47 protein-coding genes (2 of these 47 running past the window's edge) are annotated in these 56,952 nt (G+C 65.9%); 25 read left to right on the plus strand and 22 right to left on the minus strand.

Annotated elements, in window-relative coordinates; all coding sequences use genetic code 11:
* The 3 genes from G9C89_RS15500 to G9C89_RS15510 all read left to right on the plus strand — a co-directional run.
* On the plus strand, positions 1–462 hold the end of the coding sequence (locus tag G9C89_RS15500) for an acetyl-CoA C-acetyltransferase (RefSeq protein WP_172149560.1). Its footprint begins 717 nt before the window's first position; only the last 462 of its 1,179 coding nucleotides appear in the window; its start codon lies off the left edge, out of view; it ends in the stop codon at positions 460–462.
* A gap of 135 nt (positions 463–597) precedes the next feature.
* On the plus strand, positions 598–2,298 hold the full coding sequence (gene phaC, locus G9C89_RS15505; RefSeq protein WP_172149562.1) for a class I poly(R)-hydroxyalkanoic acid synthase: 1,701 nt from the start codon (positions 598–600) through the stop codon (positions 2,296–2,298).
* A gap of 424 nt (positions 2,299–2,722) precedes the next feature.
* Positions 2,723–3,604: a vitamin K epoxide reductase family protein gene (locus G9C89_RS15510; RefSeq protein ID WP_172149564.1), complete on the plus strand. Its 882-nt coding sequence runs from the start codon at positions 2,723–2,725 to the stop codon at positions 3,602–3,604.
* A 175-nt stretch (positions 3,605–3,779) separates the two neighbouring features.
* On the opposite strand, the gene G9C89_RS15515 is transcribed toward G9C89_RS15510, so the two are convergent.
* Complete coding sequence (locus G9C89_RS15515) at positions 3,780–4,679, minus strand: universal stress protein (protein WP_172149566.1); 900 nt, start codon at positions 4,677–4,679, stop codon at positions 3,780–3,782.
* Positions 4,680–5,057: 378 nt separating this feature from the next.
* Between G9C89_RS15515 and G9C89_RS15520 the strand changes: the two genes are divergently transcribed.
* The 3 genes from G9C89_RS15520 to G9C89_RS15530 all read left to right on the plus strand — a co-directional run bounded on the left by G9C89_RS15520 (position 5,058) and on the right by G9C89_RS15530 (position 8,369).
* The gene (locus G9C89_RS15520; protein ID WP_172149568.1) at positions 5,058–6,032 is read left to right on the plus strand and encodes a magnesium transporter; all 975 of its coding nucleotides are present in this window, start codon (positions 5,058–5,060) and stop codon (positions 6,030–6,032) included.
* Between the two features lie 146 nt (positions 6,033–6,178).
* Positions 6,179–7,597, plus strand: coding sequence for a homospermidine synthase (locus tag G9C89_RS15525; protein WP_172149570.1), 1,419 nt, complete (start codon positions 6,179–6,181; stop codon positions 7,595–7,597).
* A 16-nt stretch (positions 7,598–7,613) separates the two neighbouring features.
* Positions 7,614–8,369: a Mut7-C ubiquitin/RNAse domain-containing protein gene (locus tag G9C89_RS15530; RefSeq protein ID WP_172149572.1), complete on the plus strand. Its 756-nt coding sequence runs from the start codon at positions 7,614–7,616 to the stop codon at positions 8,367–8,369.
* A 5-nt stretch (positions 8,370–8,374) separates the two neighbouring features.
* On the opposite strand, the gene G9C89_RS15535 is transcribed toward G9C89_RS15530, so the two are convergent.
* A complete protein-coding gene (locus tag G9C89_RS15535; protein ID WP_172149574.1) occupies positions 8,375–9,352 on the minus strand; it encodes a cysteine synthase A in 978 nt (325 codons plus the stop codon).
* Between the two features lie 132 nt (positions 9,353–9,484).
* Between G9C89_RS15535 and ftsH the strand changes: the two genes are divergently transcribed.
* The 3 genes from ftsH (at position 9,485) to G9C89_RS15550 (ending at position 12,553) form a co-directional block, all read left to right on the plus strand.
* Positions 9,485–11,290, plus strand: a complete 1,806-nt coding sequence (gene ftsH / locus G9C89_RS15540) for an ATP-dependent zinc metalloprotease FtsH (RefSeq protein WP_172149576.1) — start codon at positions 9,485–9,487, stop codon at positions 11,288–11,290.
* A 22-nt stretch (positions 11,291–11,312) separates the two neighbouring features.
* Positions 11,313–11,873 carry a phosphoribosyltransferase family protein gene (locus G9C89_RS15545; RefSeq protein ID WP_172149578.1) on the plus strand — a complete coding sequence of 187 codons (561 nt, stop codon included), beginning with the start codon at positions 11,313–11,315 and terminating at the stop codon, positions 11,871–11,873.
* A gap of 185 nt (positions 11,874–12,058) precedes the next feature.
* On the plus strand, positions 12,059–12,553 hold the full coding sequence (locus tag G9C89_RS15550) for a BCAM0308 family protein (protein WP_172149580.1): 495 nt from the start codon (positions 12,059–12,061) through the stop codon (positions 12,551–12,553).
* Between the two features lie 228 nt (positions 12,554–12,781).
* Here G9C89_RS15550 and G9C89_RS15555 read toward each other — a convergent pair whose 3' ends face one another.
* The 10 genes from G9C89_RS15555 to fdhF all read right to left on the minus strand — a co-directional run bounded on the left by G9C89_RS15555 (position 12,782) and on the right by fdhF (position 31,721).
* Positions 12,782–21,190, minus strand: a complete 8,409-nt coding sequence (locus tag G9C89_RS15555) for a GH36-type glycosyl hydrolase domain-containing protein (protein ID WP_218575938.1) — start codon at positions 21,188–21,190, stop codon at positions 12,782–12,784.
* Positions 21,187–22,206 (minus strand): universal stress protein, encoded by a 1,020-nt coding sequence (locus tag G9C89_RS15560; protein WP_172149582.1) that lies wholly within the window; start codon positions 22,204–22,206, stop codon positions 21,187–21,189. The genes G9C89_RS15555 and G9C89_RS15560 overlap by 4 nt, the downstream gene beginning before the upstream one ends.
* 114 nt (positions 22,207–22,320) lie before the next feature.
* Positions 22,321–22,578: an acyl carrier protein gene (locus tag G9C89_RS15565; protein WP_172149584.1), complete on the minus strand. Its 258-nt coding sequence runs from the start codon at positions 22,576–22,578 to the stop codon at positions 22,321–22,323.
* An 11-nt stretch (positions 22,579–22,589) separates the two neighbouring features.
* On the minus strand, positions 22,590–23,753 hold the full coding sequence (locus G9C89_RS15570; protein WP_172149586.1) for a dihydrolipoamide acetyltransferase family protein: 1,164 nt from the start codon (positions 23,751–23,753) through the stop codon (positions 22,590–22,592).
* Positions 23,754–24,011: 258 nt separating this feature from the next.
* Positions 24,012–24,986, minus strand: a complete 975-nt coding sequence (locus G9C89_RS15575; protein ID WP_172149588.1) for an alpha-ketoacid dehydrogenase subunit beta — start codon at positions 24,984–24,986, stop codon at positions 24,012–24,014.
* Positions 24,983–25,993, minus strand: a complete 1,011-nt coding sequence (gene pdhA / locus G9C89_RS15580; RefSeq protein WP_172149590.1) for a pyruvate dehydrogenase (acetyl-transferring) E1 component subunit alpha — start codon at positions 25,991–25,993, stop codon at positions 24,983–24,985. Before pdhA ends, G9C89_RS15575 begins: the two co-directional genes overlap by 4 nt.
* Positions 25,990–27,753 (minus strand): acetate--CoA ligase, encoded by a 1,764-nt coding sequence (gene acsA / locus G9C89_RS15585; protein ID WP_172149592.1) that lies wholly within the window; start codon positions 27,751–27,753, stop codon positions 25,990–25,992. The genes pdhA and acsA overlap by 4 nt, the downstream gene beginning before the upstream one ends.
* A 32-nt stretch (positions 27,754–27,785) precedes the next feature.
* A complete protein-coding gene (locus G9C89_RS15590; protein WP_172149594.1) occupies positions 27,786–28,625 on the minus strand; it encodes an FAD/NAD(P)-binding protein in 840 nt (279 codons plus the stop codon).
* Positions 28,622–29,641 carry a 4Fe-4S dicluster domain-containing protein gene (locus G9C89_RS15595; RefSeq protein WP_172149596.1) on the minus strand — a complete coding sequence of 340 codons (1,020 nt, stop codon included), beginning with the start codon at positions 29,639–29,641 and terminating at the stop codon, positions 28,622–28,624. The genes G9C89_RS15590 and G9C89_RS15595 overlap by 4 nt, the downstream gene beginning before the upstream one ends.
* The gene (gene fdhF, locus G9C89_RS15600; RefSeq protein ID WP_172149598.1) at positions 29,628–31,721 is read right to left on the minus strand and encodes a formate dehydrogenase subunit alpha; all 2,094 of its coding nucleotides are present in this window, start codon (positions 31,719–31,721) and stop codon (positions 29,628–29,630) included. Before fdhF ends, G9C89_RS15595 begins: the two co-directional genes overlap by 14 nt.
* Positions 31,722–31,913: 192 nt before the next feature.
* On the opposite strand from fdhF, the gene G9C89_RS15605 reads away from it, so the two are divergent.
* On the plus strand, positions 31,914–32,456 hold the full coding sequence (locus G9C89_RS15605) for an Hsp20/alpha crystallin family protein (protein WP_172149600.1): 543 nt from the start codon (positions 31,914–31,916) through the stop codon (positions 32,454–32,456).
* A gap of 265 nt (positions 32,457–32,721) precedes the next feature.
* On the opposite strand, the gene G9C89_RS15610 is transcribed toward G9C89_RS15605, so the two are convergent.
* The gene (locus G9C89_RS15610; protein WP_172149602.1) at positions 32,722–33,621 is read right to left on the minus strand and encodes a universal stress protein; all 900 of its coding nucleotides are present in this window, start codon (positions 33,619–33,621) and stop codon (positions 32,722–32,724) included.
* 215 nt (positions 33,622–33,836) lie between these two features.
* Here G9C89_RS15610 and G9C89_RS15615 point away from each other — a divergent pair, with 215 nt between their 5' ends.
* From G9C89_RS15615 to pncA, 4 genes are read left to right on the plus strand one after another with little or no spacing between them, the layout of a single operon-like run.
* Positions 33,837–35,873 (plus strand): NAD(+) synthase, encoded by a 2,037-nt coding sequence (locus tag G9C89_RS15615; protein ID WP_172149604.1) that lies wholly within the window; start codon positions 33,837–33,839, stop codon positions 35,871–35,873.
* Positions 35,870–36,907 carry a phosphotransferase gene (locus tag G9C89_RS15620; RefSeq protein WP_172149606.1) on the plus strand — a complete coding sequence of 346 codons (1,038 nt, stop codon included), beginning with the start codon at positions 35,870–35,872 and terminating at the stop codon, positions 36,905–36,907. Before G9C89_RS15615 ends, G9C89_RS15620 begins: the two co-directional genes overlap by 4 nt.
* A gap of 29 nt (positions 36,908–36,936) precedes the next feature.
* Entirely contained in the window at positions 36,937–37,908 is a 972-nt protein-coding gene (locus G9C89_RS15625; RefSeq protein ID WP_172149608.1) for a ribose-phosphate diphosphokinase, read from the plus strand.
* Positions 37,909–37,927: 19 nt separating this feature from the next.
* Positions 37,928–38,560, plus strand: coding sequence for a bifunctional nicotinamidase/pyrazinamidase (pncA, locus tag G9C89_RS15630; RefSeq protein WP_172149610.1), 633 nt, complete (start codon positions 37,928–37,930; stop codon positions 38,558–38,560).
* A gap of 239 nt (positions 38,561–38,799) precedes the next feature.
* Here pncA and G9C89_RS15635 read toward each other — a convergent pair whose 3' ends face one another.
* Positions 38,800–40,161 carry a nicotinate phosphoribosyltransferase gene (locus tag G9C89_RS15635; RefSeq protein WP_172149612.1) on the minus strand — a complete coding sequence of 454 codons (1,362 nt, stop codon included), beginning with the start codon at positions 40,159–40,161 and terminating at the stop codon, positions 38,800–38,802.
* 132 nt (positions 40,162–40,293) lie between these two features.
* On the opposite strand from G9C89_RS15635, the gene G9C89_RS15640 reads away from it, so the two are divergent.
* The gene (locus G9C89_RS15640; protein WP_172149614.1) at positions 40,294–41,418 is read left to right on the plus strand and encodes a CapA family protein; all 1,125 of its coding nucleotides are present in this window, start codon (positions 40,294–40,296) and stop codon (positions 41,416–41,418) included.
* On the opposite strand, the gene groL is transcribed toward G9C89_RS15640, so the two are convergent.
* A complete protein-coding gene (gene groL, locus G9C89_RS15645; RefSeq protein WP_172149616.1) occupies positions 41,419–43,035 on the minus strand; it encodes a chaperonin GroEL in 1,617 nt (538 codons plus the stop codon).
* Positions 43,036–43,070: 35 nt separating this feature from the next.
* Positions 43,071–44,243, minus strand: a complete 1,173-nt coding sequence (gene cfa, locus G9C89_RS15650) for a cyclopropane fatty acyl phospholipid synthase (protein ID WP_172149618.1) — start codon at positions 44,241–44,243, stop codon at positions 43,071–43,073.
* 268 nt (positions 44,244–44,511) lie between these two features.
* Between cfa and fnr the strand changes: the two genes are divergently transcribed.
* Positions 44,512–45,267, plus strand: coding sequence for a fumarate/nitrate reduction transcriptional regulator Fnr (fnr, locus tag G9C89_RS15655; RefSeq protein WP_256674211.1), 756 nt, complete (start codon positions 44,512–44,514; stop codon positions 45,265–45,267).
* Here fnr and G9C89_RS15660 read toward each other — a convergent pair.
* The 3 genes from G9C89_RS15660 to G9C89_RS15670 form a co-directional block, all read right to left on the minus strand.
* Positions 45,256–45,930: a dienelactone hydrolase family protein gene (locus tag G9C89_RS15660; RefSeq protein WP_172149621.1), complete on the minus strand. Its 675-nt coding sequence runs from the start codon at positions 45,928–45,930 to the stop codon at positions 45,256–45,258. The two genes, fnr and G9C89_RS15660, sit on opposite strands and share 12 nt — an antisense overlap.
* Positions 45,931–45,959: 29 nt before the next feature.
* Entirely contained in the window at positions 45,960–46,652 is a 693-nt protein-coding gene (locus G9C89_RS15665; protein WP_172149623.1) for a phosphoribosyltransferase, read from the minus strand.
* A 115-nt stretch (positions 46,653–46,767) separates the two neighbouring features.
* Positions 46,768–46,986: a hypothetical protein gene (locus tag G9C89_RS15670; protein WP_172149625.1), complete on the minus strand. Its 219-nt coding sequence runs from the start codon at positions 46,984–46,986 to the stop codon at positions 46,768–46,770.
* Between the two features lie 305 nt (positions 46,987–47,291).
* On the opposite strand from G9C89_RS15670, the gene G9C89_RS15675 reads away from it, so the two are divergent.
* The 9 genes from G9C89_RS15675 (at position 47,292) to G9C89_RS15715 (ending at position 53,193) form a co-directional block, all read left to right on the plus strand.
* Complete coding sequence (locus G9C89_RS15675) at positions 47,292–47,825, plus strand: iron transporter (protein ID WP_172149627.1); 534 nt, start codon at positions 47,292–47,294, stop codon at positions 47,823–47,825.
* 46 nt (positions 47,826–47,871) lie between these two features.
* Positions 47,872–48,198 carry a cupredoxin domain-containing protein gene (locus G9C89_RS15680; RefSeq protein ID WP_172149629.1) on the plus strand — a complete coding sequence of 109 codons (327 nt, stop codon included), beginning with the start codon at positions 47,872–47,874 and terminating at the stop codon, positions 48,196–48,198.
* 23 nt (positions 48,199–48,221) lie between these two features.
* Positions 48,222–49,076: an FTR1 family iron permease gene (locus tag G9C89_RS15685; protein WP_172149631.1), complete on the plus strand. Its 855-nt coding sequence runs from the start codon at positions 48,222–48,224 to the stop codon at positions 49,074–49,076.
* Positions 49,064–50,437, plus strand: a complete 1,374-nt coding sequence (locus tag G9C89_RS15690; RefSeq protein ID WP_172149633.1) for a 4Fe-4S binding protein — start codon at positions 49,064–49,066, stop codon at positions 50,435–50,437. The genes G9C89_RS15685 and G9C89_RS15690 overlap by 13 nt, the downstream gene beginning before the upstream one ends.
* A 136-nt stretch (positions 50,438–50,573) precedes the next feature.
* Positions 50,574–51,251 (plus strand): Crp/Fnr family transcriptional regulator, encoded by a 678-nt coding sequence (locus tag G9C89_RS15695; protein WP_172149635.1) that lies wholly within the window; start codon positions 50,574–50,576, stop codon positions 51,249–51,251.
* 84 nt (positions 51,252–51,335) lie between these two features.
* A complete protein-coding gene (locus tag G9C89_RS15700; RefSeq protein ID WP_172149637.1) occupies positions 51,336–51,779 on the plus strand; it encodes a putative zinc-binding protein in 444 nt (147 codons plus the stop codon).
* 203 nt (positions 51,780–51,982) lie between these two features.
* Complete coding sequence (locus G9C89_RS15705; RefSeq protein WP_172149463.1) at positions 51,983–52,147, plus strand: hypothetical protein; 165 nt, start codon at positions 51,983–51,985, stop codon at positions 52,145–52,147.
* A gap of 140 nt (positions 52,148–52,287) precedes the next feature.
* Entirely contained in the window at positions 52,288–52,971 is a 684-nt protein-coding gene (locus G9C89_RS15710; RefSeq protein WP_172149639.1) for a Crp/Fnr family transcriptional regulator, read from the plus strand.
* Between the two features lie 30 nt (positions 52,972–53,001).
* Positions 53,002–53,193 (plus strand): DnrP protein, encoded by a 192-nt coding sequence (locus tag G9C89_RS15715; RefSeq protein WP_172149641.1) that lies wholly within the window; start codon positions 53,002–53,004, stop codon positions 53,191–53,193.
* 123 nt (positions 53,194–53,316) lie between these two features.
* On the opposite strand, the gene G9C89_RS15720 is transcribed toward G9C89_RS15715, so the two are convergent.
* From G9C89_RS15720 to G9C89_RS15730, 3 genes are all read right to left on the minus strand, one after another.
* Entirely contained in the window at positions 53,317–55,158 is a 1,842-nt protein-coding gene (locus G9C89_RS15720) for a nitric oxide reductase activation protein NorD (RefSeq protein WP_172149643.1), read from the minus strand.
* A gap of 102 nt (positions 55,159–55,260) precedes the next feature.
* Positions 55,261–56,691 carry a cbb3-type cytochrome c oxidase subunit I gene (locus tag G9C89_RS15725; protein WP_172149645.1) on the minus strand — a complete coding sequence of 477 codons (1,431 nt, stop codon included), beginning with the start codon at positions 56,689–56,691 and terminating at the stop codon, positions 55,261–55,263.
* A 3-nt stretch (positions 56,692–56,694) separates the two neighbouring features.
* Positions 56,695–56,952, minus strand: the 3' portion of a protein-coding gene (locus G9C89_RS15730) for a c-type cytochrome (RefSeq protein WP_172149647.1). 183 nt of this gene lie beyond the right edge of the window; 258 of the gene's 441 nt are visible here — the last part of the coding sequence; its start codon lies beyond the right edge, outside the window; it ends in the stop codon at positions 56,695–56,697.

Here is a 56,952-nt window from a genome sequence, read left to right on the forward strand (position 1 = left end):
GGCAGCGTGACCGCCGGCAATGCCTCGACCCTCAACGACGGCGCGGCCGTCCTGTTGCTCGCCAGTGCCGCCAAGGCGCAAGCCCTGGGCCTGCCGATCCTGGCTCGGATCAAGGCCTATGCCAGTGCCGGCGTAGACCCGGCCGTCATGGGCATCGGCCCCGTCCCGGCCACGCGGCGCACCCTGGAGAAGGCCGGCTGGCATCTGGACGAGCTGGATCTGATCGAAGCCAACGAGGCCTTTGCCGCCCAGGCGCTGGCGGTCGGCCAGGAGCTGGGCTGGGACGCCAGCAAGGTCAACGTCAACGGCGGCGCGATCGCCCTGGGGCACCCCATCGGCGCGGCCGGGGCGCGGATCCTGGTATCGCTGCTGCATGAGCTGATCCGCCGCGATGGCAAGAAAGGCCTGGCCACCCTGTGCATCGGTGGCGGACAAGGCGTCAGCCTGGCCATCGAGCGCTAGGCGAAGACGCAACGGCAGCCCAGGGGGCGGGTTCGGCCCGCGCCCCTCGGGTTGCCGGCATTCCTGCCGTTGCCGCACCGCGCGCCAGAGCGCCGCTTATTTTCACCCGGTCGATTTTTCCGGACAAGGAGCTTTATGGACAACTCGAACGCGTTCACTACCTACTGGTCTGGCCAGGTTCCTTTTGTGGCTTCTCTCGCGCTGCAACAATTGCGCCTTTGGGTCAGCACCAATCAGTGGTTTTCCGGGCATGATCACGACGCCTGGTTCGACGTACCGAGCGAGACGCTCAATAGCCTGCAAGTCGAGTACCAGCAGCAGTGGGGTCAACTCGGTCATCAGTTGCTGACCCGCCAACCCTTCAGCTTCGATGATCGACGTTTCGCCAGTGGCAACTGGAGCGAACCAATGTTTGGCTCCCTGGCCGCCTTCTACCTGCTCAATTCCAGCTTTCTCCTGCAGCTGCTCGATACCCTCAGGATCGAAGAAGAGAAACCGCGCCAACGCCTGCGTTTTCTGGTTGAGCAGGCCATCGCCGCCAGTGCCCCGAGCAACTTCCTGGCGAGCAACCCAGACGCCCTCCAGCGCATGGTGGAGACCCAGGGCGCCAGCCTGTTCACCGGCCTGATGCACCTGGCCAGCGACCTGCAGGAAGGCAAAATGCGCCAGTGCGATAGCGGCGCCTTCGCGGTTGGCGTCGATCTGGCGATCAGCCCCGGCGAAGTGGTCTTCGAGAACGAGCTGTTCCAGCTCATTCAGTACTACCCGCAGAGCGAAAGCCAATTCCAGCGCCCGCTGTTCATCGTCCCGCCGGCGATCAACAAGTACTACGTCCTCGACCTGCGCCCGGACAACTCGATGGTTCGCCACCTGCTGGAACAAGAGCATCCGGTGTTCCTGATGTCCTGGCGCAACTTCGACGAGAAACACGCCGACACCAGCTGGGATGACCTGATCGAGCACGGCGTGATCCAAGCCTTGCAGGTAACCCGGGCGATCAGCGGCGAGCCGCGGCTCAACTGCGTGGGCTTCTGCATCGGCGGCACCCTGCTGAGCAGCGCACTGGCGGTGCTCGCCGCGCGCGGCGACCGGGAGATCGCTTGCATAAGCCTGTTGACCACCTTCCTCGACTATCTCGATACCGGTCCGATCAGCATATTCGTCGACGAGGAACTGGTGACCTACCGTGAGCGCACCATCGGCGGCCAGGGTGGCGCAGCCGGCCTGTTTCGTGGCGAGGACATGGGCAATACCTTCTCCCTGCTGCGCCCCAACGACCTGTGGTGGAACTACAACGTCGACAAATACCTCAAGGGGCAGAAGCCCATTCCGCTCGACCTGCTGTACTGGAACAACGACAGCACCCACCTCCCCGGCCCCATGTACTGCTGGTACCTGCGCCACACCTATCTGCAGAACGACCTGAAGTCGGGAGAGCTGGAGTGCTGCGGGGTCAAGCTCGACCTGACCGCCATCGACGCCCCCGCCTACATCCTGGCCACCCATGACGACCACATCGTGCCCTGGAGGAGCGCCTACGCCAGCACGGCCCTGCTCTCCGGAACCAAGCGTTTTGTCCTCGGTGCTTCCGGGCATATCGCCGGCGTCATCAACCCGCCTGCCAAGCAGAAGCGGCATTACTGGACAAACAACCTGATCACGAAAAATCCCGACAGCTGGTTCAAGGGTGCCAAGCAGCAACCCGGCAGTTGGTGGAACGACTGGTTCGCCTGGCTGGCCAAACACGCCGGCGAGCGTCAACCCGCGGTGGCCAGTCTCGGCAGCGACCAATACCCTCCGCTGGAGCCGGCGCCGGGCAGTTATGTAAAGCAATGAGAAGTTGCTTTTGAAGCAGGGAACCCGCGACGCGTTAACTCAAGCGCTCGGCGGGCTCCGCAGGACATGTGCCTAAGGGGCGGGCTGACGGGCTCTGCAGCCGACCCGCCGAGCCGATGTTCGCGCAGCAAGTGCGGGAGCGTGTGGATGCACCTGTCCGCCAGGATCCATGCGGATGGGACGCCCGGCCATCCTCTACAACCGCATGGGCTTGCCGGCACCGGCCCCAGCGGGTGTGCAAGGCCATGGCCGCGCTTTGCGCACCGGACCAAGTCGACCACAGCCACATGATCGGGCTTGATGCGCGTGCTGCGGCAGGCCTCGTTTGTGACAAGCCTTGCCCTCCTCGGCGGCCTTTTTACTGCTAACGTCTAGAAAGCAGGATGTTTTATCGACAGATACCCTTGGAAAAAGAGCCTGGCTTATGAGTAAGACCAAGAGGATCCACCGTGCCGAGGCGCTTCTGCATAGCGGCGTCGAGCGAAGCGCTCAGCATTCCCCCGAGTGGCTGGTGCTGGTGTTGGCGCTGTGCGGCATGCTGCTGACCGGTTATCTGACCTATGTCGCCCTGCGCGGCGGCACGCCAGCATTCTGCTCGGAAGAGACGGCCTGCGATCTGATTCAGCAAAGTCGCTGGTCGCGCCTGTTGGGGCTGCCATTGGCGTTGTGGGGCTTCGTCCTTTATGGGCTGCTGGCGGGTAACGCCTGGCGACTGCCGGCCAGGCTGGTGCGTTGGCGGCGACTCTGGCTACTGGCCTGGTTCGGCCTGGCCGTCAGCCTGTACATGACCCTGGTCGCCTGGCTGCAACTTGAAGCATTCTGCGCCTGGTGCTTGCTGTCGCTGGCCCTGCTGGCGGCGATCTTCATTCGAGTGAGTCTGAAACGACCCAAATCGGCACCCGGCACCGATTGGCGGCACTGGCTGACCTATTGCGGCGTGGCCACCGTGGTCACCCTGAGCGGCCTGCAGTTGTATTACAGCGATCTGTTTGCCCCGCGCGAAGACCCGCAGTTGCAGGCTCTGGCCAGCCACCTGCAGCGTAGCGGCGCGAAGTTCTATGGGACCTTCTGGTGCTCGAGCTGCCAGGAGCAGAAACGCCTGTTCGGCACATCGGCCGAGCGTCTGCCCTATGTCGAGTGCACACCAGACGGGCGCAACGGACTGCTGGCGCGGGTCTGCATCGAAGAGAAGATCAACCGTTACCCAACCTGGATAATCCGCGAACAGCGCTATTCGCAGATGCTCAATATTGAAGAACTGACGCGCCTCTCAAGATTCAAGTGGCGGGAAACCCCCGTGCCTTGAAGCCCAGCTATTGCACTAGTGTTCAGGCCATGGGCAATGCCTGAACACAAGCGCGGGCAGTGCTCTCCCTGGTGCGCTGCAGCTGGGCAAGCCCGCAAGGTTGGCGCTGTCCTGCCCCCTTCGACTGCAAACCCGCCCATGTCTATTCAACGGCTTGTCACCCGCTGAACCTGGATCAGGCTGGCTTGATCGCCAGGATGCTGCTGGGGATCTGATACAGGGTCTGCTCCGTGGTGCTGCCCAGAACTTTTTCCAGGCCCTTGCGGACCAGCGTTCCCATTACCACTACATCCATGTGCTCGCGCGTGGCAAAGTCGCTGATGATCCTGATCGGAGAACCCTCGACAACATGCCGCCGCTGCGGCGGCACAGCATGTTGCTCGGCGAACTGTTCGAAGGTCGCGCGCATTATGCTGGTCAACTCGTCCAGGAATTCCGGCGTCCAACTGACCGGGGCAGCGGCATAGGCCAGGTAGGCAGGTGAGTGCTCATAGGCGTGCAATAGATGCAGCTCGGCATTGCATTGCACGGCTAAGCCACTGGCGGCGGCCAGAATACGTTCGTTCATGTCGCTGAGCCGGTTTTCTGGTTGTGACAGGTCGACTGCCGCGACAACCCTGCGCGGCAGCGGGTGCTCGGCGGCACTGACCAAATGCAATGGCACCGGGCATTCGCGCAGCAACTGCCAGTCCAGCGGGGTAATGAAGGCGCGCTGCAAGATCGGCTCATGGCGCGTGTCCTTGATGAGCAGATCCGCCTGGGCGTTCTTCATCTGCAGGAGAATTTCCTCGACAGGCGCATCGGTCCAAACAGCTTCGGTCGTCACCGCAATGCCTTTGGTGCTGAGCCGCTCGGCTTCAGCCTTGAGGCGCGCCTGCTGTTGCCTGAGGAAATCGTCGCGTATCTGCGCTTCAGTGCTCTTGTCCAGCAACCACAAAGTGGCAAACGGGCCGCTGATCGCCGCAATGTGCAAGGAACCACCGCACGCTTCCACCAACGCCACTGCCCTTTGCAGGGCGGGGGACTGGCGCATGCCTGGATCGGCTACTAGAAGCAGTCGTTGATACTGACTCATGGGAACCTCCAGAAACTCCGGTTACCACCGCCCTACCCCCTGGCTTTCCCGTAAGCGAAACATCACGCCGGGCGATGCATGTCGAGATGATTCAGCCTGCCCCGCCTGATTGCCTGCGGCGTTGATCTACATCAAACCGACCCGGTTCCGTTTCTCAGCGGTTGTGAACCATCGAACGGCTGGAGGCGGCCACGCTAGGCGAGAGTTTTTCCCAAGCATTCAGCGCGGGCTAGCGACGACCGGTCTTGCCCGGCCATGCGTCGGACTTGCTCGTCCAATGCGTCGTTCCGGGTCGAGCGGCCAGAGCTATAGTCCAGATATCCTTGCCGCATTGGTCAGGCATATCCATGCGGCATGGCCCTGCGTCAGGAGATAGCCATGTCGCATGAGACAACGGACTACACCAGCTTCGAAACGGCGGCGCAGCACGCCACCTCCCGAGTCCCGCGGTTTGCCCCGGACCGCAGAGTCGACGCGGCGCGCCTGGAAATGATCGGCCAGCGTTACGAGTGCGCGAGCCACATCATGGTCTGCGAAGATCGGCACTTTCTCGGCCTGGTGAGGATCGAAGACCTGCTCAGTGCGCCAGCGGACATCACCCTGGCTGACTTGATGGACGCTCAGGCGCCCATAGTCGCGCCGGGCGTGGATCAGGAAATCGCCGCCTGGCGCGCCGTGAACCATGAGGAGTCGGCCTTGACCGTGGTCGATGCGCAAGGCTGCCTGGTCGGGGTGATTCCGCCGCACCGCCTGCTCGCGGTCCTGCTCTCGGAGCACGAGGAGGATCTATCGCGCCTCGGGGGCTTTACCAAGGGGGCCGAGGCCGCGCGCAGCAGCAGCGAGGAACCGGTGCGGCGGCGCTTTCGGCATCGCATCCCGTGGTTATTGGTGGGGCTTGTCGGGGCGCTACTGGCGGCGGATTTCGTCGGACAGTTCGAGGCACAACTGCAGAGCAAGATCATCCTGGCCTTCTTCATCCCGGGAATCGTCTATCTCGCCGATGCGGTCGGCACCCAGACTGAAACCGTGGTCGTACGCGGTCTTTCGGTCGGGGTCGGGATGCGCCAGATGATGGGCCGCGAACTGCTGGTGGGCCTGGCTATCGGCCTGGCGCTGGCCCTGGTCGCCGGCCCGCTGGTGTGGTGGCGCTGGGGCAGCCCCGAGATTGCCCTGTGCATTGGGCTCTCGGTGTTCGCCAGCTGCGCCACGGCAACCCTGGCAGCCATGACCTTGCCCTGGTTGTTGAACAGCTTTTCCCTCGATCCGGCATTCGGCAGCGGGCCGTTGGCTACGGTGATCCAGGACCTGTTTTCGGTGCTGATCTACTTCACTATCGCCAGCGCACTGTTCTGACCAGGCAAGGACAGAAACGCACGCCTGCGGACGCGGATCCGTCCTAAGCTGCAGTTACAGGCATGGCCCTTGCGGCGGCGCGGTGAGCGGCCAGACTTAGCCTATTCTGTTCGCGCCCTGGCGCAGCAACACCCGGAGAGCCGGACATGCTCACGTCTCCCGCCAAACAGCACTTCGCCGGCCGCCTGGTCATGCTCGGCTTCGGCTGCATCGGCCAGGGGGTATTGCCGCTCTTGCTGCGTCATATTGACCTCAGGCCCGAACAACTGCTGATCATCAGCGCCGATCACTGGGAGCTGCCGCTGGCCCGTGAGCACGGGGTCACCCTGGTGCATTTCGAGTTGACCCGGGACAACTATCGACAGGTGCTGGAGCCACGGCTCGCCGCGGGTGACTTTTTGCTCAATCTCTCGGTCGATGTCTCCAGCCTGGCGCTGATCAGCCTGTGCCGCGAGTGTGGCGCGCTGTACCTGGACACCTGCACGGAACCCTGGGCCGGCGGTTATGACGCCCCGTCGCTGCCGCTCTCGCAACGCTCCAACTACGCCCTGCGCGAAGCCGTTCTGACCCTGCGTGGCAAGCGCGGGAAAAGCCCCACGGCGGTACTTACCCATGGCGCCAATCCCGGCCTGATTTCCCATCTGCTCAAGCAGGCGTTGCTCGAACTGGCCGCCGACAGTGATCTGGTCGCCGCGCCGCCGACCTCGCGCGAGGACTGGGCGCGGCTGGCGCAAACGCTTGGCGTACGCAGTATCCATATCGCCGAACGCGACTCGCAGTTCGGCCTGGAACCCAAGGCCGCTGGCGAGTTCGTCAATACCTGGTCGGTGCGCGGATTTCTCAGTGAGGCCTGTCAACCGGCCGAACTGGGCTGGGGCAGTCATGAGCGCTACTTCCCCGCAGACGCCGCGCGGCATGCTTTCGGCTGTCAGGCCGCCCTCTACCTGAGCCGTCCCGGCGCGGCCACCCGGGTGCGCAGTTGGACGCCGCTGGCCGGGGCGCAGCTGGCTTTTCTTATCTCCCACAGCGAATCCATTGCCATCGCCGACTATTTGACCCTCGGCGACCCGCACGCGCCCGAGTACCGCCCCACGGTGCTCTATGCCTATCACCCCTGCGACGCGGCGGTGCTCTCGCTGCATGAACTGGCTGGGCGCAACTGGCATGCACAGCAGCGTCAGCGTTTGCTCGAAGAGGACATCAGCGACGGCGTGGATGCTCTCGGCGTGCTGCTCATGGGCCACCCGCGCGGCGCCTACTGGTACGGCTCGCGCCTGAGCATCCAGCAGGCCCGGGCGCTGTGCCCGGAGAACAATGCCACCAGCCTGCAGGTCACCAGCGCGGTGATGGCCGGGGTGATCTGGGCCATCCAGCACCCCAGGCGCGGCATCGTCGAGCCGGACGAAATGCCCCACGCGGCGATTCTGCAGCTGTGTCGGCCCTATCTCGGCGAGGTTGGCGGGGTGTACAGCGACTGGACCCCACTGGAGCACCACCGCGGCCTGTTCCCCGCGGATCTCGACTTCGACGATCCCTGGCAATTCAAGAATTTCCGCGCCCCGTGAGGGCTATGCTTGAGTCATGGTCCGCGCCACTTTTCGCTTCTACGAGGAGCTCAACGACTTCCTGCCGGCCGAGCGCCGGCGCCGGGAGTTCGACTGCGTTTGTGCCCGCGCGGCCACCACCAAGCACATGATCGAGGCCCTTGGCGTGCCCCACACCGAGGTCGAGCTGCTGCTGGTCAACGGCGAGTCGGTTGGCTTCGAGCGGTTATTGGCGGACGGCGACCGGGTGGCGGTCTACCCCAAGTTCGAACGTCTGGACATCAGCTCCCTGCTCAAGGTCCGTGAGCAGCCGCTGCGGGCCTTGCGCTTCATCGCCGATGCCCACCTCGGCGGTTTGGCCCACCTGCTGCGCATGGCCGGTTTCGACACGCTCTACGACAATCACTTCGACGATCTGCAGATCGCCGAAATAGCCGCGCGCGAGAAGCGCATCGTGCTGACCCGCGACCGCGAATTGCTCAAGCGCCGGCTGGTCAGTCACGGCTGCTACGTGCATGCGCGCAAGTCCGCCGAGCAGTTGCGCGAGCTGTGCCAGCGGCTCGACCTGGCGCCCAGCATCAAGCCGTTCAGCCGCTGCCTGCATTGCAACCTGCCGTTGCACGGCATCGATGCACAAGAAACCCGCGAGCGCTTGCCCAGCCGCATCGGCTACAGCTATTCGCAGTTCATGCATTGCCATGGCTGCGGCCGCCTGTACTGGCAAGGCACGCACTGGCGCCGCATGCGCGGCCTGCTGACCGCGCTGCTCGCGCAGCAGACAGACCCGGATTGAAGCGCTCAGGCCGGCGGCTGCAGCCCGGCTTCGCGCAGCCAGTCGCGATTGAACAGGCGTCCGGCATAGAGCCCGCCGCGGTCGCACAACAGGGTCACGACGCAGTGTCCCGGCCCCAGTTCCAGGGCGACCCGGCGCGCCGCGCAGAGGTTGATGCCGCTCGACCCACCGACGTACAAGCCCTCCTCGCGCAGCAGGCGATAAAGCATGTCCACGCACTGCTGGTCGTCCACCTGCAGCGCCGAGTCGATCGGCGTGTCCTGCAGATTGGCGGTAACCCGACTGGTGCCGATGCCTTCGGTGATCGACTTGCCCTCGGCGCGCAACTCGCCGTCCAGCACCCAGTGATAAAGGGCACTGCCCATGGGGTCGGCAAGGACGATGCGCACCGCCGGCTTGCGCTCCTTGAGATAACGCGCCACGCCGGCCAGGGTGCCGCCGGTACCGACCGCGCAGACGAAGGCATCCACCCTGCCCTCGCTATCGCGCCAGATCTCTGGCCCGGTGGTTCGGTAGTGAGCGTCGCGATTGGCGGTATTGTCGAACTGGTTGGCCCAGATTGCCCCGGGCAATGTGGCGGCCAGGCGACCGGCGATCTTCTGGTAATTGTCCGGGTCGCTGTACGGCTTGGGCGGTACCGGACGCACCTCGGCGCCCAGTTGACGCAGCAGGTCGAACTTCTCCCGCGACTGGTTATCCGGGATCACGATGATGCAGCGGTAACCGCGCGCCGCACAGAGATGCGCCAGGCCGATGCCGGTGTTGCCGGCGGTGCCTTCGACCACTGTACCGCCCGGGCCCAGGCGGCCACTGTGCTCGGCGTCTTCGATGATGCCCAGGGCCGTGCGATCTTTCACCGAGCCGCCGGGGTTGAGAAACTCGGCCTTGGCCAGGACCTCGCAACCGGTCTCGGCGCTCAGCTTGCCGAGACGAATCAGCGGCGTGTCGCCAATGGTTCCGCTAAAACCCTCGCGGATAGCCATGGTTCACCTCCAACCTGCTCTATCCTCTTTCTAGTTTAGCGGCGACAGGCGCAACCGATGGGGTTGACGGGTATCAATACCGCGGCCGGCCGCCAGGCATAACCTCGAACCCTTCCCCCGAGGACCGGCCACATGGAAAAGCAGCATCAATGGAACCTCTGGTTCTTTCTCGTCGCCTTCAGCCTGCTCCTGGTGTTTCAGGACTGGTGGGGAACACGCAGCGCGGTCGAGCCCCTGCCCTACAGCGAGTTCATGCGCCTGCTCAAGGAGGAGAAACTCAGCGATCTGCGCATCGAGCAGCAGCAGATCAGCGGCAAGCTCAAGGAACCGATCAATAACCGCAGCCAATTCGTCACCGTGCGGGTCGAACCCGATCTGGCCGAGGCCCTGGCGCAGTCGCAGGTGACCTTCAGTGGCACCCGCCAAGGCGGCTTGATCAGCAACCTGCTGAGCTGGCTGTTGCCCTTTATCCTGATCTTCGCCCTCTGGTCGTTCCTGTTTCGTCGTCTGGCCGAGAAACAGGGCTTTGGCGGCATGGTCAACGTCGGCAAGTCCAAGGCCAAGGTATTCGTCCAGCGCGATACCGGGGTGACCTTCGACGATGTGGCCGGCATCGACGAGGTCAAGGCCGAGCTGCTCGAGGTGGTGTCCTTCCTCAAGGACCAGCCCAAGTACAGCCGCCTCGGCGCACGGATTCCCAAGGGCATCCTGCTGGTCGGCCCGCCCGGTACCGGCAAGACCCTGGTGGCCAAGGCGGTGGCCGGCGAGGCCAACGTGCCGTTCTTCTCCATCTCCGGCTCCGAGTTCGTCGAGATGTTCGTCGGCGTCGGCGCCGCACGGGTGCGTGACCTGTTCGAGCAGGCGCGCAAGTCTGCCCCCTGCATCATCTTCATCGACGAACTGGACGCCCTGGGCAAGGCGCGCGGGGTCGGCGCCTTCGGCGGCAACGACGAGAAGGAACAGACCCTCAACCAGTTGCTCGCCGAGCTGGACGGCTTCGACCCGCGTGAAGGTGTAGTCCTGCTGGCCGCCACCAACCGCCCGGAGATCCTCGACCCGGCCCTGCTGCGCGCCGGCCGTTTCGACCGCCAGATCGTCATCGACCGCCCCGATCGACGCGGCCGGGTGGCCATCCTCAAGGTGCATGCCAAGCGCATCCAGGCCACCGCCGACCTCGACCTGGAGCGTATCGCCGGCATCACCACCGGCTTTTCCGGTGCCGACCTGGCCAACCTGGTCAACGAGGCGGCCATCCTCGCCACCCGCCGCGGCGCCGATAAGGTGAGCATGGACGACTTCACCGCCGCGGTGGAACGCATCGTGGTCGGCAGCGAACGCCGCGGTCGCCTGCTCCAGCCCCACGAGCGCGAAGTGGTGGCCCACCACGAAATGGGCCACGCCCTGGCCGCGGCCAGCCTGGCGGGCATGGATCCGGTGCACAAGGTGTCGATCATCCCGCGCTCGGTCGGCGCGCTCGGCTATACCCTGCAGCGGCCTACCGAGGATCGCTTCCTGATCACCCTGGCGGAGCTGAAAAACCGCATGGTCGTGCTGCTCGCCGGGCGCGCGGCGGAAGACCTGATCTTCAACGAGATTTCCACCGGCGCCGCCGACGACCTGGCCAAGGTCACCGACATCGCCCGGCAGATCGTCACCCGCTTCGGCATGACGGCCGAACTCGGCCAAGCCGTGCTGGAACGGCAAAGCGCCAGCTACCTGGGCGAACAGGCGATCGGCCTGCGCGAGAAAGACTACTCGGAAGAGACCGCGCGCGAGGTCGACCTCAGCGTCAGGGCCCTGATCGATGGCGCCTATACGCGGGCCAAGGCCCTGCTGCAGAGTCGGCGTGCCGAGCTGGAACAAGGTGCCCAGTTGTTGCTGGAAAAGGAAACCCTGACCCCCGAAGAGTTCCCGGCGCTGCGCCCACTGCCGGCCTAGCGTGCGGATGGAGACAACCCCAATGCAGACGAAATCCGCCGGGCAAAGGCTCTGCCTGTACGACAGCGCAGAACTCGCCGCCATCGTGCATAGCATGGCCCGCCAGGCCGCGGCTCTGTTGCCGCCCGGGCAGAGTGCGCTGGTGGGCATTCTGCGCCGCGGCGAACCCCTGGCGCGGATGCTGCAACGGCAGTTGGCGCAGCTTACCGGGCAAGCCGAATTGCCCCTGTATCCACTCAAGGTCAAACGCTACGCCGATGACCTCAGCCTGCTGCATGCGCAAACCGCACTGACCGAGAGTCCCGAACTGGCCGCGCTGGACTTGTCCAGCACCACCCTGCTGGTGGTCGATGACGTGCTCTATGAAGGCCACTCGCTGTTGCGCACCTGCGCCTACCTGTCGCGTCTCGGTGCCCAGCGGGTGCGTGCGGCGGTGCTGGTCGATCGCTGCGTCTGCACCCAGCCGGTGCGTGCCGATATCGTCGGCGTGCGCCTGCAGATCGCCCCCGGCGACATCATCGAATGCAACGTGCCGCCTTACGAGCAGGCGTTGCGCATCGAGGTGCTGCGCCACCGCGGCTGACTGGCTGCTCTCCCGACAACCGTGCAACGCACCGCCTGTCAGCGCTGCTGGTGCTCTCAGACCTGCTTTGATGTACATCAAGATGCATGGGCGCAAACCGGTGCAAACAGACAGAGGTGTCTGCTTGTCGAGCCTGGCCTCCAAGCCTGCCCTCAATCCACTGTTTTCGCGTCGCGGAGAATGTCATGGACAAGTATCAGCAGAGTCAGAAAAACAAACTGTTCAGCCCCAACCGCCACGATCCAACCCTCAGCCCGCGCAGTGCTGGCACCGCGGTCTGCCCCAGGTGCAGCGCACTCTATCAAGCCGGCAACTGGGCCTGGCAAACCCCACAAACCAGCCTCCCGGCCGATGTAACCGAGGTTGTCTGCCCGGCCTGCCGGCGCATTGAAGACAAGGTTCCGGCGGGCACCCTGACCTTGTCAGGGGAATTTCTGCAGACCCATCACAGCGAAATCCTCAACCTGATCCACAACACCGAGACGCTGGAAAAGGCCGAGCACGCCATGGAACGCCTCCTCGAAGTGACGACCCAGGATGACGTCGTGCAAGTCACCACGACCGGTATCCACCTGGCCAATCGCATCGGTCACGCCCTGGATTCCGCCTACAAAGGCCAGACCAAATACCATTACGACGATAACCAAACCCACGTCAGCATCCACTGGCAGCGCGACTGAAGGAGCACAAGCGCTGGAGTGAACACGGTTCTGTAGGATGTGGCGGGCCGCGTAGGCTTGAGCACAGCGATACCCATCAGCGATCGAACCATTACCGCGCATTGCGCCTACGCCCATCTGCCGCCAGAGCTGCATGCCGGCGCAGTTGGGGTGGCTTGCGGGTGATGGGTATCGCTGCGCTCATCCTACGTGGCCCGCGCATCCTGCGGTGGCGAGCCCAATCCGGCGCTAGTACAGCCAGATCCTGACCTCGGCGGTGGAGCCGTCGCGGGGGAACGCCACGGTTTCCTCCAGCAGCGGTTGGCCATTGAGGGTCGTCCGCGGCCAGCCGGCCTCGGTGCTGGTGATTTTCGCCACCACTATGCGCAGCGCGCCCTGCTCGCCCTGGATCTGCGCGCTGAACCCTGGCCAGCCTGGCGGCAGGCAAGGCGTGATCGCCAGCCGCCCTTCGCGCAGGCGCAGGCCGAGGATCGACTCGATGGCCAGGCGCCAGGTCCAGGCCGCCGAGCCGCTGTACCAGGTCCAGCCGCCGCGCCCGCAATGCGGTGCGACGCTGGCGATATCGGCCGCCAGCACATAGGGCTCGACGCGGTAGCGCGCCAGCCGCTCGGGGCTGGCGGCCTGGTGGATCGGGTTCATCAGCTGGAAAATCCGCCAGGCACCCTCGGCATCGCCAAGTTCGGCAAAGGCCATGCCCAGCCAGGCGGCGGCATGGCTGTACTGGCCGCCATTCTCGCGGATACCGGGTGGGTAGGCCTTGATGTAGCCGGGTTCCCGTCGGGTATTGGCGAACGGCGGCCAGAGCAGGCGGATCAGCCGGTGCTGCTCGCTGATCAACCGGGCGGCGGCCTGCTCGACGGCGTGTCGCGCCCGGGGGGTGGCATGCCCGCCGGACAGCACCGCCCAGGACTGCGAGATCGAATCGATCTTGCACTCCTCGTCCACGTGACTGCCCAGGGGCCGGCCGTCGTCGTCCAGGGCGCGCAGGTACCAGTCGCCGTCCCAGGCCACCTCATTGATCTGCCGGGTCAGCGCCTGGGCCGCCTTGATCCAGTAGATCTGCTCGTCGAAGCAGGCCTGGCGTTCGGCCAGGCCGGCAAAACCCTTCATCGTCGCCACCGCGAACCAGCCGAGCCAGACGCTCTCGCCCCGGCCCTCGCGACCGAGGCGGTCCATGCCGTCGTTCCAGTCGCCGCTGCCGATCAACGGCAGGCCATGGCTGCCCCGGGTGTTGCCGTGCTGCAACGCGCGCTTGCAGTGTTCGTAGAGCGAGTACGGCTGGTCGCCAGGCAGGTAGCGCGCGTAGCGATCATGTTCGTCAGCGGCCAGCGGCGGCGCCTGGAGAAAGGCCAGTGGCTCGTCGAGAATGCTCCGGTCACCGGTGGCCTCGACGTACTGGCTGGTGACGTAGGGCAACCACAGCAGATCATCCGAACAGCGGCTGCGCACGCCACGATCCTGCGGTGGATGCCACCAGTGCAGCACGTCGCCCTCCTCGAACTGGTGGGCGGCGCAGGCGAGGATATGCGCGCGGGCGCGTTGCGGGTCGGCGTGCAACAGGGCCAGCACGTCCTGCAACTGATCGCGGTAGCCGATGGCGCCACCGGCCTGATAGAAGCCGGCGCGGGCCAAAATGCGCGAGGCCAGGGTCTGGTAGAGCAGCCAGCGATTGACCAGCAGATCGAAGGCCGGGTCGGGGGTCTGCACCTGAACCGCGCCGAGCAGGCGGTCCCAGTGCCGGGTGACCTGGGCCAGGGCCTGCTCGACCTGGCCCTCCTGCTGCCAGTGGCGGGCCAATGCCGTGGCCTGCTCGCGATCGCTGCCCTGGCCGAGCAGGAACACCACCTCGGCGGTGGCGCCGGCGGCGATGTCCAGGTGCACCTGGAACGCGGCGCAGGGGTCGTCCCCCGGCTCGATCCGTCCGCCCAGCGCCCAGCGTTGCAGCCCGGCGGGACGGCTCGGATGGCCGCCCAGGCCGAGAAAATCCTGACGGTCGGCGGTCAGGCTGTGCGGCGGGTGGTTGGCGCCGAGGAACGCGACCCGCTCGGCAAACTCCGGGTTCCACGGGTTGCGGGCCAGCAGCGCGTGGCTGTCACTCTCGTATTCGCAGACCACATGGGGCCGCGCCGTGCTACGCAGCGCCCCGAGCAGCCATTCGGCGTAGTAGGTCGCGGTGATCCGCCGCGGCCGCGGGCTGACATTGTGCAGGCGCAGGCGGACGATCTTCACTGGATCCTCCTGGGCCACGAACACCAGCAGCTCCTGCTCCAGGCCCTGGCTGTGGCGCCGCCAACTGCTGTAACCCGCGCCGTGGCGAATCTGGCAGGCACTGCCCTGGCCTGCCGGCAACGGCGTGGTGGTCCAGATCGCCGCGGTTTCCTCGTCGCGCAGATACAGCGCTTCGCCGGCACAGTCGGCCAGCGGGTCGTTGTTCCACGGCGTCAGGCGATTCTCGCCGCTGTTCAGCGCCCAGCTGAAACCCAGGCCGGCCTCGCTGACGATGCTGCCGAAGCCCTGATTGGCCAGCACGTTGCACCAGGGGGCCGGGGTGCGCTGGTCCGCCTCGAGGTGGATCAGGTAGTCGCGGCCATCGGCGCTGAAGCCGCCAACACCGTTATCCGCGCGCAGGTCGCTCGGCCGCGGCAAGGGCCTGTCGCCATTCGCGAACGTCTGGCCCGTGCCACTGAATGGCGGGAGTAACGGCCGCGGCAGCATGGCGGCCTGCAGTTGCTCGGCCAGCGTACCGGCCGACTCGTCGAGCACCACCCGCGCTGCGCTTTCGAGCAGGCCGAGGTCGTCGGCCGGCAACTGATCGGCGAACAGCAGGTGCACGCCGCCGCTGTGCCTGGGTAACTCGTCCTGCCCCCCGGCTTCCTGCAGCAGCGCGTGCAGTTGTTCGCGCAGCGGTTCGGCGTAGCTGGAGGCGCCCAGGCGCAACACCAGCAGATCGACATGCAGGCCGTGGCGCCGCCAGAAACGCTGGCCGCGCACCAGGGTGCGCAGCAGCCCGGTTTCCTCGCCATGGCCGGTGCGCAACAGCAGCAGCGGCCGGTCGCCGGAGATGCCCATGCCCCACAGTCGCGGCTGGCCCAGGCGATTGCCCAGCCGGGTCGTCGCCGCACCGCGCAGGGTCGGATGCGGATGCAGCAACAAGGAGGCGAGCAGTTGCAGCTCCGCCAGCCAGGCCGGTTCCAGGCCCAGCTGGCGCGTCTCCCGGCTGGCCTCGCTGGCCGCATCGGCGAACGCCCACTCCAGCGCGGACAGGGTGGCATAGCGCTCGGCGTGTTCGAGCAGGGACTGCCGCGAGCCGCCGGCCAGGGTCAGGAAGGCCAACTGCCGGTGTTCGCCGGGGTCGAGCACCAGGCGCACCTGCAGGGCCATCACCGGGTCGAGCGTCCAGCCGCTGTTGCCGCCCAGCCCGTGGAGCACGCCTTGCGGCTGGCGCTCATCGCCGTGACGGCCGAGGAAGCTCTGCCGGTCGCTGTCAAAACTCACCGCCGCCATGCGCGGGTCGTCGAGCACCAGGCGATGCAGGAGCAGCGGCGGCTTTTCCTCGGGATGGCGCGCACGCCGGGTAAACAGCAGGGCCTGCAGCTGCGGGAGATACTCGCTGCCGACGAACAACTTGCTGAACGCCGGGTGGCGTTCGTCGTCGAGCGGCGGCGCCAGTACCACTTCGCCATAGCTGGTCAGTTGCAGGGTGCGCGCTTGATCGCTCTCGTTGCTCAGGGTCAGGCGGCGGATTTCCAGGTCGTCGGCAGCGGCGACGGCGACTTCCATGCGCAGGCGGATGCCATGGTCGTAACGCTGGAATTCCGCCATATGTGGATGGAAGATCACCTGCTCATGCTCGGACAACACGCCGGTTGGCTGCCGGCCCGCCGACCACAGTGCCCCGCTCTGCTCGTCGCGCAGGTAGATCCACAGCCCCTGGCTGTCGCGAGTGGCATCGCCATGCCAGCGCGTCAGCGCATGCTGATGCCAGCTCAGGCCGCCGCCACCGGCGGTGGATATCCAGCTGCACAGACGGCCGTTGCCGAGCACGTGAACCTGGGGGAACAGCTCGGCGCCCTTGGGCAGCCAGGCCTGCGGCGGCGCCACCCGACTGCTGCTGGGCGGCGCTTGCCGTGCCTCGAACCGCGGGCTTTGCGCCGGCAGTTCCTGCGGGATGCGCTCATGCAGCAACAGCTCCATGATCCTGACCCGCGGCTCTTCACGAAAACGCCGCACCAGCACATCGGCACACAGCGCATTGTCCAAGGCGGCGAGAATCATGCCCTGGTGATGGGCCATGAACGCGCGCACGGCAGTGAATCGCCGGCCACTGGCAACCCGCTCGACGCTATAGTCCGCCGCTTCGTAGAGCCCGTAGCTGCCGACCAGGCCGAGGCGTTGCAACTCCAGCAGATTGTCCAGCGCGGCCGCCGGATTGACCGCCAGGGCCAGCGCCGTCGCGTAGGGCGCCACCACCAGATCGCGCGCCTGCTCGCGGCGCAGGCCCAACGCGGGCACCCCGAATGCCCGGTAACGGTAGCGGTGTTCGGGATCGCGCGAGGCGAAGGCCGATTCGGAGATGCCCCAGGGCACGCCCTTGTCGCGACCATGCTGGCGCTGTACCTCGACGGCGGCGCGTTCGCTCTGCCCGAGCAGCGAGCCGGCATGGCTGGGCAGCAGCAGCGGCGGCATCAGGTACTCGAACATCGAGCCATTCCAGGACAGCAAGGACAGCCCGCCGGCCATCTGCGCCAAGGGCCGGCCGAGGCTAAACCAGTGCTCCAGGGGCACATCGCCCTTCATGATGGCGAAATAGCTGGCCAGCCGCGCCTCGCTCGCCAGCAGGTCGTAATGGTGATTGTCGAGGCGGTCGGCACTGAGGTTGTAGCCAATGTGGAACAGCCGCGACTGCTCATCGTAGAGCGGCCGGAAATCCATGCCCAAGGCCATCGACTCGGCCCGCGCCGCGTCCTCCAGCAGATTCTGCCGCAGCAATTGCTGCGCCTGGCAGCCGGTCTCCAGCGCCAGCTTGAGTTCGCTCTGCCAGTGCGCGTCGGCCTCGTCCGTCGCGACGTAACTGGCCAGCAGGGCCTGGGCCTCGACGCCGGCGGTAGCGATTTCGCCCATGCTCAGGCTCGGCGGCAGGCAGGCGGCGAGTTGCTCCACCAGCTGCCGGCGCCCGGCCGGCGGAGATTCCAGCAGGCTCTGCCAGGGTTGCAGGCGCTCGCGGTCGCGGCGGATATCGAGCAGATGATGGTGGATGCGCTCGAGCCAGCTCTGGATCTCCTTGAGCTGCTGCACGCTCAGCCCCGGCTGACGGGGGATGGCCTGGGCCACTGCCGCACGCAACGCGCTTTCCTGCTCTTGCAGCGCGTCCAGGATCTGCCAGTCGCCACTGGCTCGCTGGCAATCGAGGGCGAAGGCGGCCAGGCGCTCCTGCACCTCGCCCTGCTCGACCACGCGAAGGGCGTCGCGCAGCAACTCGAGCGCGTCCTCCAGACCCGCCCAGCGTTGCTCGCGCAACGCCGTACCGGCGGCGATTTCGCGGCAGCCTTGCTGCAGGGTCAACAGGCAGACCGCCAGGTTGCCGCTGTCGACGGTCGACACATAGCGCGGTTCCAGCGGGCTCAACAGGCGCGTGTCGTACCAGTTGAGCCAGTGGCCACGGTAGCGCTCGAGCTGCTGCAGGGTGTCCAGACCGCGCCGGATGCGGGCCGACAGGTCGCTGGCGCCGACATAGCCCAGATCCGCCGCGGCGAGGGTGGACAGAAACAGCATGCCGATATTGGTCGGCGAGGTGCGGTGGGCGATCTCGCTGTAGGGCTCTTCCTGATAGTTGTCCGGCGGCAGCCAGTGGTCGTCGGGGCCGACAAAGGTTTCGAAGAACAGCCAGGTACGGCGCGCCAGTTGCCGGAGGAAGGCGCGCTGGCTCTGATCCAGCTCGACCATTGCCGGCCGGCGCGGCTTGGCGATGCCCAGGGCGATTTCCGGGGCCAGCAGCCAGAGCAGCAACAAGGGCGCGGCCGGCAGCAAGGCGCCGGGATTGAACTGCATCAGCAAACCGCCCAGCAACACGGCAAAGGCCGGCGAAGCGCACATCTGCCGCCAGGCATAAGCGTGCGAATCGCGTGCGGCCAGGAGCCGCGCCTGGTGCGCGGCGGTGGTCCATTCGAGCAGGTGCTGGCGCGACACGCCGAGCCGCCACAGGGTGCGGCCCAGGGCATCGAGCGCAATCACGGCATCGTTGACCAGAAATGCCAGGGCCAGAAACCAGCGCCCGGCATGGTCGCGCAACCCGCGCAGCATGCCCTTCACCGCGCCGCGCCGTCGACCGGCCGCGAGGCCGGTGACCAGTTCGGTGAACAGATAGCCCCCCGGTACGGCCACCGCCAGCAAGGTCCAGACCCAGGGCGAGCCGGGCAACCACAGCCAACCGGCCGTCACCAGGGCCACCAGTGACAGCGGGATCAGGCTGCGCCGCAGGTTGTCGATAATCTTCCAGCGGTCGAGCGGGCCCAGGCGATTGCTCAGCCTGGAGCCATCGCTGGCCGGCACCTGGCGCCACAACCAGGGCAGCAATTGCCAGTCGCCGCGCAGCCAGCGATGCTGCCGGCGGGCATAGTCGAGGTAGGAAGCGGGGAAACCCTCGTAGAGCACGATGTCGCTGACCAGCCCGGCGCGGCCGTGGATGCCTTCGAACAGATCGTGGCTGACCAGGCTGTTTTCCGGGATGCGCCCTTCCAGGCTGCGCTGGAAAGGCGCGACCTCGTAGATGCCCTTGCCGACGAAGATGCCGGAGCCGAACAGATCCTGATAGACGTCGGAAACCGCCCGGGTATAGATATCGATGGCCGTGTCGCCGGTATACAGCCGCGCGAACAACGAGCGGTTGCCGCGTTCCGGGGCGATTTCCACCCGCGGCTGCAACACCGTGTAACCGCGCAGTACCTGGCCACTGAGCGGGTCGAACTCGGCGCCATTGAGTGGATGGGCCAGGGTGCCGACCAGGCGCGCGACCGTCCCCGCGGGCAAGCCGGTATCGGCATCCACGGTCACCACGAAGCGAATGCCGCGCAAGCCCGCAGGATCGCCCTCATGCAGGCTGAAGGCGCCCTCCTCGGCCCCCAACAGGTAGTGGTTGAACTGCTCGAGCTTGCCGCGCTTGCGTTCCCAGCCCATCCAGGAGCCCTCGCCCGGGTTGTACCGGCGCGCACGCTGCAGCAGGTGGAAAGGCCCGCCGTGACTGCCGGCATGGCGCAGGTTGAGCCGGCGAATGCCCTGCACCAGCAGCTGCTCCAGCTGCGCGTCGTGGGGCATGTGCTGCGCCGGCGCATCGGCATGATCGTTGAGCAGGACGAAGCGCAGCAGCGGATCCGGGTTGGCCAGGTAGTGCATTTCCAGTTGTTCGAGCAGCTCCATGGCTTCGTCGCTGCTGCCCAGCAGTACCGGCACCACCACGGCCGTGGCGCAGTTGTGGGCGATCGCCCTGCTGAAGTCGAGCTTGGGCAACACCCGTGGCGGCAGATTGCGGGTGACCAGCCAATGCACCAGGGTGATGCTCAGCACCGAGGCCGGCAGCACGGCCAGCACGATGCCGAGCAGCCAGGTTGCCGGGCCCGCGCCGACCAGCGCCAGGTACCAGGCCGGCAGCAGCAAGGCGACGCCCCCGGCCAGGCCGAGCGCAGCGGCATAGACCTGGCCGGCATGGGCAAACAGCCAGCGCCGCCAGCCCGCCGCCAGGCTTGCTCGATAACCCAGGGCGCTCTCGCAGCGTTCGCGTCCCGGGCCGATCAGCCAGTAACCGACGTGCCCGCTGGCATCGGCCGGATTGCCAGCCAGGGCGTGTTGCAGCACCTGCTGGGCCACCTCGGGCTCGCTGCGCTGCGCGCCAGCGGCGAGCTCCTCCAGCGCCTTGCGGTAGCGGTCACGGGTGTCGAAGTCCATGTGCGGGTAGACGCCCGCCGGATCGTCGCGCAGGACTTCTTCGACGCGGCTGCATTGCTCGAAGAAATCCTGCCAGGGGATCGCGGCGATGATGCCCAGATTGGCCAGGGCACGCGCCACGCACTCGGTATCATCGAAGGTGGCCAACTCGACGCAGTGCCGGGTCGGTTCGAAGGGCGCCTGCAACTGCGGCAGCAGACGGCCGAATGCGCTGACCAGAATTTCCACGCAGGCCAGGCGCAGCATGGTCGGGAATGCCCACAGTTCGGCGATGGTCAAGGGTGCATCGGTCTGGTAGGTGCTGACGAACTGCACGGCACCGGGCAGCGACAACTGCAGGTGCGAGGCGTGCAGATAGCCCTGGGCAATGGCGAAAATCCGCGGAATGCCCTCCTCGCCCGGATTGGTCAGGCACGGCAGGCGCCGGTAGAACTCGCGCGGCAGGTCTTCGCCGATTTGCCGCGCCGCACGCTGCACCTGGTAATCGTTGTCCAGCAGCCACTCGGCGGCCTTGGCGACTTCCGCCGCCGGTTCGAGGCAAAGCTTCTGCGTGGCCTGCAGCCAAGCGTCCAGCTCATCGATATGCAGCCATACCGGCAAATCGCCGGGTTGGCCCGCGACCAGCAGATGGCGTTCGCGCAGCTGGCTGGCCACCACGTCGAGCAAGCCTTTTGGGGGATCGGATTGGGTCAGGTTCACCGCGCCCTCGGCGAGGCAAAGCGCAACTCCAGCTGACCGCCGCCGTCATCCTGGAAGGCACGGAACGGCGGTTGCTGGCGCATGACCAGCATGGGTTGACGGATATGGCTCATGAGGAAGCTGGTGACGCTGCCATAGGGCATATCCATACGTCCGCTGCAGCCGTGCGCGGACAGCACGACCAGATCCACGCTCTCCTGGGCGGCGATGCGCACCAGGCTGCTGCGCACGTCAGCGCAGAGCACGCTGGCGCGCACCACCAGACCCTGTTCGCTGGCGCGGCTCTGCAGGCGCGCCAGGTACTGCTGGGCAACCCGTTGATTGCGCCGCTGCAGCCGTTCGCTCAATTCGATGTCTGCGCTTTCGGCCGGCCCTACCTCGGTCAACGCGGTCGGTGGCACCACATGCACCAGCAGCAGTTCGGCATGCTGCGCCTTGGCCAGGTGCATGGCGAAGGGCAATACGCACTCGGCCTGGCAGGAACCGTCGAGCGGCACCAGCAGGCGCCGATAGCCGGTCGCGAGGATATCTTGCGCCGTACAGGGGACCAACAGCAGTGACCCCGGGGCATGATCGACCACTTCCTGCGCCGTATCGCCCAGGCCCCAATCTTCCGGCCGCCATTCGCCGTGGGTGCCCAGAACCGTCAGCTCGTTGGGGTGCCTTTGCGCCCACAGGCCGATCTGTTCGGCCGCCTGGCCCTCGACGACTTCGGCCTCGATGGGCGCACACAGGTGCCGATAGCGTTCGACCAGGGCTTCCACCCGATCGTAGGCCTCGCGCCGCCGAATCTCCCAGTCGAGCGGGTCCTGGCATTCCTCGCCGGTCGGGCGGGTGACGAATACCCGCAGCAAGAGCAGCGGAACTCCCAGGCTGTTGGCGAGCGCAATGGCATGCAGGATCACCTTGCTCATGGGTTCACCCGAGCCGATGCAGGCCACCACCCGGGTAAAGCCCTTGGCAGGCGCCGTCTCGGCGTTGTGAGTCGATTCGGGGGTAACGTTGTCAGTGATCATCCGCAGGGTTTCCTCCGACTCCGAAAGGGACGCGTCCGAGAAACGAAGCTTCACCCTAATCAGCCGCGGTGGACGGCGGTTTGATGCAGATCAAGTGCAGCGGCGGCCATGCCGTCAGGGCGACGAAGCGACCAGGCGCGGCTCCAGGTAGGCGATCAGGGCATCGAGGCTGTCCAGCTTGTGGTAGTCGGCCTCGGGGATATTCACCCCCAGGCGCCGGTGCAAGGCGCCGAGAAAGCGCAGCCAGTCCATTGAGTCGAGGTCGACCTCGTCGCGCAGCGGACGGTCGCCGCGCAACGCCTCTGCTTCGAGTTCCGGCGCGATGTGTTGCAACTCGGCCAGGACCTGCTGGCGCAACTGTTGTCGATCCATTGTCATGTCCCTCAGAGGCTGTCCGGGCTTTGCAACAGGCGCCGCACTTCGCCGAGAAAGCGTGCGCCATAGTGACCGTCGCTGACCCGGTGATCGGCGGCCAGGCTGGCGACCACGCAGGGCATCACGCAGAGCTGCCCCGCCTCCACCCAGGGTCGCTCGGCGATACGGCCGAAGCCGACCAGGGCCACCTGGGGCGGATAGATCACGCCGAACACGGCGTCCACACCCTGATCGCCGAGCTGGGTGACAGTGAGGCTGGCATCGCTCAGTTCGGAGCTGCGCAGCGAGCCGCTGCGGGCGCGCTGAACCAGATCGGCGAGTTCGCCCATCAGCTGTTCCAGTGGTCTGCTGGCGACAGCGTGCAGCGCTGGCGCGATCAGGCCGCCCTGGCGCAGGGCAATGGCCACGCCGAGGTGAACGTCGGCGGCCGGCTGGAAGGCGTCCTCGCGCCAGAAGCCATTGAGCTGCGGGTACTCGCGCAGCGCCAGGGCCACCGCCTTGAGCAGCAGCACACTGGGCAACAGGCGCTCCTCCGGGGTGCTGCGGGCATTGCGCGCCTGCAGCCAGGCCATGGCCGGGCCCAGGGCGATGGTTTCGCTGAGGTAGTAATGCGGGATCTCGCGCTTGGACCGGCTCATGGCCGCGGCGATGGCCTGGCGCATGGCGGCCTGGCGATCGGACGGGCCGCGATCGGTTGCTGGCGCCGGCGCCCGGCCGGCGGCTTCGACGTCTTCCAGGGTGACCACGCCATGCGGCCCGCTGCCCGTCAGCGCCGCCAGGTCGAGGCCCAGTTCGCCGGCACGCTTGCGTGCCGCCGGGGAAACCCGTGGTCGGCTGGCTGGCGCCACGGCTTCGGACGGTATGCTCGGCGCCGGTGCAGCCTGCTCAACAGGTGACTTGGGCGGCACCTGGCGGCGCGCGCTGTCGGCGCTTTCCCCGGCTTGCAGCAAGCTGGCGATCGGTGTGCCCACCGGCACCTTGGCGCCGGGTTCGATCAGCAACTCGAAGACTTCGCCGTCTTGCCAGCACTCCACATCGACGGCGGCCTTGGCGGTATCGACCACGGCAATCACCTGGCCGCGCCTGACCGTATCGCCTGGCTTGATCCGCCATTCCAGCAGCGTGCCCTCGTCCATGTCGGCGCCAAGGGAGGGCAGTTTGAAATCGATCATGCGTCGCTCCTGTCGAATCGATTCGGGGCGGGCCATGCCCACGAAGCTTTCGCGGGCATGGCCCGCTCTCATCAAACCAAAAATAAATCGTTGTTTTATAAGTAGAAATTAAATAAAAACATGAGCCCTGTAGGAGCCAGCTTGCTGGCGATATTTGCAGATCAAAAGCATCGCCAGCAAGCTGGCTCCTACAGTTTGCTGCGCGACAGCGCGGCGTCGAAGACGGCGAGAGAACTCCTACAAACCTTTGCCGGCTGGTTAGCCGCACAACTCATGGGCCGCCGCGACTATCGCCGGCACCTGTGGCAGCGCGGCTTGTTCCAGGTGTCTGGCGTAGGGGATCGGCACCTCGGCGCTGCACACCCGCATCGGCGCCGCGTCCAGCTCGTAGAACGCCTGCTCGACGATCCGCGCGATGATCTCGGCGGCCAGGCTGCCGCTGCGCCAGCCTTCGTCGACCACCAGCACGCGGCGGGTCTTGCGCAGCGAGGCGAGAATGGTCGCGTCGTCCAGCGGGCGCAGCACGCGCAGGTCGATGACCTCGGCGGCGATGCCCTCCCCGGCCAGTTGCTCGGCAGCCGCCAGGGCCTTGCCGAGGGTGCCGCCATAGGCGATCAAGGTCAGGTCGCTGCCCTCGCGGCGCATCCGCGCCGAGCTGATGTCCACCGGCTCGGCCTGATCCAGCTCGCCTTCGAGGTTGTAGAGCTGGGCATGCTCGAAGATCAGCACCGGATCGGGGTCCTGCAACGCCGGCCAGAGCATGCCGCGGGCGTCCTCGAGAGTCGCCGGGGCGAGGATCTTCAGGCCGGGGATATGCGTGTACCAGCCCTCCAGGCTGTGCGAGTGCTGGGCCGCCAGCTGGCGCCCGGCGCCGGTGGCCATGCGCAGCACCAGCGGCACCGAGAACTGGCCGCCGGACATATGGCGCAGGGTCGCGGCGGTGTTGATGATCGGGTCGAGGGCGAGCAAGCTGAAATTCACCGTCATCACCTCGACGATCGGCCGCATGCCGCCCAGCGCCGCACCGATGCCGGCGCCGACGAAGCCCAGCTCGGACAAGGGCGTGTCGCGGATACGTTCCTCGCCGAACTCCTCGAGCAAACCCTTGGACACGGCATAGGTACCGCCATAGCGGCCAACGTCCTCGCCCATCAGAAACACCCGCGGATCGCGCTGCAACGCCTCGCGCAGGGCTTCGCGCAACGCCTCGCGGTAGCTCGTGCGCGGGCTCATGGCGCAGCCTCCGGGTTCGCCGGCGGCTCGGACGCCGGCGTGTAGACATCGCGGCACAGGTCTTCCAGCGGCTCCGGGCTGCCGGCCTCGGCATAGGCCACCGCGGCCTCCACCTCCTGCTCCACCTCGGCGGCCAGGGCCAGAAAACCCTGCTCGTCCAGCAAGCCCTCGGCCTTGAGGCGCGCGCTGTAGTTATGGAGCGGCCCACGCGCCTTCCACTGCTCGACTTCGGCCTTGTCGCGGTACAGCTCGGGGTCGAACATCGAGTGGGCGCGGAAGCGGTAGGTCTGGTATTCGAGAAAATACGGCCCCAGCCCCGCGCGTACCTGCTCGACCGCCGCGCAGGTGGCCTGGTGCACGGCAACCACGTCCATGCCGTCCACCGCCCGGGTGGCGATCTTGTAGGCGCCGGCCTTGGCGCACAGGTCGGTCTGCGACTGCGAGCGCGCCAGGGCGGTGCCCATGGCGTAGAGGTTGTTCTCGCAGCAGAACAGCACCGGCAGTTGCCAGAGCACGGCCAGGTTGAGCGCCTCATGGAAGGCGCCTTCGGCCATCGCGCCTTCGCCGAAGAAGCAGGCGGCGAGCCGGCTGCCGCCCTGCATGCGTTCGGCCAGGGCCAGGCCGACTGCCAGCGGCAGGCCGCCGGCGACTATGGCGTTGCCGCCGAAGAAGCGCGTCCGGGCGTCGAACAGGTGCATCGAGCCGCCGCGCCCGCGCGAGCAGCCTTCGCGCTTGCCGTACATCTCGGCCATGATCGCGGTCATCGGCACGCCCTGGATCAGCGCATGGCCGTGCTCGCGGTAGGTGGCGAGCACCGCATCGTCGGGCGCCAGGGCATGCAGGGCGCCGACCGCCACCGCCTCCTCGCCGATATACAGGTGCAGAAAACCGCGGATCTTGCCGGCGCCATACAGTTCGGCGGCGCGTTCCTCGAGGCGGCGGATGCGCAGCATGTCGCGCAGCAGCACCAGGGCGAACTCGCGCGGATACGGCACGGGCACGCTCATGTCGGATTCTCCAGGGTCGAGGTATCGCCCTCGGGCAGGCCCAGCTCGCGGGCCTTGAGCAGGCGGCGCATGAGCTTGCCGCTGCGGGTGTGCGGCAGGCTCGGCAGGAACGCCAGCGCCTTGGGCGCCACTGCGGCGCCGAGACGCTTGCGCGCATGGCCGAGCAATTCGTCGTGCAAGGTTTCGCTGGCGGCGAAGCCGCTCTTCAGCGAAACGAAGGCCTTGACCAGCTCGCCGAGCAACGCATCGGGAATGCCGATCACCGCCGCCTCGGCCACGGCCGGGTGTTCCATCAGGGCACTCTCCACCTCGAACGGGCCGATCAGGTGCCCCGCCGACTTGATCACGTCATCGTCGCGGCCGACGAACCAGTAGTAGCCGTCGGCATCGCGGCGGGCCAGGTCGCCGCTCAGGTACCAGTCGCCGACAAAGCAGCGGCGGTAGCGTTCTTCCTGGCCCAGGTAGGTGCGAAACAGCGCCGGCCAGGGTTGCTTCAACGCCAGTTCGCCGACCTGCTCGTCCGCCAGCAGTTGCAGGCTGCCGTCCTCGCCGCGGGTGACGATGGCCGCCTCGACGCCTGGCAGCGGCTTGCCCATGGAACCGGGCTTGATCGGCATGGCCAGGGTGTTGGCGATCATGATGCCGCCGGTCTCGGTCTGCCACCAATTGTCGTGGATGGGCCGGCCGAGCACCTCCTTGCCCCACCACACGGCCTCCGGGTTGAGCGGCTCGCCGACACTGGCGATAAAGCGCAGCTGGGCGAAATTATGCCGTCGGGCCAGCTCCGGGCCGGCCTTCATCAGCATGCGAATGGCCGTGGGCGCGGTGTACCAGACGCTGACCTTCTCTCTTTCGAGGATGCCGTACCAGCGCTCGGCATCGAATTCGCCGCTGTCGACCACGCTGGTCACGCCCAGCAGCAAAGGCGCGAGAATGCCGTAGGAGGTGCCGGTGACCCAGCCGGGATCGGCGCTGCACCAGTAGATGTCATCGGGGTGCAGGTCGAGGGCGTACTTGCCGCTGACATAGTGGGTCAGCACCGCGCCGTGCACGTGCAGGGCGCCCTTGGGCGTGCCGGTGGTGCCGCTGGTGAAGTGCAGCAAGGCCGGGCTGTCGGCAGTGGTCGGGGCAATGCTGAAGTCTTCCGCCGCCTGGGCCAGCAGCTTGTGCAGGCTCAGGGTGCCCTCCGGCGGGGTACTGGTGGCGCCGTTTGCGTCGTACAGCAGCACATGCTCGAGCGCCGGCAGCCGCTCGCGGATGCCGGCAATCTTGCGCCGATAGAGGCTCTCGCTGGTCAGCAACACGCTGCCCTCGCCCAGGCGCAGGCGGGTTTCCAGCGGTTCGGGGCCGAAGGCGCAGAACAGCGGTGACACCACGCAGCCGTTCTTCAAGCCGCCAAGCACCCCCAGGTAGAGCTCCAGGCCGCGCTCGCAGAGCACGAACAGGCGCGCCCCGGCGCCGATGCCGAGTCCCTGCAGGACATTGGCGAAACGGTTGCTCAGGCTGCTCAACTGTGCATAGGTGATCGAACAATGGCCGCCATTGCGATCGAGGATGCGCAGCGCGACATGGCGCCTGAGCCGGCCCTGGGCATGCCGGTCGACGGCCTCGTAGGCCAGATTCAGGCCGCCATCGGGCAGGCCGGCCAATTCCTCGGCCTCAGCCTGCCAGGAAAAGGCCGCGCGGGCCTCGGGACTGTCCTCCCAGTTGGGCTTGACCCGCAGTTCCGCTGCGGTTTTTTCGATGATGGCCGCGCGCATAGACTTCTCCCTGAGTTCACTGCTCTGACGACTCAACAGAGCCGCTGATTCTGGGAAATGAATGTTCGATAACCGCCGGCCTGCAATTGCAGGTAGCGGTCATAACGGTAGGTCGGGCCGTCCTTGCAGACGTAACTGGTGCCCAGGTAGCAATGCCCGCACAGGCCGTCGGCGCAGTGCATGCGCCGCTCCAGCGAGAGCCAGATCTTGTCGGCGGCGAGGCCGCGCTGCAGGCACGCCTCGGCGGTCGCCAGCATCAGCGCCTCGGGGCCGCAGCAGAGCACCGCTTCAGGCGGTTCATCGGCAAACAGTTCGTCGAAGTGATCCAGCGGCGAGCCCTGGCGCTGGAGGGGTTTGGCCTCGTCGCAGGTTTCGATGAAACGCAAGGTCTGCCGCCAGCGCGTGCGCTCGCGCCCCAGTACCTGGGCGGCGCTGTTGCGCGCGCCATAGATGACGCTCAAGTGCACCGGCAGGCGGTGCCGGCTGGCTTCGTCGATCACCCCGGCCAACGGCACCAGGCCGCAGCCCCCCGCCACCACCAGCACCTGGCGCGCGCAGAAGAACAGCGGCCAGCCCTTGCCGAAGGGGCCGCGATAACCCAGCACGGCGCCCGTTGGTTGCTCGAACAGGGCCTGGGTGAGCGCGCCCATGCGCCGCACCAGGGCGTTGAAGCGGCCCTGCTGGTCGGGCAGGCTGAGGTAGGTGAACGGCGCCTCGCCGAAGCCTGGCACCGCGAGCATGAAGAATTGCCCGGGAATCACCGCCAGGTCGCTGGCCAAGGGCTTGTCGATGCGCAGGCTGAAGTGGCGCGCCTCTTCACCGTCCGCGTAGTGGTCGAGCAACAGCAGTTTGCGTGGAGTCAGATCGATCATGCTTGCGCCACCCTCTGCATTACCCCATGCACGCCTATGCCGCCCGGGCAGACGCGGTCACAGCGCCCGCAACCGACACAGCCATAGGCCTCGAATTGTGCCTTGAAGCCATCGCCGAACTTGTGCGACCAGAAGCGCTGCACCCGCTGCCCCGAGGTGGCGCTGGGGTTGTGGCCACTCGCCTCCTGCTGGAAGCCCTGGTACAGGCAGGAGTCCCAGACCCGCTCGCGCTGCATGCTGTCCGCCGCGCCGAGGCGGTCCAGCGGGGCGTAGCAGGAACAGGTCGGGCACACCGTCGTGCAACCGGAGCAGCCCAGGCAGCGCAGCCCCAGCGCCTCCCAGGTATCGGCGGCGATCCGTCCGGCGTTGAGGGACTCGATGCCTTCGACTATGGCCTGCTGCGGCCCCTGCTCAGCCGCCACGCGTGCCTGGTTGGCGCTGCGCTCGGCTTGCCAGTCATCGGCGGCCGCGGGCAAGCGCAGGCCGCGCAAGGCGGCGTGGCCGGCCTCACTGGCGACCAGCAGCAGCCAGTCGGCCGCGGCATCCTGGCGCGGCAACAGGATCAGATCGGCGGTCTGCTCGCGTACCGCCGGGCCGCTGCCGACGATGCTGCAGAAACCGCCGGCGCAACTGTGCAGGCAGTCGACGCCCACCAGCAGGGTGGCACGCCGACGCGCCTGGTAATGCGGGTCCGCGGCGAAGAAGCGATCCTGGTAGGCCACGGCCTGCAGGTCACAGGCATGCAGGCCGAACAACACCTGGGGGACGACTTGCGGCAGTGCCGAGTAGAACTGTCCACCGTCGAAGCGGAACAGCAACTCGCGTTCGGCGAAGAAAAAACTCTTGGCGGAAAATGGCGGTGGCTCGGCCGAGGGCTCGAAGGTGCCGAAATCCTGGGCGCTGACCACTTGCCAGTGGTGCCCGCCCTGGCCATCGGCGCGCACTTCATACAGCCGGTGTTCGAGCGCCAGATGCGCACGCAGACGTTCCGGCTGATCCAGGCTATAGGCTTGCATGCTCGACCTCGCGGCTACCGGCCTGGACGCTGGGCGCCTGGCCGGGCGGCAGTGGCTCGACCCGCACCGCGCAGGCTTTCAGCTCGGGCATTTTGCTGATCGGATCCTGGGCATCGTTGGTCAGGCGGTTACAGGGTGCTTCATGGAAGTGATAGGGCATGGCCAGGGTGCCCGCAGGCACGTCATCGGTGAGCTGCACGCGGGTTTCCAGATAACCGCGGCGCGAACTCACCCGCACCCCCTGGTGATTGTGCAGCCCCAGGGTCACCGCGTCGGCCGGGTGCATGAACAGCAGCCCGGCCGGGATCTCGCGTTCGAGCAGCGGCGACTTGCGGGTCATCGAGCCGCCACCGTAGTGAAAGTGCAGGCGGTGGGTGGTAAAGGCAAACGGATACTCGGCGTCTGGGCATTCGTCCGGCGCCACCTGGGTCACCGGCAACAGGCGCCCGCGCCCCAGGGGGAACGTCTGCTCGTGGAGAATCGCCGTACCCTGCGGATGCGCGGCATCACAGGGCCATTGCAGGCCATGCTGGGCGTCCAGGGCCGGGTAGCCGATCGCGGAATAAATTGGGGTCAACGCCGCCATCTCGGCGAAGACCTCCTCGGCATCGACCCAGGCCATGCCCGGATAACCCATGCGCAGGGCCAGTTCAGCCAGTATTTGCCAATCGCAGCGGGCCAGTCCTGGCGCGGCGATGGCCTGGCGGATGCGCTGCACGCGGCGTTCGCAGTTGGTGAAGGTGCCGTCCTTCTCGGCGAACGCGGCGGCCGGCAACAGCACATCGGCGCACTTGGCCGTCTCGGTCAGGCTGAGTTCGATCACCACCAGGAAATCCAGGGCCGCGAAGGCGCGGGCCACCTGGTTCTGATCCGGATCGGTCAGCAGCGGGTCCTCGCCCATGATCAGCAGCGCGCGCAGCTCGCCCGCCTGCGCCGCCTTGAGCATGCCCTGCGAGGTCAGACCGGGCGCCTGCGCCAGTTCGGTGGCCCAGGCCGCGGCGAACTTGGCCTGCACCGCCGGGTCGGCGACCTCCTGGTAGCCGGGGTAGACGTTCGGCAGGCAGCCCATGTCGCAGGCGCCCTGCACATTGTTCTGCCCGCGCAGCGGATTGATGCCGGTGCCGGGACGGCCGATCTGTCCGCAGACCAGGGCCAGGTTGGAGACCGCGATGACGTTGTTGGTGCCGCTCTGGAACTGGGTGATGCCCATGCCATAGGCGGTAAACGCCGCCTTGGCGTGGCTGTAGAGAAAGGCCAGGCGTTGCAGGTCGGCCAGCGCCACGCCGGTGGCCGCGCTGGTCTGCTCCGGGGTCAGCCCGGCCAGGTGCTGACGCAGTGGCTGGATGTCCTCGCAACGGCTCTCGAGGAAGGCGCGGTTCTCCCAGCCATTGTCGAGAATGATCTGCAGCAGGCCGTTGAGCAGCGCGATATTGCTGCCCAGCCGCACTTGCAGGTGGATGTCCGCCAGGCGGGCCAGCCGCGTCTTGCGCGGATCGATCACCACCAGGGTGGCGCCACGGGCCTGGGCGCGCAGCATGCGCGCGCCGATCATCGCGTGGTTCTCGGTGACATCGGCGCCGATCACCAGGATCAGGTCGGCCACATCGATATCGGCAATGCTGTTGGTCATCGCCCCGGAACCCAGGGTGCGCGCCAAGCCGGCCACCGAGGGGCTGTGACAGATGCGTGCGCAGTGATCGATGTTGTGGGTCTTGAGCACCGCGCGGGCGAATTTCTGCGCGGCGTAGTTATCCTCGTTGCCGGCGCGGGCGCAACTGATCACGCCGACGCCGCCCGGCCCCTGCTGATCCAGCGCGGCGCGGAATTCCTCGGCGACCCGTCCCAGCGCCTCGTCCCAACTGGCGGGCCGGAAGCGCCCATGCTCCTTGAGCATCGGCTGGGTCAAGCGTTTATGCGGGTCTATGGCGAAGCTGGTAGCCCAGCCCTTGGAGCAGAGTTGGCCCTGGCTGACCGGGTGGCGGGGTTGTGGTTCGACGCCGATCACGCGGCCATCTTCGACGCGCAGACCAAGGCCGCAGCCCACCCCGCAGAACGTGCAAATGCTCGGTACCACGCGCATGCCGATCCCCTCGCCGACTACCTTGAATCAGGCTAGGCCGCAGAGCGTGCCGCGCGCTTGATCAAGATCAACGAATCTGGATGCAGTGCCCGCAAGCAATGGAATCGCTTTGATCAAGATCAAAGTTGCCGCCCGTAGACGCTTGCAGAATCGATCTGTCCAGTCCCGGACAATCTGCCTGGAGGAATGAAAATGCCCAGCTCCGCAAAGAAAATGCCGGTAAAAACCGAAGATGCGTCGAGTAAACGCGCGGCGTTGGCGACGCCCTGGCACCCGTTGGCCAATCTGCGCGAGCAGATCGATCATCTGTTCGAGGACTTTTCCCGCAGCCCGTTGCCGATGCCCTTCGGCCGGCGAATGTTCGACGTCGAGCCGTTCTTCCGGCGCGAGCTGATGGGCCGCGGCATCCCCGCCGTGGATATCGCCGAGAAGGAAAAGAGCTTCGAAATCACCGCCGAATTGCCCGGCATGGACGAGAAGAACATCGAGATCAAACTGTCCAACGGCAACCTGGTAATCAAGGGCGAGAAGAAGGAGGAAACCGAGGAGAAGAAGAAGGACTACTACCTCTCCGAACGCCACTACGGCTCATTCGAGCGCATCTTCAACCTGCCCAAGGGCGTCGATGCCGACAAGATCGAGGCCAGCTTCAGCAAAGGCGTGCTGACCATCAGCATGCCGAAGAAGCCCGAGGCGATCAAACCGGAAAAACACATCGACATCAAAGTCCGCTGAGTGCAGTAAATCACCGAGGCCCCTGACGGCAACGCGCAGGGGCTTCCTTTTGGGCGCTACCGCCCGAGCACTGAGCCGTAGGTAGTATGGCGTTGAGCGCAGCGATACCCATCACAACGAAATCAACCCGCCGGGACATGGGGCATTTGCAGGCGATCACGCTACGCGGTAATAGGTTGATCGCCGAGCCGATGGGTATCGCTACGGTCAAGCCTACGCGGCCCGCCACATCCTACAAGAGCCGAGGCTCACCAATGCAGCTGCGTTATACCCTGACCGCCAGGATGCTGCACGGCACTTGGTAGAGGATATGTTCGGTGGTGCTGCCGATCAGCTTGTCCAGGCCCTTGCGCTGGACGGTGCCCATCACGATCACATCGGTCTGGTTCAGCCTGGTGAAGTCGGCGATGGCGCTGATTGGCGAGCCGATAATGAAATGGCGGCGCTCGGCCGGTACGCCGTAATCGTCGGCCAGCGCGTTGAACCCGACTTGCAGTTTGCTGCGCAATTCCGCCACCAGGTCGCCGCCGCTGGACACGCTGCCCGCCACCGCGTTGGTCAGATAGGCCAGGGTCGGGTCGTAGGTATGCAACAGATGCAACTCAGCATCGCACTGCAGGGCCAGGCCATTGGCCGCTTCGATGATGCGTTGGTTGAGGCCGCTTTCCTGGGCTTCCGCGCGCGACGGGTCGACTGCCGCGACCACGCGGCGCGGCAATGGATTGCCGAGGGTACTGACCAGGTGCACCGGTATCGGCGATTCGCGCAGCAGGTGCCAGTCCAGCGGAGTGATGAATGCCCGCTTGAGCGCCGGCTCGTGCTGCAGATCCTTGATCAGCAGGTCCGCCTGGATTTCCGCCGCGTGGCGGAGAATTTCCTCCAGCGGATGGTTGGTCCAGACCGCTTCGGTGGTGACCTTGAGGCCTTTGCTGCGCAGCAGCTCGGCCTCGTCCTTGAGCCATTCGCGATATTCCTGCAGATAACTCTCGCGGGTTTTCTCCTGGACGCTCTTGTCCAGCAGCGAGAGGGTCGCAAATGGCTCGACGAAGGCGGCGATATGCAGCGCGGCACCACTGGCGGTGGCCAGAGCGGCGGCGCGTTGCAGCCCCGGCGAATGGCGCATGTCCCGGTCGGCGATGAGAAACAGGCGTTGATATTGACTCATGGGACACCTCCGTGAGGCTGGCTCTGTGCGTTGCCGCGGGCACGGGTTAGCGCAGCCAGCGAATGCCTTACACGCTGCGCCGCGGGCCTGGCATTCGTGTTGATTTACATCAAGCCGATGCGCCGCCGCTGGGCGCATCCTGCGTGCATGCTGGTTATGCAATGGCAGAACGGTTTGGTTGCTGGCTGGCTTTCGCGGATTCGGGGACATGACCGATGCCTCTCGCTCGAACGCCCTACGCTCACGGATTTTTCCGCGTCGCCGCCTGCACCCCCGGGGTCGCGCCGGCGGATCCGCGCGGCAACCTCGCCGCCACCCTGGAGCTGGCCTGCGCCGCCGACCGGCAACGGGCCGGCCTGGCGGTGTTCCCGGAACTGGGCTTGTCGGGCTATTCCAACGATGACCTGTTCTTCCAGGACGCCCTGCTCGATGAAGTCGAGCAGGTACTCCATGATCTGTGCCGCGCCAGCCTCGAACTGCTGCCGATCCTGCTGGTCGGCGCGCCGCTACGGGCGCAGGGCGCCCTGTTCAACTGCGCACTGGCGATCCACCGCGGACGGATTCTCTGCGCGGTGCCCAAGACCTATCGGCCGAACTACCGCGAGTTCTACGAGAAGCGCCACTTCGCCTCGGCCAGCGATGTCATCCAGCCGACGCTGCAGTTCGCCGGGCAGGAGCTGCCCTTCGGCAGCGACATCCTCCTCGAGGTGCCGCAGGTGCAGGGGCTGCTGCACATGGAGGTCTGCGAGGATCTCTGGGTGCCGCTGCCGCCGAGCAGCTACGCGGCGCTGGCCGGCGCCACGCTGCTGGCCAACCTGTCGGCGAGCAACGCCACCATCGGCAAGGCCGACTACCGCCGCCTGCTCGGCGCCGCCCAGTCCGGCCGCTGCATCGCCGCCTACGTCTACAGCGCCGCCGGCTTCGGCGAATCGACCACCGACCTGGCCTGGGACGGCCACGCGATGATTCACGAGAACGGCGAGCTGCTGGCCGAGAGCCAGCGCTTCTCCCCTGCCCCGGGGCTGATCGTCGCCGATATCGATCTCGACCGGCTGCGCCAGGACCGCGCCCGCACCACCAGCTTCAGCGATTGCGCCAGCCAGCACCGCGCGCAACTCGCGAGCTGGCGCCGGGTCGGCGTGGACTTCACGGTGCCGCACGAACCGCTGGCGCTGCAGCGCCGCATCGCGCGCTTCCCCTTCGTCCCGAGCGACCCGGCCAGCCTCGATGCGCGCTGCGCCGAGGTCTACGCGATCCAGCAGCAGGGCCTGGCCAAGCGCCTCCAGGCCAGCGGCATCCAGCGCGCGGTGCTCGGCATCTCCGGCGGCGTCGATTCGGCCCAGGCGGCGCTGGTCACCGCCGGCGCCTTCGACCTGCTCGGCCTGCCGCGCCAGCAGATCCTCGGCTACAGCCTGCCCGGCCTGGCCACCGGCGAACACACGCGCAAGAGCGCCCTGGCGCTGATGAACAGCCTCGGCTTCAGCGCCGCGGAAATCGACATCCGCCCCTCCTGCCTGCAGATGCTGCGCGATATCGGTCACCCCTATGCGCGCGGCGAGGCGCTCTACGACGTCACCTTCGAGAACGTCCAGGCCGGCGAACGCAGCTCGCACCTGTTCCGCCTGGCCAACCAGCAGCAGGGCCTGGTGGTCGGCACCAGCGACCTCTCGGAGCTGGCGCTGGGCTACACCACCTACGGGGTGGGCGACCAGATGGCCCATTACGCGGTGAACGCCTTGCTGCCGAAAACCCTGATCCGTCACCTGCTGCACTGGCAACTGGCGCTCCAGCCGGAGGCGGTCGGCCAGGTGCTGCGGACCATCCTGGCCACGCCGGTCTCCCCAGAGCTGGTGCCGGCCGATGCGCAGCACGGGCTGCAGCGCGCCGAGGACACGGTGGGCCCCTACCCGCTGCAGGACTTCTTCCTCTATTACCTGAGCCGCTTCGGTTACCGGCCGAGCAAGGTCGCCTATCTGGCCGAGCAGGCCTGGGCCGATGCACGGCGCGGCGACTGGCCGGCCACCCTGCCCGCCGCCGAACGCGTCGCCTATTCGCCGGAGCAGATCCTCGACTGGCTGGAGGTGTTCCTCCGGCGCTTCTTCGCCAGCAGCCAGTTCAAACGCTCGGCCCTGCCCAACGGACCCAAGGTCGGCTCGGGCGGCTCGCTGTCGCCCCGCGCCGACTGGCGTGCACCCAGCGATGCCAGCGCACGGGTGTGGCTGGACGAACTGGCAGCGGTGAGGCGACCATGAACGTTCAGCAGGAAGTCATCGCTTTTCTCTCTCGTCCCGAGAGCTACGGCGCGCCCGGTAACCTGGTGGAGCTGATCGAGACCCATGGCTCGCTGATCTTTCTGCACGGCCAGCGCGCCTACAAACTCAAGCGCGCCATCGCCTACGCCGCCCTCGACTTTCTCAGCCTGGACAGCCGCGAACGTGCCTGTCAGGCCGAGTTGCGCCTCAACCGGCGCACCGCACCGGAGCTCTACCTGGAAGTGCGTTCGATCAACCGCGCCGCCGACGGCAGCCTGAGCTTCAATGGCGGCGGCCAGGTGCTCGACTGGGTGGTGGTGATGCAACGCTTTGCCCAGGACGCGCTGTTCGAGCGCATGGCGCTGGACGGGCGCTTGACCCTGGACCTGATGGACCGCCTGGGCGCGGAGATCGCCCGCTTCCATGCCGGCGCCGAACTGACCCAGGCCTTCGGCGGCGCGGCCGGGATCCGCCTGGCCATCGAGGACAATCATCGCGAGCTGAGCCACTACCTGGCACTGCTCGATGCGGTCGCCGTGCATGCCCTGCACCATGCCTCACGGGCCGCCCTCGACGAACTGGAAGGACTGCTGGAACAACGCCGTCGCGAAGGCCGGGTGCGGCGCTGCCACGGCGACCTGCGCCTGGCCAATATCTGCCTGTACGAGGGCCGCCCGACCCTCTTCGACGGCATCGAATTCAGCGAGCAGATCGCCTGCATCGACGTGCTCTACGACCTCGCGTTCGTGCTTATGGATCTGCGCCAGCATGGCCTTGCCGGACATGCCGACAGGCTGTTGCACAGCTATCTGGAACACAGCGCCCTGGCCGAGGACTGCCGGCCGTTGCCGCTGTTTCTCTCGCTGCGTGCGGCCACCCGCTGTTTCACCCTGGCCTGCAGCGCCATGCGCCTGCCCGAGGCGCAGACGCGGGCGGCCAAAGCCGAGCAGGCGCAGGCGCTGCTCCAGCAGGCCAAGGCCTATCTGCGCGGCGACGGTCAACCCTTGACGTGCCGCCCACAGGGGCAATGCTGAAGTTAGATGACCTTGAGGAGCACACGGCCATGGCTAGAGAGTCTCCCCTGCTGTTCGCCCTGCACGGCAGCCAGGAATATGCCGCCCGCGTGGCCCGGCGCCTCGGTTGCCCGCTGGCGGCCCATGAAGAGCGGCCATTCGAGGATGGCGAGCACAAGAGCCGGCCCCTGCAGGCGGTCGACGGCCGCCGGGTGGTGGTGTTCCACTCGCTCTACGGCGATGCCGAGCATAGCGTCAACGACAAGCTCTGCCGCCTGCTGTTCTTCTGCGGCGCGTTGAAGGACGCCGGCGCCCGCCAGGTGCAGGTGGTCGCGCCCTACCTCTGTTATGCGCGCAAGGAGCGCCGCACCCAGCCCCAGGATCCGATCATCAGCCGCTATGTCGCCAGCCTGCTCGAGGCCTGTGGCGTAGACCGCTTGCTGGCCCTGGAGGTGCATAACGACGCCGCCTTCGACAACGCCTTCCGTATCCCCACCCAGCACCTGCAGGGCGCCGAGCTGTTCGCCGAGTACTTCGCCGAACGCCTGGGCGCCGACGAGGAGGTGGTGGCGGTGTCCCCCGATGCCGGCGGAGCCAAGCGCGCCGAACAGTTCCGCCAGGCCCTGCAACGCCGCAGCGGCCGGCCGGTGGGCAGCGCCTACATGGAGAAATACCGCAGCAACGATGTAGTCACCGGCGCCCTGCTGGTCGGCGAGGTTCGCGGCAAGACCACGGTCATCGTCGATGACCTGATCAGTACCGGTGGCACCCTGCTGCGCGCCGCCGAGGCCTGCCAGGTCGCCGGCGCCAGGCGGATCTTCGCCGCCGCGGTGCACGGGCTGTTCACCGGCGGCAGCGCGCTGCTCGACAGTCCCCTGCTGGAAGCCATCGTCATCTGTGACAGCGTGCCGCCGTTTCGCCTGGATCCCGGACTGGCGGCCCGGCGGCTGCAGATCATCGACAGCAGCGCGGCGCTGGCGGCCATCCTGGCCGAGCAATACGGCCTGAAGATCACGGCCTGAATCTTAGGGAGGAAGCGCGATGACAAGCCGACTCAATCCCGGCGCCCAGGATCTGCTGCTGGTGGTCGATGTACAGAACGACTTCTGTGCCGGCGGCGCCCTGGCCGTCCCTGGGGGCGACGAGGTGGTGGCCAAGGTCAATCGCCTCGCCGCCGCCTTCGCCCATGTGCTGTTGACCCAGGACTGGCACCCGCCGGGTCACAGCAGCTTCGCCAGCCAGCATCCGGGCCATCGCCCGTTCGACACCATCCAGCTGCCCTACGGCGCCCAGACCCTGTGGCCCGACCACTGCGTGCAGGGCAGCCACGGCGCCGAGCTGCACCCCGAACTGGCCATCGCCCATGCCGAATTGATCCTGCGCAAGGGCTACCGGACCGAGGTCGACTCCTACTCGGCGTTCTACGAGAACGACCGCCGCACCCCCACCGGCCTGGCCGGCTACCTGCGCGAACGCGGGCTACGACGCCTGTTCCTCGCCGGCCTGGCGACCGACTATTGCGTGCACTACTCGGCGCTCGACGGCCGCCGTGAAGGCTTCGAGGTCGTGGTGCTGCTGGATGCCTGCCGCGGCCTGGACACCAATGGTTCGCTGGACAAGGCGCTGAGGGCGATGCGCGCGGCCGGGGTGGAGATTCGCGTGGACGCGGCGTGAACGCCTCCCGGCCGGCCTCATCAAACAAGAAATAACTAATTGTTTTATATATAGAAATTCAATCTGCACAAAGACCTGTAGGAGCGGGCCAAGCCCGCGAAACACATCGCGGGCATGGCCCGCTCCTACAGGTACCCACAAGCCGATAGACGCAATTGCCCCCAGTTTGCTGCGCGACAGCGCGGCGCCTGGACGACGGGGGATCTCCTACAAAAAGCGTCATGACCCATAGAATCAGGTCAAGGCATCCCACTCAGGCGATCGGCGCTATCGGCCAGCGCGCGCAGGGCCGGGGCGACCTCTACCGGATAGTCCGCCGCCGGCTCCAGGCTGCGCAGCGCCAGCGGCAGGCGCTCGAGTTGTTGGCGGGTGTAGGCGCGCACCTGGGCCAACGGCGGCGATGGCTGCAGGCGCCGGCCCTGGCGCATCACCGGCTGGATCAGCGGCAAGCCTTCGGCCGCATCGTCCTCCAGGGTCAGGGTGTCGCCGCAGCAGCGGCCCTCGCTGTCGTAACGCCGGTACACCTGTTTGCGCCCGGGCCAGGTGGCCTTGCCCTCGGAGCGTTTGCGCCGCGGGGTGCCGGCGTATTCCTGCAGCTTGTAGGCACAGTCCAGCGCCGGCACATCGCTCGAGGTGCCCAGGTGGGTGCCGACGCCGAAGCCGTCGATAGGCGCACCTGCCTGCCGCAGGCGCTGGATCAGGTACTCGTCGACATTACCGCTGGCGAAGATGGTGACGGCGCTCAGGCCACCCCGGTCGAGGATCGCGCGGACCTTGCGCGCATGCGCACCGAGGTCGCCGCTGTCGAGGCGCACGCCCTGGATGCGAATGCCGGCGGCGGCCAGGCGTGGCGCCAGCTCGACCACCTTGTGCGCCGCGGCTTCGGTGTCGTAGGTGTCGATCAGCAGCACCACGCTGCCCGGTAGGCTGTGGGCGAAATGCTCGAAGGCCGCGACTTCGTCGCCGTGCGCCTGGATAAACGAGTGGGCCATGGTCCCGGCCAGCGGGATGCCGAATTGCACGCCCGCGAGCACCGTGGCGCTGGCATCGAAGCCGGCCAGGTAGCTGGCCCTGGCCGCATAGACGCCGGCCTCGGCGCCGTGGCTGCGGCGCAGGCCGAAATCCACCAGGCGCTTGTCCGGCGCGGCCAGCACCACGCGCGCGGCCTTGCTGGCGATCAGGCTCTGGAAATGCAGCAGGTTGATCAGACGCGTCTCCACCAGCTGCGCCTGTGGCAGCGGCGCGGTAATGCGCAGGATCGGCTCATTGGCGAAGAACGGCGTGCCTTCGGCCATCGCATGCACATCGCCGCTGAAGCGCAACCGGGCCAGATAGTCGAGGAAGGCCGGCTTGAATAGCCCCTGCCCGCCCAGCCAATCCAGTTCGGCCTGGCTGAAACGCAGTTGCTCGAGGTAATCCAACGCCTGTTCCAGGCCGGCGGCCAGGTAGAAGTTACGAGCGGCCGGCAACTTGCGGGCGAAGAATTCGAACACCGCAGTCTCGAGCATGTCGCGCTCGAAATAGGCCTGCAGCATGGTCAACTGATAGAGATCGGTGAGCAGTGCCCCGGGGCTGGCGAGGCGTGGTAGTTCGCGCGACATGACTGGTCTCCCTTGCAAAGGGCGGATGTCTGCACTGTGCCACCCGCTCACATGGCTGCAGCCTGATCCAGATCAAGACCCAGCGATGCGCTCGGCTTTAGCGTGCAAGACATATCGGAACCGGAGGTCCGTATGCCTGGCAATCCTACTGCGGCGCGACTGTTTCTCACGGGCGACCTGATGTGCGCCCGGGGCATCGACCAGATCCTGCCCCACCCCGGCGACTCGCGCCTGTATGAAGCTTACGTCAAGGATGCCGGCGACTATGTGCGCCTGGCCGAACGGCGCAACGGCGCGATCGCCCAGCCGGTGGATTTCGCCTATGTCTGGGGCATGGTGCTGGAGGCGCTCAGGCAACGCCGCCCGGACGTGCGCCTGGTCAACCTGGAAACCGCCGTGACCGGCCATGGCTGGCCGCTGCCCAAAGGCATCAACTACCGGATGAATCCGGCCAATCTGCCGGTACTCGAAGTGGCCGGGATCGACTGCTGCGTGCTGGCCAACAACCATGTGCTGGACTGGGGCGAAGCCGGTCTGACCGAGACCCTGGCCAGCCTCGATGGCCATGGCCTGCGGCATGCCGGCGCCGGCCTGGACCGTGCCAGCGCCCAGGCCCCGGCGATAGTGCCACTGGCCGACGACGGGCGCCTGCTGGTGTTCGCCTACGCCACCGGCGACTGCGGGGTACCGCCGGATTGGGCGGCCAGCGAGCAGCGCCCCGGGGTCGCGCGCCTCGACGACCTGTCAGCGCGCAGCGTGCAGCGCATCGCCCAGCACATTCGGGCGTTCAAGCAGCCCGGCGACCGGGTGCTGGTTTCGCTGCACTGGGGCGGCAACTGGGGGTTTGCCGTGGCGCCGGAGCAGCAGCGCTTTGCCCATGGGCTGATCGACGAGGCCGGCGTGGACCTGGTGCATGGTCACTCCTCGCACCACATCAAGGGCCTGGAAGTCTACCGCCAGCGCCTGATCATCTATGGCTGTGGCGACCTGCTGAATGACTACGAAGGCATCGATGGGCATGCGGCCTACCGCGGCGAGCTGGGCCTGCTGTATTTTGCCGATCTGGCCTACGACGGTCGCCTGGCTGCGTTGGAGCTGGTGCCCACCCGCCAGCGCCAGCTGAGCATCCACCGGGCCAAAGGCGCGGATCGCCAATGGTTGCAGGACACCCTGCAACGCGAGTCGGCGCAATTTTCCTGCACGGTTCGCCCCACCAGCGAGGGCAGCTTCGCGCTGGTCTGGCCCGCCTCATGCTGATCAGGTCGGAAATGGCGGCTCCGTGGGGCTTTCCTTCTCCGGGATTTCGGTCAGGGTGGCTTCGGTCAACAGCAGCACACTGGCCACGGATACCGCGTTTTCCAGGGCCACCCGCACCACCTTGGTCGGATCGATGATGCCGGCCTGGTACATGTCGACGTAGCTGTTGGTCGCGGCGTCGAAGCCGACATTGGCCTTTTCCGCGAGCATCCGCGCCACCACCACGCCGGCATCCACCGCCGAGTTTTCGGCGATGATCCGCGCCGGCGCTTCCAGGGCGCGGCGCAGGATCTGCAGGCCGGTGCGCTCGTCGCCCTCCCTTTTCGCTTCCTCGGCGGCGAGCAGCGGCACCGCCCGCAATAACGCCAGGCCGCCGCCGGGCACTATGCCTTCGGCAATCGCCGCCTTGGTCGCCGAGATGGCGTCGTCGAGGGCGTCCTTGCGGGTTTTCATCTCCGCCTCGGTGGGCGCGCCGACGCGGATCACCGCCACCCCGCCGGAGAGTTTGGCCAGGCGCTCCTGGAGTTTCTCCTTGTCGTAATCGCTGCTGGCCAGCTCGATCTGCTTGCGGATCTGTTGCAGGCGCCGCTCGATCGCCTCGCGTTCGCCGGCCCCACCGATCAGGGTGGTGCTCTCCTTGTCGACCACCACCCGCCGGGCGCGGCCGAGCTGGCTCAGTTCGACCTGTTCGAGGCGAATCCCCAGTTCGCTGGAAATCACCAGGCCGCCGGTGAGGACGGCGATGTCCTGGAGCATCTCCTTGCGCCGGTCGCCGAACCCCGGCGCCTTGACCGCCACGGCGCGGAGGATGCCGCGGATCTGGTTGACGATTAGGGTCGCCAGCGCCTCGCCTTCGATGTCCTCGGCGATGAAGGCCAGCGGTCGGCCGCTCTTGGCGATCTGCTCGAGTAGCGGGATCAGGTCCTTGAGCAGGCCGATCTTCTGGTCGCAGAGCAGCAGGTAGGGTTCTTCCAGTTCCACCTGCATCTTGTCGGTGTCGGTGATGAAGTACGGCGAGACATAACCGCGGTCGAAGCGCATGCCCTCGACCACCTCCACCACGGTCTCGGTGGTCTTCGACTCCTCGACGCTGATCACCCCTTCGCTGCCGACCTTCTCCAGGGCATCGGCAACCAGTTCGCCGATCGCGCCGTCGTTATGCGCAGAGATGGTCGCCACCTGGGCCTTCTCCTTGCGCGTGCGCACCGGTTTGGACTGGCCCCGCAGCGAATCGATCACCACCTGCAGGCCACGATCCAGGCCGCGTTTGATATCGATGGCGCTGGCGCCGGCGACCACATTGCGCACGCCGTCGGCGAAGATCGCATGGGCCAGCACCGTCGAGGTGCTGGTGCCGTCGCCCACCGCCTCGCCAGTGCGCTCGGCGGCCTGGCGCAGCATCTGCACGCCGAGGTTCTCTTCGGGATCCTCCAGACTCACCTGCTTGGCAATGGTCACGCCATCGTTGCAGACCTGCGGCGTGCCCCACTTTTTCTGGATCAGCACCGATTTGGATTTCGGCCCGAGGGTCACCCGGATCGCATCCGCCAACTGGGTCGCCCCCCGCAGCACCTTCTCTCGGGCGCTGCCGCGGAACAGGATTTTCGTATGGGCCATGCAATTGTCCTCAGAGTTTGAGCTTGAGCAAGCCATCAACGCAGCGAGCGATAGCCGTCTGCCACGCCGCCCTTGGACAATACGATCTGCCAGAGCTGGATGTTGCGCGCGCGGAAGGCGCCGGCGCAGGTCAGCAGGTAATAGCGCCACATGCGGTAGAAGCGCTGATCGTAGTGCGGTGCCAGTTGGGGCCAGTGCCGCTCGAAATTGGCATACCAGGCCATCAGGGTGAGGTCGTAGTCGGCGCCAAAATTATGCCAGTCCTCCATCACCCAGTCGGGTTCGATGGCCTTGCCGATCTGCGCGATCGACGGCAGGCCGCCATTGGGGAAGATATGCCGGTCGATCCAGGCATCGCTGTGCAGGCCACTCTGGTTGGCGCCGATGCTGTGCAGCAGGAACAGGCCCTTGTCGCGCAGACAGCGCTGCACGACCTGCATGTAGGTGCGGTAGTTCTTCCAGCCGACGTGCTCGAACATGCCAAGCGAGACGATGTGGTCGAAGCTCTCCTGCAGGTCACGGTAATCCTGCAGGCGGATCTCCACGGGCAAGCCGCTGCAGCGTACCCGGGCCAACGCGGCCTGCTCGCGGGAAATGGTGATGCCAACCACCTCGGCCCCGTAGTTGCGCGCGGCGAATTCGGCGAAACTACCCCAGCCACAACCGATATCCAGCACCCGGTCGCCAGACTGCAGGCCGATCTTGCGGCAGACCAGATCGAGTTTGTTGGCCTGCGCCTGCTCGAGATCGGCGGCGTTGCGCCAATAGCCGCAGGTATAGGTCATGCGTGAATCGAGCATGCACTGGTAGAGCAGGTTGCCCAGGTCATAGTGCTGCTCGCCGACCATGAAGGCGCGCGCCTTCGACTGCAAATTGGCCAGCAGGCCGCGCAGCAGTTGCCAGGTTTCGTACCAGCTGACGCGGATCTGCGCTTCGAGATTGGCGCGTAATGCCCGGTGGATGAATTCGTCGAGTTGTTCGCACTCCCACCAGCCATCCATATAGGCCTCGCCGAGCCCCAGGCTGCCCTGGGACAGAATGCGCGGGTAGGCACGCGGGTCGAGCACCTGCATATCCCAGGGCTGGTTGCCATTGAGGACGATTCCGGCGCGGTCCAGCAAGCTTTCGACCTTGTCCCTGGCCTGAAGACTCTCGCCAGCTGACAGCGCAATCTCATCCGGGTGCAGCGGCAGCTTGCTCTGAACCATGACTCATCCTCACGACGTGCGCTCGGCAATCAACCCCTTGCATCGCTGAAACCATAGTTGCAGCGGCAATGCTCAAAACCAGCATGGCGCGGACAGCATCAATACGACCATCAGTCCGGCCTGCGACCTTTGGTCTGATTTCAGCAGAGAGCCCTCCCTTCTTCTAAGATAAGATAGTCAAAGAGTCGACAAAACACCCACATAAGCTAATTAGAAATCGTTAGATATTGATCTGTAACATATTTTATAGAAATAAAGGATCAGTACCATGTTAGCCAACGGTCATCAGGGCACCTTTACCCCGTCAAGCAAGATTCGGATGAATTGTCATGACTGCACCTTGAACCACCTGTGTCTGCCAGGCTGCTTGCAGCATAGTGAAGTTGACCTGCTGGAAAACATCGTCAAACGCAATCGTCCGCTGCACAAAGGCGATCATCTTTTTCGTGCCGGCGAACCCATGCAGCAGGTCTATGCGCTGCGCTCGGGCGCATTGAAAACCTACCTGCTGGACCAAGATGGTAACGAGCAGATCACCGGTTTCACTCTGCCGGGCGAGCTGGTCGGCCTGGATGCCTTTGGCAACAGCAGTTTCCCCAGCTTTGCCGTGGCCCTGGAAACATCCCTGGTGTGCACCATTCCGCTGGCCGATCTGGAAGAGTTGGCGGGGCATATCCCCAGCCTGAGAAAGCAGCTGCTGGTTACCCTGAGCCGCGAGCTGCATGAAGAGCAGCAGCATTACAGCCACAACCGCGAAAGCGCCGAACAGCGCCTGGCCTTGTTCCTGCTCAACCTCTCGGCTCGCTATAGCCGGCGCAGCCTGTCGGCGACCAGTTTTATCCTGTCGATGAGTCGAGGCGAAATCGGCAATTATCTGGGCCTGACCACCGAGACGGTCAGCCGGCTGTTCAGCCGTTTCCGCCAGCAGGGTCTGCTGGAAATCAAGGGTCGCGAGTTACACCTCATGCATCCCACGTCGCTGAACCGGCTAAATAGCATCGAGGTTCAGCAACTAGCTGTCTGAACTCGCGCCATCGTGCAGGTGGCGACAGAACCATTCGCCGGCTAGCAATGCCACTTGCTCCAGTGCGTCCGGCTCCTCGAACAGGTGCGTAGCCCCGGGCACCACGGCCAATTGCTGCTCGCAGTGCAATTGCTGACTGGCCTCACGGTTCAAACGCAACACCTGCGGATCCGCGCCACCAACGATTTGCAGGGTTGGGGCCGTCACCTGGGCCAGCGCTGCACCGGCCAGATCGCTGCGCCCACCACGGCTGACCACGGCATGCACCGTCTGCGGGCGCTGCGCCGCGGCGATCAGCGCCGCCGCCGCGCCCGTGCTGGCGCCGAACAGACCGATGCGCAGGGCGCCGAGTTCGGCGTTGCCAGCAAGCCAGTCGAGCACCCCAACCAGGCGCTGGCTGAGGCGCGGGATATCGAAGCGGTACTCGGCGCTGAGGCGATCCACGCGCTCTTCTGGCGCGGTCAGCAAGTCGAACAACAGGGTCGCCAGGCCCAGCTCGTTGAAATAACGCGCCACCTGCAAGTTGCGTGGACTGAGGCGACTGCTGCCGCTGCCATGGGCAAACACCACCAGGCCGATGGCGTCATCCGGCAGCAGCAGATCGGCGGCCAACTCGGCATCGCTCACTGGCAGGCTCAAGGTTCGCGACGCTATGCTGCGCATGGGTTAGGCCTCCTCATCGCCGTAATCGCTCACGGCTGTTGGTCTTGCTCGTCCTGCTCGCGCTGCCAGGCCTGGCGCAACAGCGCCTGTACCTGCTGATCCGAGGTCTGGGAAAAATCCTCATACCAACGACCGATGGCGATGAACATCTCGGGGGTGAACGGGCAGATGACTTCATCGACTTGCCAGCGCAGCAGCGCCACGCTGTCGGGCGGCGCCACCGGTACGGCGACCACGATCCGCGCGGGCGACTGCTGGCGTACCGCCTTGATCGCCGCCTGCATGGTGGCGCCAGTGGCCAGGCCATCGTCGACCAGGATCACCTGCTGGCCGTCCAGCACAGGCAGCGGACGCTCGCCGCGGTAGGCGCGGTCGCGGCGCTGCAACTCCAGGCTTTCCTGCGCGGCCACGGCGTCGACGGTGGCGCCATCGATATGCAGCGATGCCAGCACATCGCGGTTCAGCACCCGCACGCCACCACTGGCGATGGCGCCCATGGCCAGCTCGGAATGGCCGGGCACGCCGAGCTTGCGCACCAGCATCAGGTCGAGACGCACCTGCAGCGCGCTGGCGATCTCGTAGGCCACCGGCACACCACCGCGGGGCAAGGCCAGCACGATCACGTCGGGTCGCTGGCGATAAGCCGTCAACAAGCGCGCCAGCGCCTGACCTGCGCTGCTTCTGTCACGGATGGGGATCTGCAGAACATCGTTTCGAGTCATTGCCATGCTCCAGCTTGCGAGCCTGACTTAACCATGCACCAGACTTTCTGCGGTGTTTTTGATCTCGATTAGGAGTTTGCGCGATAGCGGGTCCTGGCAGGTGATAGATGGCGTCTCAGGAATTGAGGTGGCTGTCGATCAACTCGCTGAGGGCCTGGTTGATCGCCGTCGAGTTGATCGTCAATAACTGCAGTTGCGCTTGCACGCCCTGCGCCACCTCTGTCGAGCCACGCTGCTCGATCCACTTGGCCAACTGCCAGACGGCTTCTCCCAGTGCTACCTGGTTCTGATGCAGACGAGCCAGGGTCGCGGCCGTGAGTTGTTTGTGGTGCATATCCAGTTCCTGTTTCGATGGCGCCCATCCATGCGCGATCCAGGTTTGACAGCTGCGCAGGCCAGGCCTGCCAGGAGCAAGCTGCAGGCTTGGATCCGCGGTGAAGAGACGGCCGGTTTGACAGGCCGCCAGGGTCCAGCAACTGCCGGCCAATCGCCATACCTCTTCGTTGGTAGTGCGCACAACGCTGATCTGGCTCAATTATTTCGCCAACCAAACCGAATCTTGATGCAAATCATTATTGTTTAAGTCGTAATTCCCTAAGCTAGCTCCCAATCCAAGCCAACGCTCAGAGGAAATCGTCGATGCGCGCACAACTGCCCTTTTCACTCGCCCTACTGCTGGTCGCCACATTCACCCAGGCCAAGGAATACCCGATTGGCGAACCCCAGCAATGCGGCGGCCTGGAAGTCGGTGCCGTGTACCTGCAACCGATCGAGATGGACCCGCCGGGCATGATGCGCCCCGCCGCCGACTCCGATGTGCACCTGGAAGCCGACATCAGCGCGCTGGAAAACAACCCCAACGGCTTCCAGGAAGGCAGCTTCGTGCCCTACCTGAACATCGCCTTCGTGCTGCGCAAGGAAGGCAGCGACGAGGAACTCAAGGGCGATTTCCACGCCATGGTCGCCAACGACGGCCCGCACTACGGCGACAACCTCAAGCTGATGGGCCCGGGCAAGTACCATCTGACCTACAGCATCCTGCCACCCGCCGGTGGCCACGCCATGTTCGGCCGCCATACCGACAAGGAAACCGGCGTCGCCCCCTGGTTCGAGCGCTGCGACCTCAGCTACGAATTCACCTACGCCGGCATCGGCAAGAAAGGCGGTTACTGATCGCAACGGGCGCGGCCTGCCAGGCCGCGCCGCTTTGGAGTTCTCTATGTCACGCGTCCTGTTCGCCCTGCTGCTGGCAACCTTTGGTTCGCCTGGTTACGCGGCCGGCTTGCCGACCTATGAGCTGGTGATCCGCGACGGTCACTTCACCCCGCCGCTGCTCGAAGTAGCGGCGGGTCAACGTTTCAAGATCGTCCTGCATAACCAGGGACAAGGCCCGGCGGAATTCGAAAGCACGCCCTTGCGGGTGGAGAAGGTGATGTCGCCCGGGGTCACCTCGTTCGTGGTGATTCATCCGCTGCGGCCCGGTCATTACCCGTTCTTCGACGAGTTCCACCTCGAATTGCCCGAGGGCGGCATCGTCGCCAAATGAAGCTGTTACAACCGGAGCCTTGAATGAATCAGTCGTTGTTTATCGTCTGGCGGGAAAGCGTCGAGGCGTTGCTGGTGATCGGCATCCTGCATGCCTGGATCAGCCAGCAGGCTGAGCGCGGCCGCGCCATGACTTTCCTCTGGGGCGGCGTGGCGCTGGGTCTGGTGTTGTCCGGGGCGTTGGCGCTGGTCATTCTGTTCGCCGGCGAATGGCTGGCGGGCGCGGCCGGCGAGTGGTTCCAGGCGGCGTTGGTACTGCTGGCCAGTGTGCTGATCCTGCAGATGGTCGGCTGGATGCGCCGGCACGGCCGCACTTTCAAGCGAGATCTGCAACAGGCGGCCGACACCCATCTGCAGCGCAATGGCGGCCTCGGCCTGCTGCTTCTGGCGATGCTCGCGGTGGGCCGCGAAGGCAGCGAAACCGTGGTCTTCCTTTATGGCCTGGGCGTGCACAAACAAGGCGCCGCGCTCTGGCAGTTCGCCCTCGGCGGTGCGGCGGGTTTCGCCCTGGCGTTGCTCACCTTCATGCTGCTGCAGGCCGGCAGCCGGCTGGTGTCCTGGCGGCATTTCTTCGTGTTCAGCGAGATAGTGCTGCTGTTGCTCGGCGCCTCGATGTTGATCGCCGGGCTCGACCGCATCAGCGGCCAGTTGATGGCCCTGGAACTGCCCGAGCAGGTCTACGGCTGGTTCGGCGACGCGCTCTGGGACACCTCGGCCGGTCTGGATGATGCCTCGGGGCTGGGGTCGGTGCTGGCCAACTTCGCCGGTTACCGCGCCATGCCCTCCCTGGCCACGGTCGCCGTCCTCGCCGGTTACTGGCTCGTGGTCGCGCTCTGGTTGCGGCGCAGTTCGCCCGCCGTGTCGCCATGCGCCAGCTGAACGCCCTGCTCGGCGGGCTGGGCGATGCGCTGCGCCGGCATGCGCGGCTGATACGCGGCCTGCAATGGGCGGTGGTGGCCTTCTATGGCCTGTTGCTGGTGCTGCCGGCGCTGCTGCCGTTGCCGCCCAGCCAGGCGCGCATGCTCGACAACCTGACGCTGCTCGCCCAGTTCATTTTCTGGGGTGTCTGGTGGCCGTTCGTGCTGCTGTCGATCGTGCTGTTCGGCCGGCTCTGGTGCGGGGTGCTCTGTCCCGAAGGCTCGCTCAGCGAGTGGATCAGCTGGCGCGGCCTGGGTCGCGGTACGCCGCGCTGGATCCGTTGGGGCGGCTGGCCGACCCTGGCGTTTATCCTCACCACTGTTTATGGCCAGCTGATCAGCGTCTACGACTACGCCCAGGCGGCCCTGCTGATTCTCGGCGGCTCGACCCTGGCGGCGATGCTGGTGGGCTTTCTCTATGGCCGTGGCAAGCGCATCTGGTGCCGCTACCTGTGCCCGGTCAGCGGCGTGTTCGCCCTGCTCGCCCGCCTGGCGCCCATGCACTACCAGGTCGACGAACAGCGCTGGTTGGACAATCCGCCGCCGCGCCAGCCGCCGCCCAACTGCGCGCCGCTGCTGGATATCCGCCGCATGCAGGGCGCCGCCGACTGCCACGCCTGCGGACGCTGCAGCGGGCAACGCGGTGCGGTGAAGTTGAGCGCGCGCTCGCCGAACGCCGAGGTGTTGATCGTCGGCCCGCAGCATGCCAGCCATTGGGACAGCCGCCTGTTGCTGTTCGGCGTGATCGGCCTGGCCATGGGCGCCTTTCAATGGACGGTCAGCCCCTGGTTCGTCAGCCTGAAGCAGGCGGCGGCGACCTGGCTGGTCGAGCACGACAGCTACTGGCTGCTGCAGGCCGATGCGCCCTGGTGGCTGCTGACCCACTACCCGCAGGCCAACGACCTGTTCAGCTGGCTCGATGGCCTGCTGATCCTGTTTTACCTGGCGGCCAGTATGCTGTTGCTCGGCGGCGGTCTGTGGCTGTTGCTGCGGGCCGCGGCCTTGCTCGTGTCGCGCACCGGCAATGGCTTCGAGCACCTGGCGTTGAGCCTGATCCCGCTCGGCGCCAGCGGCCTGTTTCTCGGCCTCAGCGCCACCACCGTCAAGCTCTTGCGTTACGAGGGCCTGGCCCTGACCTGGGTGCAACCGGCCCGCGCTAGCCTGCTCGCGGCCGCCATAGTCTGGAGCCTGTGGCTGGGCTGGCAGGTGCTGGGGCGACATGGCGCGCGCGGACTCAATCGGCTCGCGGCCTTCTGCTGCCTGGCGCTGGGCTCGGCCGGGGTCGGCTATGGCTGGTGGTTGCAGTTCTGGGGCTGGAGTTGAGTCTTGTCGACAGACGCTGAACCTACCCACCTCGTTCCCCGTCGCGCCCGGACTTGTTTGAAATCAAGGAAGCCCCGGCTATCGACCTTCTAGCATGCAATCCCGAGCAATCCCGAGCTGAGCAGTGGGAGAAACCATGCTGACCGAACCATCACTTGTCGCGCAGTTGCGCCGTCATCACCTGTTCAGCCGGCTACCGGAGGCGGCGCTGCAGGAGGTGTGCGCCTCGGCCAACCTCAAACGCCTGGCTGCCGGCGCCTCGCTGTTCCACCAGGGCGACAAGGCCGATCGCTTCTATTTCGTCTTCAGCGGCCAGGTGAAGCTGCATCGGGTGGTCTGTGACGGTCAGGAAAAACTGGTGGAAATCATCCGCGCCGGCGAATCCTTTGCCGAGGCGCTGCTGTTCACCGGCGTGCCACAGTACCCGGTCAGCGCCACCGCGCTGAAAACCTGCCAGATGGCCAGCCTGCACGGCTCACAGTACCGCCGCCTGCTGGAAGAACACCCGAGCATCTGCCTGGATATTCTCGCCACCCTGAGCATTCGCCTGCACCAGCGCCTGAACGAAATCGACACCCTGACCCTGGCCAACGCCTGCCACCGGGTCAGGCGCTTTCTGGCCCAGGCCCACGAAGAAGGCAACGGGGTGATCATGCTCGATGTGCCGAAACGGCTGATTGCCTCGAAGCTGGGCATCCAGCCGGAAACCTTCTCGCGCATCCTCCATCGCCTGATCGACTCGGGCGTGATTGCCGTACAGCGCCGGCGCATCGAGATCATCGACCTGCAAGGGCTGAGCAACTACGACGACTAGCCGTGCAGAATTGACTGTAATCAACGTCAGCCGCTGTGCGCTGGTCAAACTGGACGACCTCTTGACGTTTTAAGGGTGCATGCAATGTCCAATACCACCCAGCCCCTGGTCTACTCCTGCTCAGGCTGCTCCAACGTGGCGCAACTGGCCAATACCCTCGCCGTGCGCCTGGATCGTGCCGGCCTGGCGGAAATGTCCTGCATCGCCGGGGTCGGCGGCCATGTCCAGGCGCTGGTGAGCAAGGCCCGCTCCGGGCGGCCGATCCTTGCCATCGACGGCTGCCCCCTGCATTGCGCCAGCGCCTGTCTGGCCCAGCATGGCGTCAGCGCCGACGTGCACATCACCCTCAGCAGCTATGGCCTGCGCAAACGCTACCGGGAAGATTGCAGCGCGGCAGAGGCCGACGCGTTGTTCGCGGACATGGCCCGCATCATCGCCAGCGATCTCGGCCAGCCTGGTCGGGCGCAAGCCGGACTTGTCTCGCGCCAGCCGCCGAGTCAGGCCACGGGCGCGCAAGCGGCGGATTGAGGGTTACGCCCGCAGTATCATGGTCATAGAGACCCTAAGGGTATTTATAACCCTGAACGGGTGCAGTCATATTCACCATGACAGCCGATTAAAACCTTTAAATTCAATGAATTGCAGATGGCACGCGGCTTGCTCAAGGATAAATACGGATAGCTATCCATAACCGCGACACGCGTTGCATGACCGCCATGCAGGGAGTCTCCATGAAAAAAATTCTGCAACCACTGGCCTGGTATCTGGTCCTGACCTCGGTACTGGCCCTGGCCAGTGGCGTCGCCCTGAGTTTCGCCACCGACGTGGCGTTGGCCGCCAGCGCCGATCACCAGCACGGCGCCAGCGCGCACCTGGCTGCGCCCGTGCAGCATTGAGTTGCAACAGCCCGCCATCTAGGCTGTCTGATAGAACATTCGTTGACCACACAAGACCGAGTCGTCAGCCCGTCATGCACAGGGCCGGATTCCAGGCCGCTCAGGGTCGATCTTCACGCCAAACAATCAGGATGTCTTCTATGGTGCTTCATCGCGTTCATCACCAGATTCTCCGCAGTCACCATTTGTTCGAGCCGTTGAACGAAGAGCAGATGGATGAGCTGATGAGCACCAGCCAGCTGCTCAGCATCGACAAGGGCGAGCCCTTGTTCCGCCAGGGCGAGCCGGCCCATTCGTTCTATTTCGTCATCGCCGGCGCGGTGAAGATCTACCGCCTGACCCCGGACGGGCAGGAGAAGGTGTTCGAGGTCATCGGCAATCGGCAGACCTTCGCCGAAGCCATGATGCTGATGGACACACCCAATTACGTCGCCTCGGCCGAGGCGGTGTGCCCTACCCAGCTCTACCGCATCGCCAACAGCACCTACATGCGCCTGCTGCAGAGCAATACTCGGCTGACCTTCGCCCTGCTCGGCAAGCTCTGCGTGCGCCTGCACCAGCGGGTCAACGAGATCGAAACGCTGTCGCTGAAAAACGCCACCCACCGCGTGGTGCGCTACCTGATCACCCAGCTCGCGCGCCAGCCGGACGCGGGCAACAGTTTCGAACTGCCGATGGCCAAGCAGCTGATCGCCGGGCACCTGTCGATCCAGCCGGAGACCTTCTCACGGATCATGCGCCGCCTGATCGACGAGGAAATCATCACCCAGGAAGGCCGCCAGATCGTTATTCTCGACCGCCTGCGCCTGGAGCAGTTCGAGTGAAATGCCGGTCTTCGCCAATGAGCGCTCGCCATGCCTAAATGCCTGTATTGCCAACGCGACAATCCACCCCAGGAAGCCGAGTGCCGCCACTGCGGCATGCCCCTGCCGGCACTGGCCGACGGCGCCAGCGAACGGCGGCAACGGCGGTTTATGTGGTTCTGCATCGGCCTGACCGTGTTCTGCGCGGTGATGATCGTCTGGTTGCCGCGCAGTATCGCCTGAGCAGCCCTCCCCCCAAGATCCTCTGCTGACAATCGGCGCGCACGGCGCACCCTACCCATCCTCCACCACACCCGTAGTGCGCGCGGGGCCGCCTAGGCCGCGCGCACCAAGGCTTCGCGGCGTTCATGCCTGGGTCAGTTGCCGGTACAGCTGCGGCAGGCGCAGCGGCAACTGTTGCGGCTGGCGGATCTGGGTGTAGCCATTGGCGCCGAACATGTACGGCAGGTAATCACCGGCTTCGCTGTCGATGGTGATGCAGAACGGCAACAGGCCCTGACGGCGCGCCTCCAGCACCGCTTCGCGGGTGTCCTCGACGCCGTAGCGGCCCTCGTAGAGATCCAGGTCGTTGGGTTTGCCATCGGTCACCAACAGCAGCAGTTTGCGCCGCTGCTTGCAGGCGCCGAGCAGCACGGTGGCCTGGCGGATGGCCGCGCCCATGCGGGTGTAGTAGCCGGGCTTGAGCGCCTGAATGCGCCCACGGGTGTTGTCGTCGTAGCGCTGCTTGAACGACTTGAGCTCCTGCATGCGCACCTGCTGGCGGCGCAGGGAGGAGAAACCGTAGAGGGCGAACTCGTCGCCCAGAGCCGACAGGGTCTCGCCGAACAGCAGCAGGCTGTCGCTGATCACCTCGATCACCCGGTGCTGGTCATCCAGGTGGGCGTCGGTGGACATCGACACATCCGCCAGCAGCAGGCAGGCCAGGTCGCGCCGGGTGGGGCGCTGCTCCATGAACAGGCCGCGTTCGGCGCACTGGCCATGCTGACGCTCGACATGAAAATCCAGCCAGGCCTGCATGTCCAGCTCCGAGCCCTGGGGTTGCTGACGCAGCCACTGGCGATCGTTGCGCAGGTGCTCGAACTGGCGGCGCAGGCGCTTGGCCAGCGGCGCCAGACGCGACGGCAGCGGCTGCGCCTCGCTGCCACGCGGCACCATCATCTGCAGGTTGACGAAATCCTCGCGCAGGCTCTGCTTGCGGTAGTCCCACTCCGGCAGCTTGATACCCTCGCCCAGCGGAATGTCGTCGACATCCGCCGGCGGCAGATCGAGGTGCAACTTGAGCCCGCCGCCCTTGCGCAGGCGCTGCTTGGACAGGGCCAGTTCGTCGAGATCCTCGGCGACCCGCGCGGCGTCCAGGTCTTCGCTGTCGTCGCTGCAGCGATCCAGCTCGACATGCTCGGACCAGCTGAACAGGTTTTCCAGGCGGAAGATCAGCAGGCCGCCCTTGCTGGTGCTCTCCTCGACCCGTTTGGCGCGCTTGGGCCCGACCTTCTGCTCGCCTGGCGGGGTCAGCAGGTTGCCCTCGCTCTCCTCGCCCAGTTCACAGGCCTGGGGTTCGCCGAGGTTTTCCGCCGGGTACAGCCACAGCGGCAATGGCCAGGGCGCCAGTTCGCTACGCGGGAAGTGCTCGACGCTGCCCGGTTCGCGCAGGGCCTGACAGAGCGCAATCTCCAGCTCGGCCTCGCCCTTGCCCAACGAGCCGGGATCCGGACGCAACTGCAGGTGGGCCTCGACCAGGCGCTGGTAGCGCGGACGCAGGGCTGGGTAGGCCTGCAGCAACTGCCGGGTCCAGCGCTGGTTATCGCGCGCCCAGTGACGCATCTCTCCCGCCTGCGCGGCCAATAGCGCCAGCCAGCGATAGAGATCCTGATTCAGCGCGACCTCGGGGTACACCGCCAGGCTCGGCGGCAGGCGCAGGTTGCTGGCATCGCACCAGGCCACCGGCAGTTGCTTGCAGCTACCGGCGACCTGTTGCAGCAGGTTGCGCCGCAACACCAGGTCGCGCGCACTGGCGGCCTCCACGCCGATCCCGCTGGCGCCGCCCATGGCGCGGAACAGCAATGCCAGGGGCCGCTGCATGCTGGCCAGCTCGACCCGCGCCTCGGGAAAGTCCGGGCTGGCGCGGCGGGTGATAAAGCGGTGCCAGACGCTGCCCACCCACTCTTCCAGTTCGACGGTAAAAGCCATCTGCTTCACCTTGCTCGCTGTGCTCCGCGCCAAAGGCCCGGAGCCAAATGCAAAAACGGCCCGCTGTACCAGCCGGGCCGAGATTTATTTACCGCGCACCGCTCACGCCGAAACGGCTATGGCGGCTTCGTCGCGGGCCGTGGCCCGGCCACGTTGCTTGAAGCTGTACAGGTAGCAGAGCAAGCCGATCAGGAAGAACACCCCGGCCACCAGGCGCAGCCAGAAGAACACGGCCAACTGGTCGACGGTACTCATGAACGACAGCGCGGTGCCATCCACCGGCCAGCGTTGCAGTGCCACTTGCACCACGCCGGCGGCAGTGAGGAACAGGGTGATCGCCACCATCGACAGGGTCATCAACCAGAAGCCCCAGATCTCGATGGTCTGCGCCCGCTCATCCGGCGCTTCGCCGAGGCCACGCAGACGCGGCATGGCGTAGCTGATCATGGTCATCACGATCATTGCGTAGGCACCGTAGAAGGCCAGGTGACCATGCGCCGCGGTCAGTTGCGAGCCGTGGGTGTAGAAGTTCACCGGGGCCAGGGTATGCAGGAAACCCCACACGCCAGCACCGAAGAACGCGGTCACGGTAGTGCCCTTGGCCCACAGGGTGGCGGCACGGTTGGGATGCTGCCGACGCCGCTTGCCGACCATGGTGAAGGCGAACAACACCATGGCGAAGAAGGGTATCGGTTCCATCGCCGAGAAGATCGAGCCGACCCACAGCCAGACCTCGGGCGCTCCTATCCAGAAGAAGTGGTGACCGGTACCGAGGATGCCGGTGATCAGGGCCATGGCGATGATCACATACAGCCACTTCTCGACCACTTCACGGTCCACCCCGGTGACCTTGATCAGGACGAAGGCGAGCATCGCGCCCATGATCAGTTCCCACACGCCTTCCACCCACAGGTGCACCACGAACCACCAGTAGTACTTGTCGCGCGCCAGGCTTTCCGGGTTGTAGAAGGAGAACAGGAAGAACACCGCCAGACCGATCAGGCCGGTCATCATGACCATGCTGATGGTGGTCTTGCGCCCCTTGAGCAGGGTCATGCCGATGTTGTAGAGGAAGCCCAAGGCGACCACCACGATGCCCATCTTGGTGATGGTCGGCTGTTCGAGGAATTCCCGGCCCATGGTCGGCAGCAGGTCATTGCCGGTCAGCTTGGCCAGGCCCGCATAGGGCACGAACAGATAACCGAGAATGGTCAGTACGCCGGCGGCAGCGAACACCCAGAACAGGATCATCGCCAGCATCGGGCTGTGCAGTTCACGATCCGCTTCCTCGGGAATGAGGTAGTAGGCCGCTCCCATGAAGCCGAACAGCAGCCAGACGATCAGCAGGTTGGTGTGCACCATCCGCGCCACGTTGAAGGGGATCAGCGGGAACAGGAAGTCACCGACCACGTACTGCAGGCCCATGATCAAGCCGAACAGGATCTGCCCGAGGAACAGCATCAGGGCGAACACGAAGTACGGCTTGGCCACGGCTTGCGAGGCGAATTTCAGATGTGGATTGGCAATGGTCATCTATCAGCCCTCCTTGTTTGGCGGCCAGTCGTTGGTATCGATCTTCGAAGTCCACTTGAGGAACTCCGCCATATCGTCCACTTCCTGCTCGCTCAAATTGAATTGCGGCATCGCCCGGCGGCCTGGGATGCCCAGGGGTTGCGCCTTCATCCAGGCCTGCAGGAACGGCTTGAAGGCCGCGTCCTCGCCACGCCGGGTGAACACATTGCCCAGCTCGGGCGCGAAGTAGGCGCCCTCGCCCAGCAGGCTGTGGCAGCCGAT

Source organism: Pseudomonas tumuqii (assembly GCF_013184545.1).
Taxonomy (GTDB): Bacteria; Pseudomonadota; Gammaproteobacteria; order Pseudomonadales; family Pseudomonadaceae; genus Aquipseudomonas; species Aquipseudomonas tumuqii.

Excerpts from the sequence above, each read along its gene's own strand:
- phaC (WP_172149562.1), top strand. The coding sequence starts at position 598 with ATGGACAACTCGAACGCGTTCACTACCTACTGGTCTGGCCAGGTTCCT.
- G9C89_RS15510 (WP_172149564.1), top strand. The coding sequence starts at position 2,723 with ATGAGTAAGACCAAGAGGATCCACCGTGCCGAGGCGCTTCTGCATAGC.
- G9C89_RS15515 (WP_172149566.1), bottom strand. The coding sequence starts at position 4,679 with ATGAGTCAGTATCAACGACTGCTTCTAGTAGCCGATCCAGGCATGCGC.
- G9C89_RS15520 (WP_172149568.1), top strand. The coding sequence starts at position 5,058 with ATGTCGCATGAGACAACGGACTACACCAGCTTCGAAACGGCGGCGCAG.
- G9C89_RS15525 (WP_172149570.1), top strand. The coding sequence starts at position 6,179 with ATGCTCACGTCTCCCGCCAAACAGCACTTCGCCGGCCGCCTGGTCATG.
- G9C89_RS15530 (WP_172149572.1), top strand. The coding sequence starts at position 7,614 with ATGGTCCGCGCCACTTTTCGCTTCTACGAGGAGCTCAACGACTTCCTG.
- G9C89_RS15535 (WP_172149574.1), bottom strand. The coding sequence starts at position 9,352 with ATGGCTATCCGCGAGGGTTTTAGCGGAACCATTGGCGACACGCCGCTG.
- ftsH (WP_172149576.1), top strand. The coding sequence starts at position 9,485 with ATGGAAAAGCAGCATCAATGGAACCTCTGGTTCTTTCTCGTCGCCTTC.
- G9C89_RS15545 (WP_172149578.1), top strand. The coding sequence starts at position 11,313 with ATGCAGACGAAATCCGCCGGGCAAAGGCTCTGCCTGTACGACAGCGCA.
- G9C89_RS15550 (WP_172149580.1), top strand. The coding sequence starts at position 12,059 with ATGGACAAGTATCAGCAGAGTCAGAAAAACAAACTGTTCAGCCCCAAC.
- G9C89_RS15560 (WP_172149582.1), bottom strand. The coding sequence starts at position 22,206 with ATGATCACTGACAACGTTACCCCCGAATCGACTCACAACGCCGAGACG.
- G9C89_RS15565 (WP_172149584.1), bottom strand. The coding sequence starts at position 22,578 with ATGGATCGACAACAGTTGCGCCAGCAGGTCCTGGCCGAGTTGCAACAC.
- G9C89_RS15570 (WP_172149586.1), bottom strand. The coding sequence starts at position 23,753 with ATGATCGATTTCAAACTGCCCTCCCTTGGCGCCGACATGGACGAGGGC.
- G9C89_RS15575 (WP_172149588.1), bottom strand. The coding sequence starts at position 24,986 with ATGAGCCCGCGCACGAGCTACCGCGAGGCGTTGCGCGAAGCCCTGCGC.
- pdhA (WP_172149590.1), bottom strand. The coding sequence starts at position 25,993 with ATGAGCGTGCCCGTGCCGTATCCGCGCGAGTTCGCCCTGGTGCTGCTG.
- acsA (WP_172149592.1), bottom strand. The coding sequence starts at position 27,753 with ATGCGCGCGGCCATCATCGAAAAAACCGCAGCGGAACTGCGGGTCAAG.
- G9C89_RS15590 (WP_172149594.1), bottom strand. The coding sequence starts at position 28,625 with ATGATCGATCTGACTCCACGCAAACTGCTGTTGCTCGACCACTACGCG.
- G9C89_RS15595 (WP_172149596.1), bottom strand. The coding sequence starts at position 29,641 with ATGCAAGCCTATAGCCTGGATCAGCCGGAACGTCTGCGTGCGCATCTG.
- fdhF (WP_172149598.1), bottom strand. The coding sequence starts at position 31,721 with ATGCGCGTGGTACCGAGCATTTGCACGTTCTGCGGGGTGGGCTGCGGC.
- G9C89_RS15605 (WP_172149600.1), top strand. The coding sequence starts at position 31,914 with ATGCCCAGCTCCGCAAAGAAAATGCCGGTAAAAACCGAAGATGCGTCG.
- G9C89_RS15610 (WP_172149602.1), bottom strand. The coding sequence starts at position 33,621 with ATGAGTCAATATCAACGCCTGTTTCTCATCGCCGACCGGGACATGCGC.
- G9C89_RS15615 (WP_172149604.1), top strand. The coding sequence starts at position 33,837 with ATGCCTCTCGCTCGAACGCCCTACGCTCACGGATTTTTCCGCGTCGCC.
- G9C89_RS15620 (WP_172149606.1), top strand. The coding sequence starts at position 35,870 with ATGAACGTTCAGCAGGAAGTCATCGCTTTTCTCTCTCGTCCCGAGAGC.
- G9C89_RS15625 (WP_172149608.1), top strand. The coding sequence starts at position 36,937 with ATGGCTAGAGAGTCTCCCCTGCTGTTCGCCCTGCACGGCAGCCAGGAA.
- pncA (WP_172149610.1), top strand. The coding sequence starts at position 37,928 with ATGACAAGCCGACTCAATCCCGGCGCCCAGGATCTGCTGCTGGTGGTC.
- G9C89_RS15635 (WP_172149612.1), bottom strand. The coding sequence starts at position 40,161 with ATGTCGCGCGAACTACCACGCCTCGCCAGCCCCGGGGCACTGCTCACC.
- G9C89_RS15640 (WP_172149614.1), top strand. The coding sequence starts at position 40,294 with ATGCCTGGCAATCCTACTGCGGCGCGACTGTTTCTCACGGGCGACCTG.
- groL (WP_172149616.1), bottom strand. The coding sequence starts at position 43,035 with ATGGCCCATACGAAAATCCTGTTCCGCGGCAGCGCCCGAGAGAAGGTG.
- cfa (WP_172149618.1), bottom strand. The coding sequence starts at position 44,243 with ATGGTTCAGAGCAAGCTGCCGCTGCACCCGGATGAGATTGCGCTGTCA.
- fnr (WP_256674211.1), top strand. The coding sequence starts at position 44,512 with ATGTTAGCCAACGGTCATCAGGGCACCTTTACCCCGTCAAGCAAGATT.
- G9C89_RS15660 (WP_172149621.1), bottom strand. The coding sequence starts at position 45,930 with ATGCGCAGCATAGCGTCGCGAACCTTGAGCCTGCCAGTGAGCGATGCC.
- G9C89_RS15665 (WP_172149623.1), bottom strand. The coding sequence starts at position 46,652 with ATGACTCGAAACGATGTTCTGCAGATCCCCATCCGTGACAGAAGCAGC.
- G9C89_RS15670 (WP_172149625.1), bottom strand. The coding sequence starts at position 46,986 with ATGCACCACAAACAACTCACGGCCGCGACCCTGGCTCGTCTGCATCAG.
- G9C89_RS15675 (WP_172149627.1), top strand. The coding sequence starts at position 47,292 with ATGCGCGCACAACTGCCCTTTTCACTCGCCCTACTGCTGGTCGCCACA.
- G9C89_RS15680 (WP_172149629.1), top strand. The coding sequence starts at position 47,872 with ATGTCACGCGTCCTGTTCGCCCTGCTGCTGGCAACCTTTGGTTCGCCT.
- G9C89_RS15685 (WP_172149631.1), top strand. The coding sequence starts at position 48,222 with ATGAATCAGTCGTTGTTTATCGTCTGGCGGGAAAGCGTCGAGGCGTTG.
- G9C89_RS15690 (WP_172149633.1), top strand. The coding sequence starts at position 49,064 with ATGCGCCAGCTGAACGCCCTGCTCGGCGGGCTGGGCGATGCGCTGCGC.
- G9C89_RS15695 (WP_172149635.1), top strand. The coding sequence starts at position 50,574 with ATGCTGACCGAACCATCACTTGTCGCGCAGTTGCGCCGTCATCACCTG.
- G9C89_RS15700 (WP_172149637.1), top strand. The coding sequence starts at position 51,336 with ATGTCCAATACCACCCAGCCCCTGGTCTACTCCTGCTCAGGCTGCTCC.
- G9C89_RS15705 (WP_172149463.1), top strand. The coding sequence starts at position 51,983 with ATGAAAAAAATTCTGCAACCACTGGCCTGGTATCTGGTCCTGACCTCG.
- G9C89_RS15710 (WP_172149639.1), top strand. The coding sequence starts at position 52,288 with ATGGTGCTTCATCGCGTTCATCACCAGATTCTCCGCAGTCACCATTTG.
- G9C89_RS15715 (WP_172149641.1), top strand. The coding sequence starts at position 53,002 with ATGCCTAAATGCCTGTATTGCCAACGCGACAATCCACCCCAGGAAGCC.
- G9C89_RS15720 (WP_172149643.1), bottom strand. The coding sequence starts at position 55,158 with ATGGCTTTTACCGTCGAACTGGAAGAGTGGGTGGGCAGCGTCTGGCAC.
- G9C89_RS15725 (WP_172149645.1), bottom strand. The coding sequence starts at position 56,691 with ATGACCATTGCCAATCCACATCTGAAATTCGCCTCGCAAGCCGTGGCC.